The sequence below is a fragment of the Nocardia sp. NPDC019323 genome (genome assembly GCF_044389845.1).
GTDB lineage: Bacteria > Actinomycetota > Actinomycetes > Mycobacteriales > Mycobacteriaceae > Nocardia > Nocardia implantans.
The window spans coordinates 227988-285658 of the sequence record NZ_JBIRYN010000002.1; the positions used below are offsets into that span (position 1 = coordinate 227988).

The 57671-nt window shown below is 68.3% G+C and carries 49 protein-coding genes and 1 pseudogene (1 of these 50 only partly in view); 26 read left to right on the forward strand and 24 right to left on the reverse strand.

Annotated elements, in window-relative coordinates; all coding sequences use genetic code 11:
* Positions 1-456 precede the first annotated feature (456 nt).
* The 8 genes from ACH49X_RS08545 to ACH49X_RS08580 form a co-directional block, all read right to left on the reverse strand.
* On the reverse strand, positions 457-1518 hold the full coding sequence (locus ACH49X_RS08545) for an alpha/beta hydrolase family protein (protein WP_195079692.1): 1062 nt from the start codon (positions 1516-1518) through the stop codon (positions 457-459).
* A gap of 306 nt (positions 1519-1824) precedes the next feature.
* Positions 1825-2892, reverse strand: a complete 1068-nt coding sequence (locus ACH49X_RS08550; RefSeq protein WP_244891850.1) for an alpha/beta hydrolase family protein — start codon at positions 2890-2892, stop codon at positions 1825-1827.
* Positions 2893-3121: 229 nt separating this feature from the next.
* Positions 3122-5002 (reverse strand): flagellar motor control protein ZomB, encoded by a 1881-nt coding sequence (gene zomB / locus ACH49X_RS08555; protein ID WP_323124362.1) that lies wholly within the window; start codon positions 5000-5002, stop codon positions 3122-3124.
* A gap of 4 nt (positions 5003-5006) precedes the next feature.
* The gene (locus ACH49X_RS08560; RefSeq protein WP_195079691.1) at positions 5007-5933 is read right to left on the reverse strand and encodes a decaprenyl-phosphate phosphoribosyltransferase; all 927 of its coding nucleotides are present in this window, start codon (positions 5931-5933) and stop codon (positions 5007-5009) included.
* A 1-nt stretch (position 5934) separates the two neighbouring features.
* Positions 5935-6495 (reverse strand): phosphatase PAP2 family protein, encoded by a 561-nt coding sequence (locus ACH49X_RS08565; protein ID WP_195079886.1) that lies wholly within the window; start codon positions 6493-6495, stop codon positions 5935-5937.
* Between the two features lie 74 nt (positions 6496-6569).
* Positions 6570-8504 (reverse strand): glycosyltransferase, encoded by a 1935-nt coding sequence (locus ACH49X_RS08570; RefSeq protein ID WP_357107082.1) that lies wholly within the window; start codon positions 8502-8504, stop codon positions 6570-6572.
* A gap of 7 nt (positions 8505-8511) precedes the next feature.
* Positions 8512-9738, reverse strand: a complete 1227-nt coding sequence (gene glf / locus ACH49X_RS08575; RefSeq protein WP_195079689.1) for a UDP-galactopyranose mutase — start codon at positions 9736-9738, stop codon at positions 8512-8514.
* Positions 9739-9967: 229 nt separating this feature from the next.
* Positions 9968-10690 carry an SDR family oxidoreductase gene (locus ACH49X_RS08580; protein WP_357207087.1) on the reverse strand — a complete coding sequence of 241 codons (723 nt, stop codon included), beginning with the start codon at positions 10688-10690 and terminating at the stop codon, positions 9968-9970.
* 108 nt (positions 10691-10798) lie between these two features.
* Between ACH49X_RS08580 and ACH49X_RS08585 the strand changes: the two genes are divergently transcribed.
* Positions 10799-11431, forward strand: a complete 633-nt coding sequence (locus tag ACH49X_RS08585) for a helix-turn-helix domain-containing protein (protein WP_357207089.1) — start codon at positions 10799-10801, stop codon at positions 11429-11431.
* A 145-nt stretch (positions 11432-11576) separates the two neighbouring features.
* Here ACH49X_RS08585 and ACH49X_RS08590 read toward each other — a convergent pair whose 3' ends face one another.
* The gene (locus tag ACH49X_RS08590; RefSeq protein WP_195079686.1) at positions 11577-12335 is read right to left on the reverse strand and encodes a MerR family transcriptional regulator; all 759 of its coding nucleotides are present in this window, start codon (positions 12333-12335) and stop codon (positions 11577-11579) included.
* Positions 12336-12419: 84 nt separating this feature from the next.
* Positions 12420-13904 (reverse strand): SpoIID/LytB domain-containing protein, encoded by a 1485-nt coding sequence (locus ACH49X_RS08595; RefSeq protein WP_357207091.1) that lies wholly within the window; start codon positions 13902-13904, stop codon positions 12420-12422.
* A gap of 250 nt (positions 13905-14154) precedes the next feature.
* Between ACH49X_RS08595 and ACH49X_RS08600 the strand changes: the two genes are divergently transcribed.
* The gene (locus ACH49X_RS08600) at positions 14155-16266 is read left to right on the forward strand and encodes an N-acetylmuramoyl-L-alanine amidase (RefSeq protein WP_357207093.1); all 2112 of its coding nucleotides are present in this window, start codon (positions 14155-14157) and stop codon (positions 16264-16266) included.
* Between the two features lie 60 nt (positions 16267-16326).
* Here ACH49X_RS08600 and ACH49X_RS08605 read toward each other — a convergent pair whose 3' ends face one another.
* Positions 16327-17127, reverse strand: a complete 801-nt coding sequence (locus ACH49X_RS08605) for an HAD family hydrolase (protein ID WP_397069720.1) — start codon at positions 17125-17127, stop codon at positions 16327-16329.
* A gap of 193 nt (positions 17128-17320) precedes the next feature.
* Between ACH49X_RS08605 and ACH49X_RS08610 the strand changes: the two genes are divergently transcribed.
* The 8 genes from ACH49X_RS08610 (at position 17321) to ACH49X_RS08645 (ending at position 28030) form a co-directional block, all read left to right on the forward strand.
* Complete coding sequence (locus ACH49X_RS08610) at positions 17321-18298, forward strand: ABC transporter permease (protein ID WP_195079682.1); 978 nt, start codon at positions 17321-17323, stop codon at positions 18296-18298.
* Positions 18295-19215, forward strand: coding sequence for an ABC transporter permease (locus ACH49X_RS08615; protein WP_195079681.1), 921 nt, complete (start codon positions 18295-18297; stop codon positions 19213-19215). Before ACH49X_RS08610 ends, ACH49X_RS08615 begins: the two co-directional genes overlap by 4 nt.
* A complete protein-coding gene (locus ACH49X_RS08620) occupies positions 19212-21089 on the forward strand; it encodes a dipeptide ABC transporter ATP-binding protein (RefSeq protein ID WP_195079680.1) in 1878 nt (625 codons plus the stop codon). Before ACH49X_RS08615 ends, ACH49X_RS08620 begins: the two co-directional genes overlap by 4 nt.
* A gap of 13 nt (positions 21090-21102) precedes the next feature.
* A complete protein-coding gene (locus ACH49X_RS08625; RefSeq protein WP_357207101.1) occupies positions 21103-22788 on the forward strand; it encodes an ABC transporter family substrate-binding protein in 1686 nt (561 codons plus the stop codon).
* Positions 22785-24485, forward strand: a complete 1701-nt coding sequence (locus ACH49X_RS08630; RefSeq protein WP_357107066.1) for an ABC transporter family substrate-binding protein — start codon at positions 22785-22787, stop codon at positions 24483-24485. The genes ACH49X_RS08625 and ACH49X_RS08630 overlap by 4 nt, the downstream gene beginning before the upstream one ends.
* Positions 24486-24523: 38 nt before the next feature.
* A complete protein-coding gene (locus tag ACH49X_RS08635) occupies positions 24524-26194 on the forward strand; it encodes an ABC transporter family substrate-binding protein (protein WP_357207103.1) in 1671 nt (556 codons plus the stop codon).
* Positions 26191-26853 (forward strand): hypothetical protein, encoded by a 663-nt coding sequence (locus ACH49X_RS08640; RefSeq protein ID WP_357207105.1) that lies wholly within the window; start codon positions 26191-26193, stop codon positions 26851-26853. The genes ACH49X_RS08635 and ACH49X_RS08640 overlap by 4 nt, the downstream gene beginning before the upstream one ends.
* A 136-nt stretch (positions 26854-26989) precedes the next feature.
* Positions 26990-28030 carry a phosphotransferase gene (locus ACH49X_RS08645; RefSeq protein WP_357207106.1) on the forward strand — a complete coding sequence of 347 codons (1041 nt, stop codon included), beginning with the start codon at positions 26990-26992 and terminating at the stop codon, positions 28028-28030.
* A 150-nt stretch (positions 28031-28180) separates the two neighbouring features.
* On the opposite strand, the gene ACH49X_RS08650 is transcribed toward ACH49X_RS08645, so the two are convergent.
* Entirely contained in the window at positions 28181-28696 is a 516-nt protein-coding gene (locus tag ACH49X_RS08650) for an N-acetyltransferase (protein WP_323124360.1), read from the reverse strand.
* 401 nt (positions 28697-29097) lie between these two features.
* Between ACH49X_RS08650 and ACH49X_RS08655 the strand changes: the two genes are divergently transcribed.
* Together ACH49X_RS08655 and ACH49X_RS08660 are read left to right on the forward strand one after the other, a co-directional pair.
* Positions 29098-29835, forward strand: a complete 738-nt coding sequence (locus ACH49X_RS08655; RefSeq protein WP_195079673.1) for a FadR/GntR family transcriptional regulator — start codon at positions 29098-29100, stop codon at positions 29833-29835.
* Positions 29836-29843: 8 nt separating this feature from the next.
* On the forward strand, positions 29844-30560 hold the full coding sequence (locus tag ACH49X_RS08660) for a sterol desaturase family protein (RefSeq protein ID WP_357207108.1): 717 nt from the start codon (positions 29844-29846) through the stop codon (positions 30558-30560).
* Between the two features lie 168 nt (positions 30561-30728).
* On the opposite strand, the gene ACH49X_RS08665 is transcribed toward ACH49X_RS08660, so the two are convergent.
* Entirely contained in the window at positions 30729-31283 is a 555-nt protein-coding gene (locus ACH49X_RS08665) for a TetR family transcriptional regulator (protein ID WP_357107051.1), read from the reverse strand.
* 119 nt (positions 31284-31402) lie between these two features.
* On the opposite strand from ACH49X_RS08665, the gene ACH49X_RS08670 reads away from it, so the two are divergent.
* The 6 genes and pseudogenes from ACH49X_RS08670 (at position 31403) to ACH49X_RS08695 (ending at position 37448) form a co-directional block, all read left to right on the forward strand.
* A complete protein-coding gene (locus ACH49X_RS08670) occupies positions 31403-32149 on the forward strand; it encodes a carboxymuconolactone decarboxylase family protein (protein WP_357207110.1) in 747 nt (248 codons plus the stop codon).
* Positions 32150-32280: 131 nt separating this feature from the next.
* Complete coding sequence (locus tag ACH49X_RS08675) at positions 32281-32487, forward strand: heavy-metal-associated domain-containing protein (protein WP_195079669.1); 207 nt, start codon at positions 32281-32283, stop codon at positions 32485-32487.
* A 16-nt stretch (positions 32488-32503) separates the two neighbouring features.
* Positions 32504-33439 (forward strand): hypothetical protein, encoded by a 936-nt coding sequence (locus ACH49X_RS08680; protein WP_357207112.1) that lies wholly within the window; start codon positions 32504-32506, stop codon positions 33437-33439.
* A gap of 37 nt (positions 33440-33476) precedes the next feature.
* On the forward strand, positions 33477-35723 hold the full coding sequence (locus ACH49X_RS08685; RefSeq protein ID WP_357207114.1) for a heavy metal translocating P-type ATPase: 2247 nt from the start codon (positions 33477-33479) through the stop codon (positions 35721-35723).
* 217 nt (positions 35724-35940) lie between these two features.
* Positions 35941-36336 (forward strand): annotated as a pseudogene (locus ACH49X_RS08690) (ectoine synthase).
* Entirely contained in the window at positions 36333-37448 is a 1116-nt protein-coding gene (locus ACH49X_RS08695) for a low specificity L-threonine aldolase (protein ID WP_357207116.1), read from the forward strand. The pseudogene ACH49X_RS08690 and the gene ACH49X_RS08695 overlap by 4 nt, the downstream one beginning before the upstream one ends.
* A gap of 213 nt (positions 37449-37661) precedes the next feature.
* On the opposite strand, the gene ACH49X_RS08700 is transcribed toward ACH49X_RS08695, so the two are convergent.
* Both ACH49X_RS08700 and ACH49X_RS08705 read right to left on the reverse strand, forming a co-directional pair.
* Entirely contained in the window at positions 37662-38006 is a 345-nt protein-coding gene (locus ACH49X_RS08700; RefSeq protein ID WP_195079666.1) for a hypothetical protein, read from the reverse strand.
* Positions 38007-38111: 105 nt separating this feature from the next.
* Positions 38112-38975 carry an NAD(P)H-binding protein gene (locus ACH49X_RS08705; RefSeq protein ID WP_195079665.1) on the reverse strand — a complete coding sequence of 288 codons (864 nt, stop codon included), beginning with the start codon at positions 38973-38975 and terminating at the stop codon, positions 38112-38114.
* Between the two features lie 85 nt (positions 38976-39060).
* Here ACH49X_RS08705 and ACH49X_RS08710 point away from each other — a divergent pair, with 85 nt between their 5' ends.
* A complete protein-coding gene (locus ACH49X_RS08710; RefSeq protein ID WP_323124357.1) occupies positions 39061-39888 on the forward strand; it encodes a helix-turn-helix domain-containing protein in 828 nt (275 codons plus the stop codon).
* A 307-nt stretch (positions 39889-40195) separates the two neighbouring features.
* On the opposite strand, the gene ACH49X_RS08715 is transcribed toward ACH49X_RS08710, so the two are convergent.
* Positions 40196-40579 (reverse strand): hypothetical protein, encoded by a 384-nt coding sequence (locus tag ACH49X_RS08715; RefSeq protein WP_357207118.1) that lies wholly within the window; start codon positions 40577-40579, stop codon positions 40196-40198.
* A 155-nt stretch (positions 40580-40734) separates the two neighbouring features.
* On the opposite strand from ACH49X_RS08715, the gene ACH49X_RS08720 reads away from it, so the two are divergent.
* From ACH49X_RS08720 to ACH49X_RS08730, 3 genes are all read left to right on the forward strand, one after another.
* Complete coding sequence (locus ACH49X_RS08720) at positions 40735-41976, forward strand: helix-turn-helix transcriptional regulator (protein WP_357207120.1); 1242 nt, start codon at positions 40735-40737, stop codon at positions 41974-41976.
* A 262-nt stretch (positions 41977-42238) separates the two neighbouring features.
* Positions 42239-43066 carry an alpha/beta hydrolase gene (locus ACH49X_RS08725; RefSeq protein WP_357207122.1) on the forward strand — a complete coding sequence of 276 codons (828 nt, stop codon included), beginning with the start codon at positions 42239-42241 and terminating at the stop codon, positions 43064-43066.
* A gap of 103 nt (positions 43067-43169) precedes the next feature.
* The gene (locus ACH49X_RS08730) at positions 43170-43577 is read left to right on the forward strand and encodes a hypothetical protein (RefSeq protein WP_357207124.1); all 408 of its coding nucleotides are present in this window, start codon (positions 43170-43172) and stop codon (positions 43575-43577) included.
* 80 nt (positions 43578-43657) lie between these two features.
* Here ACH49X_RS08730 and ACH49X_RS08735 read toward each other — a convergent pair whose 3' ends face one another.
* The gene (locus ACH49X_RS08735) at positions 43658-44401 is read right to left on the reverse strand and encodes a lysophospholipid acyltransferase family protein (RefSeq protein ID WP_357107016.1); all 744 of its coding nucleotides are present in this window, start codon (positions 44399-44401) and stop codon (positions 43658-43660) included.
* Between the two features lie 11 nt (positions 44402-44412).
* Entirely contained in the window at positions 44413-45159 is a 747-nt protein-coding gene (locus ACH49X_RS08740) for a 1-acyl-sn-glycerol-3-phosphate acyltransferase (RefSeq protein ID WP_067800463.1), read from the reverse strand.
* A gap of 76 nt (positions 45160-45235) precedes the next feature.
* Here ACH49X_RS08740 and ACH49X_RS08745 point away from each other — a divergent pair, with 76 nt between their 5' ends.
* The gene (locus ACH49X_RS08745) at positions 45236-46198 is read left to right on the forward strand and encodes a hypothetical protein (RefSeq protein ID WP_357107010.1); all 963 of its coding nucleotides are present in this window, start codon (positions 45236-45238) and stop codon (positions 46196-46198) included.
* Positions 46199-46240: 42 nt separating this feature from the next.
* Positions 46241-47779: a Rieske 2Fe-2S domain-containing protein gene (locus tag ACH49X_RS08750; protein WP_357207126.1), complete on the forward strand. Its 1539-nt coding sequence runs from the start codon at positions 46241-46243 to the stop codon at positions 47777-47779.
* A 54-nt stretch (positions 47780-47833) separates the two neighbouring features.
* Here the strand turns inward: ACH49X_RS08750 and ACH49X_RS08755 are convergent, their stop codons facing one another.
* The 6 genes from ACH49X_RS08755 to serS all read right to left on the reverse strand — a co-directional run bounded on the left by ACH49X_RS08755 (position 47834) and on the right by serS (position 55237).
* Positions 47834-48175, reverse strand: a complete 342-nt coding sequence (locus ACH49X_RS08755) for a hypothetical protein (protein WP_039794242.1) — start codon at positions 48173-48175, stop codon at positions 47834-47836.
* A 164-nt stretch (positions 48176-48339) separates the two neighbouring features.
* A complete protein-coding gene (locus tag ACH49X_RS08760; protein ID WP_357207127.1) occupies positions 48340-49365 on the reverse strand; it encodes a MauE/DoxX family redox-associated membrane protein in 1026 nt (341 codons plus the stop codon).
* A 54-nt stretch (positions 49366-49419) separates the two neighbouring features.
* Entirely contained in the window at positions 49420-50361 is a 942-nt protein-coding gene (locus ACH49X_RS08765; protein WP_357207129.1) for a DMT family transporter, read from the reverse strand.
* A gap of 83 nt (positions 50362-50444) precedes the next feature.
* Positions 50445-51842 (reverse strand): MFS transporter, encoded by a 1398-nt coding sequence (locus ACH49X_RS08770; RefSeq protein WP_357207131.1) that lies wholly within the window; start codon positions 51840-51842, stop codon positions 50445-50447.
* Between the two features lie 169 nt (positions 51843-52011).
* Complete coding sequence (locus ACH49X_RS08775; RefSeq protein ID WP_323124356.1) at positions 52012-53799, reverse strand: bifunctional diguanylate cyclase/phosphodiesterase; 1788 nt, start codon at positions 53797-53799, stop codon at positions 52012-52014.
* A 175-nt stretch (positions 53800-53974) separates the two neighbouring features.
* Positions 53975-55237, reverse strand: coding sequence for a serine--tRNA ligase (gene serS / locus ACH49X_RS08780; protein ID WP_357207133.1), 1263 nt, complete (start codon positions 55235-55237; stop codon positions 53975-53977).
* Between the two features lie 93 nt (positions 55238-55330).
* Here serS and ACH49X_RS08785 point away from each other — a divergent pair, with 93 nt between their 5' ends.
* Both ACH49X_RS08785 and ACH49X_RS08790 read left to right on the forward strand, forming a co-directional pair.
* Positions 55331-57031, forward strand: a complete 1701-nt coding sequence (locus ACH49X_RS08785; protein ID WP_357207134.1) for an aldehyde dehydrogenase family protein — start codon at positions 55331-55333, stop codon at positions 57029-57031.
* Positions 57032-57208: 177 nt separating this feature from the next.
* Positions 57209-57671: the start of a septum formation family protein gene (locus ACH49X_RS08790; RefSeq protein ID WP_397069722.1), read on the forward strand. It continues 575 nt past the right edge of the window; 463 of the gene's 1038 nt are visible here — the first part of the coding sequence; the start codon lies at positions 57209-57211; its stop codon lies beyond the right edge, outside the window.

Genomic DNA, 57671 nt, shown 5'->3' on the forward strand with positions numbered 1-57671 from the left:
ATATCTGCCGTGATAGCCATCGAGACGCTAGCGGGCAAACAATTCCGAACAGCCATAACCAAGCAACAGCTATCACATAGCAAACATGACTGCGGCTGCCCAGAACCCCGAAGCTCACCCCACGGCTCCCTAACTGCCCACCCCTCACTCCCCCACGCTCGGCAGCTGAGCCCCCTACATTCCTCCAACCTCGACGGCAGGCAAAACCACTACCGCCCAGCAACACAACCTCACAAAAGGCAAACAAAATGCCCCCGCCAGCCCCGGGCGCAACCACAAAGCGCAAGATCCCCACCCCCTGAACCCCCTCGAGTGCGAGTCTTACGAGCACCGTTCGCGGCCCGGCTCGCGTCAGAGCGGACGAAGCGCATGCGCCGCAGGCGCGAGTCTCGTCCGCTCTGACGCGAGCCAAAAGGGGGCCGCGAACACGCGGCGCCGCAGGCGCCGCCAAACAACTCAGCCGATGTTGGCCGACATATCCGGGATCATTCGCATCGCCTCGTCGGCCCAGTTGTTCCAGGCGTGGATGCCGAACGGCGGGAACGAGTAGACGGCGTTGCCGCCGCCCAGGGTCGCCATCCGGACCTGGAACGCGCGGGTGTTGGCCAGCGCGAGGGCCTCCAGCCCCATGCCGGTGAGGGTGTTGAAGCTCGGCGGGTCGCTGGCCGCGGGCAGGCCGCTGGCCGCGGCGATCCACAGGCGGGTGCCGTTGCGGATCAGGTTGGGCGCGAAGACGAAGGGGTCCATCCGCAGCCACTGCGGGCTCCACGGCGGGGCCATCGCGTCGACGTTGTAGCCGCCCGCGTCCAGCATGGCGGCGCGGATCGCCTCGCGCATGCCCGGCGCGGAGTTGTTCAGGTAGCCGGAGAACGAGCCCGCGAAGCTGAACTGGTCCGGGTGGTAGGCCGCCAGGGTGAGCGCCGCGCTGCCGCCCATCGACAGGCCGAAGGCGCCGTTGCGGTTGGGGTTGAAGCCGAGCCGGTCGCGCAGCGCCCAGCGCAGGTTGTTGGTCAGGAAGGTCTCCCACTGGTACCGGTAGCTCTTGCCGGGCCCGCCCGCGAACCCGTCCAGCCCGCCGGAGCCGGTGCTGGAGCCGGAGCCCGCCGGGATGCCGAAGAACTCGCTCGGCGCGATCCAGTCGGCGTAGAAGCTGGACATGCCGCCGACCGGCATGACCACGTTGATGTTCTGACTCGCCAGCACCTGCGGGATGTTGGTCTCGATCTCCCAGCCGTTCAGCGTCTCCGGCGCGCGCATGCCGTCCAGCACGTAGACGACGCGGTTGGTGTTGCCGTCGGCGGCACGCAGGATCCGGGACTTGATCGGACCCATGCCGGAATCGACCCAGAAATCGAAGGCCGCGGGGTCGAACGCCGCGGATGCCGTGGCGCCGGTGCCCGCGATGGTCGCCCCGAGCGGCAGCAGCATCGCCGCGGCGATGCCGAGGGCGGACCGCCGCAACCACGAACCCGCTGTTCGGGACCTCAGGGACCCGCGCTTCCCGCGCGCACTACGCATCACATCGACCTTTCCCTCGGGCGGCCTGGCATTGGCAAACTTCTAGCGATCTCCACCGGGCCCACATCGAGCACCGAGGCGCGACGCCCACCGCAGAAACGGACGAATCGACCTTGGCGCATGCTGTTCGGGTATCAATTGGAGACGAATGCCTTCATGTTGCTGGATGGTGATCCAGACCACAACTACCGAAGCCGTTTTCTCTTCATATTCGTTGCCTAAGTACCCCGCGGACGACCGGTTGAACGGCGAAAGGCCGCTCCGCGCCGATGGCGCGAAGCGGCCTTTCTCGCTGTGGCGGGACTACTACCCGATGTTCGCGGACAGATCCGGGATCATGCGGTAGACCTCGTCGGCCCAGTAGTTCCAGTTGTGCACACCCACGGCGGGGAAGTCGTAGGTGACATTGTTCGCGCCCAGGGTGAGCATCCTGACCTGGAACGCGCGGGTGTTGGCCAGGGCCAGCGCCTCCAAGCCCATCGCGTTGAGCGTGTTGAAGCTGATGCCGTCCGCCCCGCTCGGCAGGCCGCTACCGGCGGAGACCCACAGGCGGGTGTTGTTCGCCTTCAGGCGCGGCGCGAACACGAACGGATCCATCCGCAGCCACTGCGGGCCCCACGGCGGCGCCATCGCGTCGATGTTGTAGCCGCCCGCGTCGAGCATCGCCACGCGCAACGCCTCACGCATGCCCGGCGCGGAGATGTTCAGGTACCCGGAGTACGAACCGGCGTAACGGAACTGGTCGGGGTGGTAGGCCGCCAAGGTGAGCGCGGCGCTGCCGCCCATGGAAAGGCCGAAGACGCCGTTGCCGTTCGGGTTGAACCCGAGGCGGTCGCGCAGCGCCCAGCGAAGGTTGTTGGTGAGGAAGGTTTCCCACTTGTAGGTGCTGGTCTTGCCCGGCCCGCCCGCGGAACCGGTCAGCAGGCCGGAGCCGGAGTTCGCCGAACCGGTGGAGGACGAGCCCGCGCTGCCGAGGCCGAAGAAGTCGCTCGGGCCGTTCCAGTCCGCGTAGAAGCTGGACTGCCCGCCGACCGGCATGACGACGTTGATGTTCCACTTGGTCAGCTCGCGCGCGACCTCGGTGTCGATCTCCCAGCCGCTCAGGTCGGTGCGCGCCCGCATGCCGTCCAGCGCGTACACCACCCGGCCGGTGTTGCCGTCGGCGGCGCGGAAGATGCGGGACTTGATCGGCCCCATTTCGGAATCGACCCAGAAGTCGAAACCATCCGGATTGAACGCGGCGGACGCCGGGGCGGCAGGGCCTGCCACCGACACCCCGAGCGGTAGCAGAACGGCCAGCGATACCAGCATGGACCGCTTGAGCCAAGAACCTGCTCTTCGAGAATTAAGACGACGCCCGATCACGCCTCGCATCAGTTTCAACCTTTCGTTTGCACAGCGACAGCGGCAAGCCGTCCACACGGTAACCCGCCCATGCCCACGACCGGTGGACGCCAGGCCGGGCATACGGTCGTAGCGTATATCGGTATCGACACGGTGGCGTTACCAAAAAGAGATAAAGCGGCGTACGCCACTTTATCTACCTCGGAAAATGAGACCACTGGGCCCACCGTGCCAGGTGGGCCCAGTGTGATTCACGGGATCAGCGCTGCGCGACCAGCTGCGGGAAAGGATCTTCCAGTCCGCACCGCTGGATCTCGTACTTCGGCACCCGGTCGATGCGGTACTTCGCGAATCGCAGCGCGTTGCGCAGGTTGTGCCGGAAACGCTCGAAGGTGAGCGGATCGCGGTAGGAGATCAGCAGCGCCTGGGTGTCGGGGCACGACATCGCCGTCCGCGCCTGGGTGACCCACTTCTCGTCCAGGTACCAGGGCATCCACGGCTTCTTGTCCACCATGCCGGTGTCGACGACGACCCAGTCCGGGTACAGGCTCTTGTCGTGCCCGATCCGACCGTCGGTGAGCCGGTCGGTGTGCGCTGCCAGCGGGTAGGCCAGTCCCATCGGATCGATCACGGGCACGTCCAGCGGAACGTTCATGCTGGTCATCCCGAGATTCAGGAAGTAGACCGTGTGCCCGGCGCCACCGGCCGGAATCGGCTGGGGCGGCGGCGCGACGTACCAGAACATGAACGACGGCGAATTGAGCAGCAGCCCGCCGTTCGGGGTGTTGGTGATGTCGTCGACCATCGCGCGGATGCGCGGGTAATCCAAGTAGTCCTCGGCCAGGATCGGGTGGTCGTGCCCGGTGTTGAGCACGTAGTACACGCGCTCGTCGACGATGCCGGTGGAGGTGATCTTGGTGCCGGTCTTGATCGCGGTGGTGTTGGCCGCGAACAACGCCCAGCCCGCGACGCCGGCGAATGCCACGGCGAGCGCCGCCAAGGACCAATCGGCGGCGGTGGCCGCGCGCACACCGCCCTCGGGAGCCCGGATCGGCAGGACCGCGACCGGGAGCAGGAACAGGAACAGCTGGGGCAGCAGCATCCGGCCGTGCATGAAGTCGCCGCCGACCCGAAGCGCGTAGACAGTCAGGATGAATCCGCTGAACAAGACCAAAGCGACCACCGCGCCGGGTGAGCGCAGCCACTCCTGAATCCGGCCGATCGACCAGCCGCGCGCCTCTCCGTCACGGGCCGTCGTGGCCACCCCCGTGCGCGCGGCGAGTACGCCGGCGATCAGCAGCACCAGCAGCGGCGCCCACAGGAAGTAGGGGCCGACGAGATCCCACAGGTAGGTGAAGCCCTGGCCCCACTTGGCGCCGCCCGCGTCCTTCGCGACGGCGGTGTTCGGGTAGGGCAGGCCGTAGTAGCCCATCCGCCAGATCTGGTAGCCCAGCGGCACCAGTCCGGCCACCGCGACGATCACCGCGCGCAGCACGAGCGGCCGCAGCCTGCTCTCGGGCATGGGTGCGCAGAAGATCATCAGCAGCGCGAGCGCGCCGACCAGGGTCATCTCGGGACGGATCAGCGGGGCCAGCCCGGCGAGGAAGACCAGTCCGAGCAGGCCGGGCAGGCGCACCGATGCGGCCTGACTCCAGCGCATCAGCTGCCACCACAGCAGGCCGATCCAGCAGATCACCAGGCCGCTCTCCAGGCCGGAGGTGGCGTAGTCGCGGGCCGGGGGCAGCGCGATGTAGACCAGCACGCCCGCGGGCAGCAACAACCCGGTGCTGGTCCCGCCCCACAACCGGGCCGAGCCGAGCATGGCGAACACGACCGCGGCCAGCGACACCGTGAGCGCGACGCCGAGCACCACGTACTCGAGCCGCGCTTGGGTCAGCCAGCTGAAGAACCAGACCAGATAGGTCCACGCGGTGCTGGTGTTGGTTTCGACGCGCTCGCCTCGGTTGAAGACGGGGCCGTTGCCCGCGAGCAGGTTGCGCACCGTGCGCAACACGATGAGACCGTCGTCGGCGATCCACCGCCGCTGCCAGCCCCCGACCGCGAAAAGAACAACGGTGAGCGTGATCCCACCGACGAACGTGGCTTTGGACAGACGCGGGGACCGCTCCGCTACCAGCATCTCGTCAGGTGAGATAGACAGCGACACCTACCGCTCCGATCCAGGCGATTGCGAGCAGCTGCAGGACGCGGTCCCCCAGCGCGATCTCTTCCGGCTCCCCGGCCTCGCCCCCATCGACGTCCACCGCGTAACGCAGGATGGCGATGGTAAACGGGATCATCGAGATCGCGAACCAGTTGGTGTCCTTGATGCCGTCCTGCTGGAACGCCCACAGCCCGTAGAACACCACCACCGCCGTCGCGGCCAGCGTCCAGATGAAGCGCAGGTAGGTGGGCGTGTAGTACTCCAGCGACTTGCGGATCTTGGCGCCGGTGCCGAGCGCGATCTGCAGCTCCGCGTAGCGCTTGCCCGCCGCCATGAACAGCGAGCCGAAGGCCATGATGAGCAGGAACCACTGCGACAGCTCGATGTCGGCCGCCGCGCCGCCGGCCACGGCGCGCAGCAGGAAGCCGGAGGACACGATGCAGATGTCGAGCACGGCCTGGTGTTTGAGCCCGAAGCAGTAGGCCAGCTGGATGCCGATGTAGACCGCCATCACCACGGCGAGCTGCCACGACGCGAGGAACGATCCCGCGATCGACCCGGCCAGCAGCGTCGCCGACAGCAGGTAGGCCAGGTTCACCGGGACGACGCCTGCTGCGATCGGCCGGAAACGCTTGGTCGGGTGCGCCCGGTCGGCCTCCACGTCGAGCGCGTCGTTCACCAGGTAGATGCCCGAGGCGGCCATGCAGAACATCACGAAGGCGATGCCGACGTGCGAGAGCACATCGACGTCGGTGGCCGTGCCCGCGGCCAGCGGCGCGGCTAGCACCAAGACGTTCTTGACCCACTGCCGCGGACGGACTGCCTTGAACAGACCGCCGGCCAGCGTCTTGGGCGGGCCCTTGACTACCGCCTCGGCCAGGTCGGCGCCGGTCGGCTCTTCACTCATGTCAACGAAGGCTCTTTCTTGTGCGGTCACTGTCGAGTCTCTTTTCGGCGGCGAGCAGGGCGGCGGCGGACGCGGCGCCGAGCGCGGAACCGGCGAGCACGTCGGTGGGGTAGTGCACCCCGAGGACCACCCGCGAAAGCAGCATCGGGGGGACGAGCACCGCAGGCAAGGGTAGCCCGGTCAATCTGCCGAGCAACACGGCCGCTGCCGTCGTCGAGGTCGCGTGCGAGGACGGGAAACTGAGTTTGCTGGGCGTCCCCACGTTGACCTGCACCGACGGGTCGTTCGGCCGCGGGCGGCGGACGACGCGCTTGATGACGATCGAGGCCGCGTGCGCGCCGACGGCGCCGACGGCGACCCCGGCCCACTGCCTGCGCCGCGGCTTGTCCACCAGCCAGCCCGCGGCGGCGATGCCGACCCAGCCGAGCGCGTGCTCGCCGAAGTGCGACAGGCCCCGCGCCGCGGACACCACCGCGGGTTTGCTGCCCAGGGTGGCCTGCACGGCGTTGATGATCGCGACCTCCGGCGGCGTCTGCCCGGCCGCGGGCGGGTGCGCGGACACCGGACCGCCGTGGCCGTTGGCGCTGGGTGGCGGCGGCTGCACCGCCGCGTCGTCGGCGGCACTCGCTCCGAGACTCACTGCTGCCCATCCTTCGTGTCGATGCCGAAGACCTTCTCCCAGGCCGCGGTGCTGGTCAGCTGCGGGTGGGCGGCGCGGTAGCGCTGCTGCATCTCCGGGAAGCGGGCGGCCAGCTCCTTGCGCAGGCGCATGGCCTCCTTGAACAGGCCGAGCGCCTGGCGCGGGTCGCGCTTGCGGTAGACGACGCCGCGGCCGTCGGCCGTGGTGACGGTGACGCCGTCGACCTGCGAGAGCAGGAACCAGCGCGCGTCCAGCGTCGGCACGTTCAGCTGCGGGGTCTCGTGGTGCTCGGTGCGCGCGGGGCGGAAGTTGTGCACCACGCCCTTGGCCAGCCGGACCACCTTGGCGATCGGATTGGCCGGCTCGCCGACCGCACCGACGTCGATGTGGCTGGCCAGCGGCAGTTCGGTGGACGAGGGCAGGATCACCGCGTCCGGGTACTGCTTGCGCAGCTCGTGCACCGCGCCCAGCGCGCTGGGCAGCAGCTGGAACAGCCGCTCCGGGCCTGCGAGGAAGTCGCGGATGGCGAGGTTCTGGATCGCGACCGTCGAGTACTCCAGGCACAGCAGATGCTTCAGCGTCGCCTTGATCGTGTTGACGACCATGCCGCGCCCGTTGCCCGGCAGGTGCAGCGAGGCGACGACCAGGCGATTGCGCAGGTGGAAGTACGCCTGCCAGTCGATGGCGTCGTCCTTGTCGCTCCAGGCCATGTGCCACACCGCCGCGCCGGGCAGGGTGACGGTCGGGTACCCGGCCGCGCGGGCGCGCAAGCCGTACTCCGCGTCGTCCCACTTCAGGAACAGCGGAAGGGGCTGGCCGAGCTCCTCGGCGACACGCCGCGGGATGACGCAGGTCCACCAACCGTTGAAGTCGACGTCGATGCGCCGGTGCAGCAGCTTGGAGTTGTCCCGGTCCTTGAGCGGGTACTTCGAGAAGTCGTGGTCGTACTCGACGTTCGGCGCCGCGGTCCACATGAAGATGCCGCGATCGACCACCTCGCCCATGACGTGCAGGTGCGAGCGCTCCTGCAGATTGAGCATCTGGCCGCCGACCAGCACCGGCGACTTCGCGAAGCGGGCGAAGGCCAGCGCGCGCAGGATCGAGTCGGGCTCGATCTCGATGTCGTCGTCCATGTAGACGATGTATTCGGCGTCGGTGGTCTTCAGCGCCTCGTACATCACCCGGCTGTAGCCGCCGGACCCGCCGAGGTTGGGCTGGTCGTGGATGGACAGGCGATCCCCGAGCGCGGCCGCCGATTCGGCGAAGCCGGGTTCGTCGACGACCTTCTTCGTGCCCTGGTCGGGGATGATGACGGCCTGGATCTTCTCCAGCACCAGCGGGTCAGAGCCGAGGGCGGCGAGGGTCTTCACCGCGTCGGTGGGCCGGTTGAAGGTGGGCATGCCGACCGCGATGCTGCCATCGCCGGGCGCGTCGACCGGCGCGTACCAGCCGCCGGACAGCAGCGTGACCGCCGTGTCGGTGGTGATGTCGAACCAGATCCAGCCGCCGTCCTCGAACGGGCCGAGATCGGTCTCGAATTCGACGACCACCGAGTCGGCGCCGGACGCGACCGCGAATTCCTTGCCCTGCACGTGGATTCGCGAGCCGTCGGCCTTGGAGCGGTACACGTCCACCCGGCCGTGCCCGGCCAGTTCCAGCCGCAACACCACCGACGACAGGATGCTCCAGCGCCGCCAGTAGCTCGCGGGCAGCGCGTTGAAGTAGGTGCAGAAGGAGACCTCGGACTCCGCGCCGATCGACAGCGAGGTACGGGTGGTGGCGTGCGCGCGCCTGGCGTTGGTCGCCGATTCCTCGACGTAGAGCGTGCGCACGTCCAGCGGCTCACCCGGCCGGGGCAGGATGATGCGCTGCAGCAGCGACTTCGCGCGGGTCTCGGTGGTCATGTCTTCCAGAATGGATTGGGAGGTCATCGCGCTCCTACGCCTCCTGGTCGACCAGCGGCGCGCCGTCCGCCAGATGCGGGCGCAGCACGTTGTCGAACATGCTCAGCGCACTGCCGATCGCCATGTGCATATCCAGGTACTGATAGGTGCCGAGACGTCCGCCGAAGACGACCTTCGCCGCGGCGGTCTCCTGCTTGGCCAGCTCACGGTAGGCCAGCAGTTTCGCCCGGTCTTCCGGTGTGTTGATCGGGTAGTACGGCTCGTCGCCGGTCTGGGCGAACCGGGAGTACTCCCGCATGATGACCGTCTTGTCGGTGGGGTAGTCGCGCTCGGGGTGGAAGTGGCGCGGCTCGATGATGCGGGTGTAGGGCACGTCCGCGTCGTTGTAGTTCATCACCGAGGTGCCCTGGAAGTCGCCGACCGGCAGCACCTCGGTCTCGAAATCGATGGTGCGCCAGCCCAGTTCGCCTTCGCGATAGTCGAAGTAACGGTCCAGCGGGCCGGTATAGACGACCGGGGCGTCCGGGTTCTCGGCGCGCACCTGCTCGCGCACCTCGAACCAGTCGGTGTTCAGGCGCACCTCGATCAGGTCGGAGGCGGCCATGTTCTCCAGCCACTTCGTGTAGCCCTCGCGGGGCAGGCCCTCGTAGGTGTCGTTGAAGTAGCGGTTGTCGAAGGTGTAGCGCACCGGCAGGCGGGTGATGTTGCCCGCAGGCAGCTCCTTCGGGTCGGTCTGCCACTGCTTGGCCGTGTAGTCGCGCACGAACGCCTCGTAGAGCGGGCGGCCGATCAGCGAGATGGCCTTCTCCTCGAGATTCTGCGCGTCCTTGGTCTCGATCTCCGAGGCCTGCTCCGCGATCAGCGCCCGCGCCTCTTCCGGCGAGAAGTAGCGGCCGAAGAACTGGGAGACCAGGCCCAGCCCCATCGGGAACTGGTAAGCCTGCCCCTTGTGCATCGCGAAGACACGGTGCTGGTAACCGGTGAACTCGGTGAACTGGGTGACGTAGTCCCACACCCGCTTGTTCGACGTGTGGAAAAGGTGCGCGCCGTACTTGTGGATCTCGATCCCGGTTTCCGGATCCGGCTCGGAGTAGGCGTTGCCACCGATGTGGTGGCGCCGTTCGATCACCAGAACCCGTTTACCCAGCACGGTGGCGGCGCGTTCGGCAACCGTCAGCCCGAAGAATCCGGAGCCGACGACGATCAGATCGAACTGTGAGGCGGAATGGACGGAGGTACCCGGGGACGATGCGACGGTCACGGGAGCCCAGAGTATCGGAAGTCCCCGCCGTGTCCCGGCGGAGTCGCGACTGTGCTGCGCCGCACCGCTGGACGCACCCGGTTTCACCTTCCTGACCTGGCAATTTCGCCGGATGTTTGCCGGAATGCGGTTCCCTGGCTACCGACCGGTTGTTTACTGCCGCCGCCGAATGATCGCGCACGGCTGCGGGTGGCCCCGGCCGGTGCGCGATCAAGGGGTCTTCCGAGCTTCAGGCCGGGAAACCGACGTCGAGTTCCACCTTGTCCCGCTCGGTGTACAGCCGCCAGTAGTGATCGCCGAGTTCGCCGCCGCTCATCCGGACGATCTCCAGCCCGGCCGGGATCACCTCCGGATTCTCATCGATGATCTGCGCGGCCTTGCTGCCGTCGATCAGCGCGCCGATGTTGAGCAACCCGACGTAGACGCCGGTCCCCCGGAATTCGACCGCGAGCTGGCGCAGGTATCCGCGCTGGGCGGCGAGCGCTATGCCGAAGTTGGCCAGGTAGGGCGCCACGAAGTGCTCGGAGGAGCCCGAGGAGAACAGCAGCGCGCCGTCGCCGCGCTGCACCATCTTCGGCGCCAGCGCCCGCGTCACCAGGATCGGCGAGTGCAACTTCAGCGCGATCGGCGCGTCGAGGGAGGGGAGGTCCACCGCCAGAGTGGAAGGCAGCCGGTCGCTCATGTTGCCCGCCGCGCCGTGCATGGCCACATCGATCGTCCCGAAGGTCGCCTCGATCTTCTCGATCACCCCGGTGACCTGCGCGGCGTCGGTGACGTCCGCGGGGAAGGCCGCGGCCTCGATCCCCTCGGCGGTCAGCTCGTCGGCGTGCCGCCGCGCTTTCTCCGGGTCACGCCCGATGACGGCCACCCGGAATCCTTCGCGCCCGAATCGGCGTCCCGTGCCCACGCCGAGACCCGGGCCGTAGCCGAAGATCGCGATGGTCTTGGACATTGCCACTCCTTAAGTTGAGACATGGTTCAAGTTATTCGGCCCGACAGTAGCATTAAGTTGAACCCATGCTCAACATATGCACGCATGCCTCATTTGTAGGATCGGCCCGTGGACAAGCCGTTACGCAGCGATGCCCAGCGCAACCGGGACGCGCTCGTGACCGCCGCCCGCGCCGTCTTCGAAGAACGCGGCCTCGACGCGCCGCTGAAGGAGATCGCCGCGCGCGCCGGGGTCGCCATCGGCACGCTCTACAACCGCTTCCCCACCCGCGACGACCTCATCGCGGCCGCGGTCGAGGACCGGATCGAAGCGGGCAGCCGCATCGCCGAGGACGCGCTGGCCATCGATGACCCCTGGGAATCGTTCGTCTACCTGGTGGAGCAGGTCTGCGCGCTGCAAGCCGCAGACCGCCTGCTCAGCGAACTGGCCGTGCGCGCCGCACCGAGCCGCGCCATCGCGCGGGCCCAGGAGCACGGCCACGGCCTGATGCGCCGGATCATCACCCGCGCGCAGGAAGCCGGAGTCCTGCGCGCCGACTGGGTACTCGAGGACATCGCCTTCATCACCTGGTCACACACCAGAATCGTCGAGGCGACCAGTCACATCGCCCCCGAAGCATGGCGTCGCCATCTCGGCCTGATCCTCGACGGCCTGCGCGCGGAGGCCGCCCATCCGCTTCCGGTGCCTCCGATCACGGAGGACCAATTGATGCACGCGCTCGGACACGACGACGCTGGTTGACCGTGCCGCACGCGTAGGCGAATGTCGCCTTCACCGAACACTCAGAGATGCGGTCCGGCTGCGCCGCTGAGCTCGAGGCTGCTGCCCAGCGGACGAACCGACGGCCGGTACGTGTCTTTCGTACCGGCCGTCGGAGGGTTGTGTGCTACAGCCGTCGCTCGGCGTAGACCTTCATCGCGTCGCGCACGAACTCGGCGGTGCCCGCGCCGTGCACGTCGTAGTTCTGCGCGAAACGTGGGTCGGCCACGTACATCTCGCCGAGGTTGACGAAAGCCTCTTTCACCACCGGACGACCCTGCCAGCCGACGCCGATCCACTCGTAGTGGCGCTGGACGATGGCCTGCACCTCGTCGGCGTCGGGCGCGAGCCCGTCGGCGTGCGCCCGGCCGTAGTCGGCGGCGATGTCGAGATGGGTTTGCTGGAAGTTCTTCTTGTCCTTCTCCGACATCGAGCCCCACCAGCGGTCGCCGCGCTCGTAGGCCTCCTTGCCCCAGCGTTCGATCACCTCGTCCTTGTACTTGGTGTGGTCGAAGCCGTCGAAAACTTCTGCTGCCACGAGTTGTTCACCTCTTTCCGTCTTCTGCAGCGTGGTTCGCACCGACTCGATCTGCCGCCGGATCCGATCCTGTTCCTGCCGTAGCAGTTCCAGGTGCGTACGCAGCGCGGCGGCGGTTTCCCGCTCGCCGGCGAGGACTTCGGCGATGACCGGAAGGCCGAGGCCGAGTTCCCGCAGCAGCAGGATGCGTTGCAACCGCACGAGGGAGTCCTGGTCGTAGTACCGGTAGCCGTTGGCTCCGATCCGGCTGGGCGGCAACAGCCCGAGCTGCCCGTAGTGGCGCAGCGTGCGACTGGTGGTACCGGCCGCCTTCGCCAGATCCTGGATGGACCATTCCTTCCCGCCCACGACCCTGTTTTCCTTTGTGCTCTCGTCGGTGTAACCAGCTTGCAAGTTGACGCTACGTCAAGGTCAACCCCTTTATGCGATCGATTACGGACCAGCGGGCCGGATCGCACCGCCAGCCGTGGCGTCACCCCCGTTTGCCACGTTTTCCGGTGGGGCGATACCGCCGGGTGCAGCAGTGCCGTCAGGCGTAGCCGCAGCTCCAAGGGCATCGGCACCGCCAGCAGCCACGGCGGCACCGTCGGGCGTAACGGGACCACCGGACACAGCCGCATCTCCATGCGCACCGGGCTGAGCCCCACCGCCGGGCGGCACGGCATCGGGCCGAGCCGCCGCGCCGGACGGAACCTGCTGCGCTGCAGCCACTTCCGGCACCACCTGCAACACGCGCGAGTAGTCCACCACCTGCGCGCCCAGCGTGGGCGTCGCGATGATCACGCCGTTGGTGTACATCCGGTAGGTGCCCGCGTGCTGCGGCAGGATCATCTGCGGTCCGATCGGCGTGCCGAGCGAACTGTTCGCGCCACCGATGCGGCGGTACTCGGCATCGATCGCCGACTCGGTGGCCGCCGACCGCGCGGGCGGCTCCGCGCCCGGCGCGATGGCGAGCAGTTGCCCGGGGGCGGGCCCGACGTCCATGGTCCGGATATCCGCCGGTGCCCCTCCGTCGGGTGCGGCGGAGTACTCCGTGCGCAGGATCCGGCCGTCGCGCAACAACACCGTGCCCGCCGTGGCGGCTACGGCCGCCGCCGTCCGCGGGTCCTCCCGCTCGGTGCCGGGATAGCTTTGGCAAGCCGTGGTGTCGCACGTCTGCGCGTACGGGTAACGCTGCTCGGCGAGGACATACGAGCGCGCCGCGATCGCCTGGGCACGCAGCGCCTCGGCCGCGCCCTTGTCCGCCCAGTTGGCCTGCACCTCGGCCGGGACCACCCCGAGCAGGTAATCCTCGACATCCACCTGGTTGATCGTGCGGGCCGCGCCGTCGTCGAGGGCGACGCCGAGCACGCCGCGGTAGGAGGGACCGCCGCACAGCGTGAGGTGTTCGGCCACCGGGCGGTTCGGCCGTGGGTCGATCGGATGGACCCAGGGGTCGTCGGTCGACGCCTGCCACAGCACGTCGCCGTCGCAACCGACGGTCACCGTCACGTTCGCGCCGCCACCGGGCAGCGGCGTCAGGTGCGCGGCCTGGCCGGGCGGGAGCTGTCGGCCCGCCACCCGCAGGCCGGTGGCGGCGAAGACGTCGAGCGAAGAGTCGTCCCGCGCCGCGAGGCGGACCCGGACGGCGGCGGGCGCGACGGCGCCGAGCGTCGCGCCCGGGTAGTAGTGCGCGAGGATGCGTTCGGCTGCCCATCCCGCTCGCGCGTTCTCGAACGCGCCGACCTGACTCAAGCCACGGCCGTGTCCCGGCCCCGCGAGCTGGCGATAGGGCACGTGGTTCGGCCAGGCCGAGAGCACGACGAGGACTCCAGCGACCAGCCCGACTCCGCCGAGCAACAGGGCGGAGCCGCCCAGCGCGTTCCCGCATGGCCTCCCGGCGGGGCCCCGCCCGGGGAATATCGCCCTTACCAGCATTTTTCCGCTCCCCCGCATGGGCCTATTACGATGCATCGGTTCACTCCCGCGGTTTACGAGACCGTAGCTCTTCTACTTTTTCCGCACGTTTTGCAGACGCGCCAGCAATCGAACAGCTACATTCAGGCAATCACATAATCCTCAACCAGAGGTTTAGCCATGTGACAAATGTGGTTATTGTGACCATTGATACATCAGGAAGTGACCCTTTAATCACACGATCACTGGTACGACCTGATTGGAGACGCACGTGCGGTACCGCAAACCGAAACGCTCCTACGTGCTACCGGTTGTCACCACCCTCGCGGTAGCTGCCCCGCTCGGCACGCTCGCGCTCAGCGATTCGAACGACTACCGCACCGCCACCGACAGCGAACCGGCCACCGTCTCGGCCGGGCTCGCCGAGGTCTCCCTGACCCACGCCCCCGATATCGTGTTGCCGCTGCGCGAACTCACCGGGCTGAACCTGCCTGATCTGCATCTTTCCGACCTGCGCATGCTGCCGATCGCGGCGGGCATTCCGATTCCGGAAGGGCCGCTGCCACCGGGCGCGCAACCTCCGGAAGGAATGCGACTACCCAGTTCCAATTCCAGCCAAACCTCCGAATCCGAATTAATGCCGAGCCGATCGGACCGAAGCACGAATTCCGCTGGTCAGCCGATTTCCGGACCGCCGGCGAACAGTGTGCGCTTCATCGCCGATCCCGCCCGGCTCCAGCCCGGCACCACGCCCGACACCCCCGCGCTGTCTCCCGGTGCGGTGAACCCCGAACTGATGAGCCAGGTGGGGGCACAGGTCAAGGAACTTTCCAGCGACACGCCGTTCAGCATGGTCGCACTCACCGCGCGAGAGCTGGCCGACACCAAAGCCACCATCCGCGCTCGGCAGCCCGACGGCACCTGGGGCCCCTGGTACGACACCGAACCGGTGGACACCCACCGCACCGATCACTCCGGCCCCGGCCCCACCGACGGCACCGAGCCGATCTACGTCGGCAACACGAACGCGGTGCAGGTGCTGGTCACCCGCAAGCAGGCAGCGCGGACCATCCAGCCGGTGGCGCAGCCCGGACCCAGCGCCGACGACCGGTCACAACCAGCCGACCCGGCTCAGCAGGCCGCGGACCTGACCGCCGTGCTGATCGATCCGGGCCGGGCCGCCGCCGACGGCGATCTGCACAGCGTGGCCGCCGCGCTGCCCGGCGGCGGACCGAGCGTGATCACCCGCGCCCAGTGGGGCGCCGACGAATCGATCCGGTGCGCCGAGCCGACCTACGACGACCGTCTCGGCGGCGTCACGGTGCACCACACCGCGGGGCGCAACGACTACAGCAAGTCCGAGTCGGCGGGCATCGTCCGCGCGATCTACACCTATCACGCGAAGACGTTGGGCTGGTGCGACATCGGTTACAACGCGCTGGTCGACAAGTACGGGCAGGTCTTCGAAGGACGCTTCGGCGGCCTCGACCGCCCGGTGCAGGGCGCGCACGCGGGCGGGTTCAACGAGAACACCTCGGGCGTCGCGCTGATGGGCAACTACGAGTCGGAGCAACCGAGCCAGGAGGCGCTCCAGGCGATCGGCGCTTTCGTCGGCTGGCGCACCAAGATCGCCGGACTCGATCCCAAGGGCTCCACCACCATGTACTCCGAGGGCACTTCCTTCACCTCGTACGCCGAGGGCGAGGCGGTGCAGTTGCCGGTGGTCTTCGCACACCGCGATGTCGGCAACACCACCTGTCCCGGCGACGCGGCGTACGCGCTGATGGATCGGATCCGCGACATCGCCGCCGGTGCGCCGGACGCTTCTGGCGCGCCCGACAGCCAGGTGCCCCCACCAGCGGAATCCGACGTGGCGGCCCTCGCCGCGCTGACCACCAAGCTGCTGAACATGGTGCAGGAGAACATCATCGCCAGGCACTGGTCGCAGTCCGGCGGACCGAACGGCCCGCTCGGCGCCGTACGTTCGGACGTGCTGCCCGCCGCGGGTGACCAGCAGTACGCGAAGTTCGCCAACGGCTATGTCTACACCGCCGCAGACGGGCAGGTCGTCGAGGTGCTCGGCAGCATCCTGGACCGCTTCCTGCAACTCGGCGCCGACACGGGTGTGCTCGGACTCCCCCTGCGCAACGCCTATCCGGTCCCCGACGGCCTGCGCGCCGACTTCGAGCACGGTTCATTGATCCTCGACCAGCTCACCGGCCTCGTCACGACGGTGTGGAAGACCTACAACGACACCTATCGAGCGGAAATGAGCCGGAACCCGGTCGCAGCGCAGGTGAGTGCCCCGATCCCGCACCGTCCCCCGGCGCCCGCCGCCACGGCTACGGGCGGCGCGCCGATCCCCGGCGGGCCCGATCGTTGATCTCCGCTCGGAGCCCGTGCCCGACGCGCGGGCTTCGAATCGCTCCGTCACCCATTTCTCTCACACCCACCAGCGTTCCAGGATGCGCGCGACTCCGTCGTCGGAGTTCGATTCGGCGACCTCGTCGGCGGCGGCGATGGCCTCGGGGTGGGCGTTGCGCATCGCGACACCGTGGCCGGCCATGGTGAGCATGGGGACGTCGTTGGGCATGTCGCCGAACGCGACGATGGTGGACGCGTCCACGCCGAGCCGCTGCGCGACCACGGCCAGCCCCGCGGCCTTGGTGATGCCGGGGGCGGACAGTTCGATGAGTCCGTGCTCGGTCGAGTAGGTGATGTCGGCGCGTTCGCCGATCAGCGGCGCGAGCACCGCGCGCATGTCCGAACTGCGCGCGCCGGGCAGCCGGATCAGCATCTTGATGGCGGGCGCGTCGATGACCTCCTCCCTGGCGACGGAGGTGTCGTCCGGGTTGAGCCAGGCGTGCTCGTACTGCGGCGAGCTGACGAACTGCGGCGTCACGGCGTCGTGCGCGCTCTCGCCGACGCGTTCGGCGGCCAGACCGCAGCCGGGCAGCGCCCGCTCGGCGATGTCGGCGAGCCAGGCCAGCGTCGGCACGTCCAATGCCATGCTGGTCAGCACCCGGTCGGCGGCGCTGTCGTAGATCACCGCGCCGTTGCCGCATACGCACAGCGGCGCGTACCCGAGCCCCTGCACCACCGGATCGATCCAGCGCGGCGGGCGTCCCGTGGCCAGCACGAACGGCACGCCGTCGGCGATCAGCGCGCCCACCGCCGCCTTCGTCCGCGCGGTCACCCGCTCGTCACGGTCGATGAGGGTGCCGTCCACGTCGGTGGCGACCATCTTCGGTTTGGGGAGGTGCAGGGGCGTCACCCGTCCATCCTGCCGGACAACCTCCGGCTCGCGCCCGGCCACCGTGGCCGGACGGGCTCCGGACATGCCCGGATGTCGTGTGGCACGCGCGCCGCGAACCGCGTCCTTATGATCGGGGGCTAATACCGACGCTGGCCCGCCCAGCCGAAAGACCAGAGGACTGATGACCGGCTTCCTGCTACGACGCGCGCTCAACTATGTCGTGCTGTTGCTGCTGGCTTCGTTCCTGACGTTCAGTTTGGCGTCCCTGACGTTCCGGCCGCTGGACAGTCTCGAACAACGCAATCCGCGCCCGCCACAGGCAGTGATCGACGCCAAGGCCGAGGAGCTGCACCTCAACGACCCGATCCCGGAGCGGTACGTCACCTGGCTCAAAGGCATTCCGCACGGCGATTTCGGCACCACGCTGGCCGGTCAGCCGGTCAGCGAGGAACTGCCGCGACGGGTCGCGGTGAGCCTGCGGCTGCTGATCGTCGGTTCGCTGGTCGGCACGGTGCTCGGGGTTCTGATCGGCGCGGCGGGCGCGATCCGGCAATACAAGTTCAGCGACTATTTCACCACGGTGGTGTCACTGCTGATCTTGAGCACGCCGGTCTTCCTGCTCGCGACGCTGCTGAAATACGGTGCGCTGGAGATCAACTCGCTGACCGGATCGCAGATCTTCCTCTACACCGGCGAGACGTCGGCCAACACCATCGAAGGGTTCGGGCCGCAACTGCTCGACCGCGTCCAGCACCTGATCCTGCCCACCACCGCGCTGGCGCTCGGCGCGATGGCGAGCTACAGCCGCTATCAGCGCAACGCGATGCTCGACGTGCTGCAGAGCGATTTCATCCGCACCGCCCGCGCGAAGGGTCTTACCCGCAGCAAGGCGCTGTACAAGCACGGCCTGCGCACGGCGCTGATCCCGATGGCCACACTGTTCGCCTACAGTCTCGGCGCCCTGATCACCGGCGCGACGTTCACCGAGAAGATCTTCGGCTGGCACGGTGTCGGTGAGTGGCTGGTCGACTCGATCAACGCCCAGGACCTGTACGTCGTGGTGACGGTCACCGCGTTCGCAGGCCTGGTTGTGCTGGTGTCGGGTCTGCTGTCCGACATCGTGTACGCGATTCTCGATCCAAGGGTGCGTGTGGGATGACGGAAACCGAGATCATCGTCCAGGGCGCGCCCGAGGTCGCCGCGACCGGGCGGCGCAGGCTGGTGCTGCGGCGCTTCCTGCGCAACAAGCCCGCCGTCGCTGGTGGCCTGATCCTCATCGCGCTGTTCGTCGTGAGCTTCGCGCTGCCGCCCTTCCTGCCCTACGACTACCAGCAGCTGGACTACACCGCCCTGCTGAAACCGCCGAGCCCGGACCATCCCTTCGGCACCACCCAGATCGGGCAGGACGTCTTGGCGCAGACCCTGCGCGGATTGCAGAAGTCGCTGGTCATCGGCCTGTGCGTCGCGCTGCTGTCCACCACGATCGCCGCCACCGCCGGCTCACTGGCCGGACTGCTCGGCGGCTGGACCGACCGGGCGATCATGTGGCTGGTCGATCTGCTGCTGGTGGTTCCGAGCTTCATCGTCATCGCGCTGTTCGCGCCGCGCACCAAGGGCAGCGGCTCCATTCTGCTGCTGATCGTCCTGCTGTCCTGCTTCGGCTGGATGATCTCGGCGCGGATCGTGCGCGGGCTGACACTGAGCCTGCGTGATCGCGAATTCGTCCGAGCCGCCAGGTACATGGGCGCGCCGACCCGCACGGTGATCCTCAGCCACGTCATCCCGAACATCGCCTCGATCCTGATCATCGACACCACGCTCACCGTCGGCTCGGCGATCATGGCCGAAACGGGTCTGAGCTTCCTCGGTTTCGGTGTGCAGCCGCCGGACGTGTCACTCGGCTCGCTGATCGCGGCGGGGACGAAATCAGCGTTGACTTATCCCTGGCTGTTCCTGTTCGCAGGTGGTCTGCTGATCATCACCGTGCTGTGCGCCAACCTCGTGGGCGACGGACTGCGCGACGCGTTCGATCCCGGCGCGAAGCGGGCTCGGTCGAAGAAGAAGGCGAAGGCATGACGAGCGCGGGAACAACCGAGAAGACGATCGAGACCACCTCGACCGCGCCCCTGCTGGAGATCACCGATCTGCGGGTGTCCTTCCCCAGCGAGGAGGGCCGGATCGACGCGGTGCGCGGCGTCACCTACACGGTGTCCGATGGTGAAGTGCTCGCCATCGTCGGTGAATCCGGGTCGGGCAAGTCGGTGTCCTCGCTGGCCGTGATGGGGTTGCTGCCGGAGCAGGCGCGGATCACCGGTTCCATCCGTTTCCGCGGACGCGAACTGCTCGGGCTGGGCGATCGCGACCTGTCCAAGCTGCGCGGCAGTTCGATCAGCATGGTGTTCCAGGACCCGCTCTCGGCGCTGACGCCGGTCTACCGGGTGGGCGATCAGATCGCCGAAGCCCTGCTGGCGCACGGCAAGGTGAGCAGAGGCTCAGCCGCGAAACGCGCGGTGGAGCTGCTCGACCTGGTCGGCATCCCCGATCCGGAAGTGCGGGCCAAAGCGTTTCCGCACGAGTTCTCCGGCGGCCAGCGCCAGCGCGTGGTCATCGCGATGGCGATCGCGAACGACCCGGCGCTGATCATCTGCGACGAACCGACCACCGCGCTGGACGTGACGGTGCAGAAGCAGATCCTCAACCTGCTGCGCAAGGCGCGCGACATCACCGGCGCGGGCGTCATCATGATCACCCACGACATGGGCATCGCCGCCACGCTGGCCGACCGCGTCGCCGTCATGTACGCGGGCCGGATCGTCGAAACCGCCCCCGCCGCCGAGCTGTTCGACGCGCCGCGGATGCCGTACACCGTCGGTCTGCTCGGCTCGATCCCGCGCATGGACGGTCCGCCGCGACGACCGTTGATCCCGATCGTCGGCGCGCCGCCCGCCATGCACGCGCTGCCGCCCGGCTGCTCGTTCGCACCGCGCTGCCCGGTGTCGATCGACGAATGCCGGGCGGCGGAACCGCCTTTGGAGACGGTCGGGCCGGGGCATACCGCCGCATGCATCCGCACCGCCGAGGTCGGCACCGACGAGCTGTTCGAGGCGTATCGGCGCGAGATCGCCGAGCCGGAGGCCGAGGCGCAGGTGGACTCGGATGTCGTGCTGCGGGTTTCGGACCTGGTGAAGGTCTTCCCGATCACCTCGGGTGTGGTGCTGCGCCGCCGCAAAGGAGAGATCAGGGCGGTCGACGGCATCAGTTTCGAGGTCCGGCGCGGGCGCACCTTGGCGCTCGTCGGTGAGTCCGGCTCCGGCAAATCGACCACTCTCACCCAGATCCTCGATCTGGTGCCGCCGCAGTCGGGCGCGATCGAGATCATGGGCAGCGACGTCGCGACCCTGAGCAAGGCCCGCAAGCGGGAGATCCGCCGGAAGATGCAGATCGTCTTCCAGGACCCCACCGCCTCCCTCGACCCCCGTCTGCCGATCTTCGACGCCCTCGCCGAGCCGTTGCGCATCGACGGGCGGCCGCGGGCGGAGATCGCGCGCCGGGTACCGGAACTGCTCGAACAGGTCGGTCTGCGCCCGGAGCACGCCGACCGCTACCCCGCCGACTTCTCCGGCGGCCAGAAACAGCGCATCAGCATCGCCCGCGCGCTCGCGCTCGACCCGGAACTGCTGGTGCTGGACGAGCCGGTCTCCTCGCTGGACGTCTCGATCCAGGCCGGCGTGCTGAACCTGTTGCGCGACCTGCAAACCGAGCGCGGGCTGTCGTATCTGTTCGTCTCGCACGACCTGTCCGTGGTGCGGAACCTGGCCCACGACATCGCGGTCATGTATCGCGGCAAGATCGTGGAATACGGCTCGGCGGAGCAGATATTCGCCGATCCGCGACACGAGTACACCAGGGCGCTGATCGACGCGGTCCCGGTGCCGGCAGTCAGCCGATAGGCAGGAGGGCGCGATGCGGATCCGTTTCGACCGAACGCGGTGGGCCGCGGGGGTGGTGGCGCTGGCGCTGATCACCGCGGGTTGCGCGAGCAGCGCCGACGATTCGGCCGCCGGACTGTCCGACGCGCTCGGCACCACCAGCGACATCAATCCCAAGCATCGTGACGAGGTGCGCGAGGGCGGCAACCTGCGCCTGGCGGTCACCAGCTTCCCGGCGAACTGGAACACCCTGTCCACCGACGGGAACGACGGCGAGATCGGCGACATCGAGCGCCCGCTCATGCCCCGCGCGTTCGACGTCGACGCGGCGGGCAACCTCACCGTCAATCGGGACTTCTTCACCGACGTGGCGCTGACCGGCACCAACCCGCAACAGGTCACCTACACCATCAATCCCGAGGCGGTCTGGTCCGACGGCAGCCCCATCACCTGGGAGGACATCGCCTCACAGGCACACGCGCTCAGCGGTCGCGACAAGCGCTTCCTCATCGCGATCACCAACGGGTTCGAGTTCGTCGAGAAGGTGGAACGCGGTGTGGACGACCGGCAGGCCGTGCTCACCTTCAACCATCCCTTCGGCGAATGGCGCGGCCAGCTCGCCGGTGATTCCGCGCTTTTCCCGAAATCCGTCACCGCCGACCCGGAGTCGTTCAACAAAGGACTCGTGGACCGGCTCGGCCCCAGCGCCGGCCCCTTCGTGATCCAGTCCACCGACCGCACCCAGGGCCGGATCGTGCTCAGCCGCAACCTGAAATGGTGGGGCGAGACGCCGAAACTGGACACCATCACCTTCAGCGTGCTGGATCAGGCGGCATGGGCGAGCGCCCTGCAGAACAATGAACTCGACCTCGTCCGTCTGTCTTCGATCGACGAGGTCAAGACGGTTCGCGAGACCGGCGGCCTGGTGATTCGCCGTGCGCCGGGCAACCGCTGGCGGCACATCACCTTCAACGGCGCGCCGGGGTCGATTCTCGCGGACGCGCGCCTGCGGGTGGCGATCGCGAAGGCCATCGACCGGCAGGGCATCGCCACCGCGACGCAGAACGGTCTGGTGGAGAACCCGAAGCCGTTGAACAACCACATCTTCCTCCAGGGCCAGGACGGCTACCAGGACAATTCGGCGCCGGTGGCCTACGACCCCGACCAGGCGGCACGGGAACTCGACGCGCTCGGCTGGAAATTGAACGGCGATGTCCGCGAGAAGGACGGACGCAAGCTGGAGATCCGCGACGTGATGTACAACGATCCGCTGTGGATCCAGGTCGCGCAGATCATCCAGCAGAACCTGGCCCGGATCGGCGTGCGGCTGATCATCGACACCAAACCCGGCGCGGGGTATTTCACCAACGTCATCATTCCCGGTGATTTCGACGCCGCGCAGTTCGTCTTCACCGGAGACGCGTTCTATCTGAGCGATATCCGGCAGATCTACTACTACGACCCGAACGATCTGCAGGGCAACTACGGCCGCGTCGGTTCGCCCGAGCTCAACGCCTTGATCGAGCGCACACTGACCGAACTCGATCCGAAGAAGATGATCGAACTGGCCAACGAGGTCGACCGGAAGGTGTTCGAGGAAGGACATTCACTGCCGCTGACCCAGTCCGACGGCAGTTTCGGCGCCCGCGCCGACCTCGCCAACATCGGCTCGCCCGGCCTGGCGTCCTACGACTACACCAAGATCGGATTCGTGAAATGAGACCAGCACAGCCAACCCGGAACCGCCGCGGGCAGGCACGCACGGTGATCGTCCGGGCTCTCACCGTCGGCACGGCGCTCGCGCTGCTGGTCGGCTGCGGCTCCGGCGGCAGCGAAGTGAAATCCGGCTCCAACGCGATCGGCTCGACCAACGACATCAACCCCCGCGACCCGAGCGAATTGCGCGACGGCGGGAACCTGCGCCTGGCGATCACCAATTTCCCCCCGACGTTCAATTCCCACCACGTCGACTCCAACGGCGACCTCGCCGAAGTGGTCGACTGGACCTTGCCGGGACCGATCACGGCCGACGCCGCCGGTGAGGTGTCGATCGACCACAACTTCTTCACCGACATCGCCTTGACCGAGACCACCCCGCAGCGGGTGGTCTACACCATCAACCCCAAGGCCGTCTGGTCCGACGGCAGCCCGATCACCTGGGAGGATCTGCGGTCCCAGGCGGAAGCGCTGAGTGGCCGCAATACCGAATACCGGGTTTCGGCGACCCAGGGCTACAGCCGGGTGGCCAAGGTCGAACGCGGCGTCGACGACCGCCAAGCGATCGTCACCTTCGCGCAGCACTACGGGGAGTGGCGCGGCCTGTTCAGTCAGCTGTACCCCAGGGAGTCGACCGAGACGCCACAGGCGTTCAACGAGCGCGATCGCAACGGGCTCGCCAAGTCGGCGGGGCCGTTCGTGATCACCTCGATCGACCGGGCGCAACAACGAATCGTGCTCAGTCGCAACCCGAAATGGTGGGGCGAGACGCCGAAGCTCGACACCGTCACCTACAGCGTGCTCGACTGGTCGGCCCGGCTGAACGCTTTGCAGAACAACGAACTCGACGCCATCGATGTCTCGGGCATCGAGGAGGTCAAGTCCGCCGCCAACTCACCGGGCATCATCGTCCGTCGCGCCTCGCGCCCGTTCAACTCGCAGATCACCTTCAACGGCGCACCGGGGTCGATTCTCGCGGATCCCAAGGTGCGCGTCGCGATCGCGAAGGGCATCGACCGGCAGGGCATCGTCACCGCGCTGCAGAACGGGATCGTGGACAATCCCACTCCACTGAACAACCACATCTACCTCAACGGGCAGAAGGGCTACCAGGACAACTCCGCGGTGATCGCCTACGACCCGGACGAGGCGGCCCGCATGCTGGACGAACTCGGCTGGAAGCTCAACGGCGATGTCCGGGAGAAGGACGGACGCCAGCTGGTCATCCGCGATGTGATGTTCCAACAGGACACCTGGGTGCAGATGGCTCAGATCATGCAGCAGAACCTCGCGCGGATCGGGGTGAAACTGCTGATCCAGACCTATCCGGGCAACGGCCTGTTCACCGATGTCATCGACCCGGGTAACTTCGACATCGCGCAGTTCAGCTGGGAAAGGAGCATCTTCCCGCTCGGCGCGCTGCCGCAGATCTACGCCTACGACCCGGCGAACACGCTCAGCAACAAGGGCCGGATCGGATCGCCCGAGCTGAACGACCTGATCGAGCAGACCATCTCCGAACTCGATCCCGAGCGGGCGATCGAGCTGGCGAACAAGGCCGACCGAATGATCTTCGAGCTCGGCCACTCGGTGCCGGTCGCGCAGTCGGCCGGCAACGTGGCCGTCCGTGCGGGGCTGGCCAACTACGGCGCCTTCGGGCTGGCTTTCCCGGACTACCTCCGGGTCGGCTTCGAGAAGTGAGGCCGGACCGAAGGACGCGACGAGCGGAAAGGATCACCATGCGGATCACCTCTGCGTGTGCCCGGCTGGCGTTGTCGCTGGCCGTCGTCGGGCTGACGCTCACGGGCTGCGGCGGCGGCGACAACGTCACCGGAGGCACCAGCACGGTCGGCACCACCAACGACATCAATCCGAGGGACCCGAGCGAACTGCGCGACGGCGGCAACTTGCGGCTGGCCCTCACCAACTTCCCGGAGAACTTCAACTATCTGCACGTGGACGGCGGAACGGAGACCGTCTTCTACCTCCTCGAACCGACGATGCCGACCACCTTCGTCAACGACGCGGCGGGGCAGTTGAGCGTCGCCCACGACTTCTTCACCGATATCGAGCTGATCGGAACCAGTCCGCAGCAGGTGAGATACACCATCAACCCGAAGGCCGTGTGGTCCGACGGTTCGCCGATCACCTGGGAAGATCTCCGCTCCCAAGCCCATGCTCTGAGCGGCAAGGACAACGCGTTCCTCGTCTCGTCCACCAGCGGATACGACCGGGTAGGCAAGGTCGAGCGCGGCAGCGACGACCGGCAGGCCGTCGTGACATTCGATCAGCCGTTCGGCGAATGGCAAGGACTGTTCAACCCGCTGTATCCGAAGTCGGTCACGGCGACTCCGGACAGCTTCACCAATGCGGCCAAGAACGAGCTGCCGCTCAGCGCGGGCCCCTTCGTGATCACCTCCATCGATCGCAGCCAGAACCGCATCGTGCTTGGGCGCAATCCCCGGTGGTGGGGCGATACGCCGAAGCTGGATTCGATCACCTTCAGCGTGCTGGACCACTCGGCCTGGCTGCCCGCGATCCAGAACAACGAACTCGACATCGCCTACATGTCCGGCATCGAGAACGTCAGCGCGGCGCGCAATGCCGCGAACGTGGTCATCCGGCGCACGCCGGAAGCGACCTGGTCGCACATCACCTTCAACGGCGCCCCCGGTTCCCTGCTCGCCGATCCGCAGCTGCGAATCGCCATCTCCAAGGCGATCGACCGGCAGGGCGTGGTCACCGCCTCGCAGCACGGCGTCGTCGACGATCCCAAGCCACTGAACAATCACGTCTTCGTGGCGGGGCAGAAGGGCTACCAGGACAACGCGGCCCCCATCGCCTACGACCCGGACGAGGCGGCCCGGATGCTGGACGCGCTCGGCTGGAAGCTCAACGGCGACGTCCGCGAGAAGGACGGCCGCAAGCTCGAACTCCGCGACGTGATGTACCAGCAGGATCAGTGGGTGCAGACCGCGCAGATCGTGCAGCAGAATCTCGCGCGGATCGGGGTGAAGCTGATCATCCAGACGGTGCCGGGCACCGGCCTGTTCACCAACGTCATCGACCCCGGCAATTTCGACCTGGCCCAGTTCAGCTGGGGCGGCAGCGTTCTGCCGCTGAGCGGGTTGCGGCAGATCTACTACTACGATCCGAGCAACTGGCAGAGCAACAAGGCACGCATCGGCACTCCGGAACTCAACGCGCTGATCGACCAGACGCTCGCCGAACTGGATCCGGAGAAGGCCATTCAGCTGGCCAACCAATGCGATCGGATGATCTTCGAAGAGGGCTACTCCATCCCGCTGAACCAGGCGGCGGGCACCTATGCCGCCCGGACCGACCTGGCGAACTACGGCGCGTTCGGCCTCGCTTCGCGGGACTACACCAAGGTGGGTTTCCTGAAGTGAGTTCCGGATCGGGCCACCCGCTGGCCTATCCGATCACGGTGACGTTCGGCGCCCTCGCGGTCTGTGCCGCCTGGGCGCCGTTCGGCACTCTGGATCAGGTGGCGGCGATCGCGGCCGTCGCGCTCGCCGTGTGCGGGTACACCGGATACCGGCTCGCCGTCGCCTTCGGGATGCTCCGGTTCCATCGTCTTGGCGCTGCGCGGACCGTACGGGTCACCCGTGTCCGCCAACACCATCGCCTGGTCGGCCGGTCGTGGTTGCAAGTCGGTGGCACGGGCCGGCCGCGGTGGCTTCCGGTGTACTTCGACCCGGCGCTGGTCACCCTCACCGAAAGCGAAGCGGAACCCACCGACCGCGCGATGCACGTCGCGGGACGACGCCTCTACCCGTCCGGCCGCATGCGCGACGTCGAACCGCCCGGCCGTCTCGTCGACAACCCGAGCCGCCCCGACCCCGACGCTTCCGCCCACATCGCGCAGGCCACTCGCCTGCGCCGCCGCCTCCTGCTCGACGCCCAATCCACCGTCGCCGCCCCCATCGCCGCTCTCCTGTGGGTCTACCTCGACGGCGGCGGCTTCCCCGTCTTCCTGGCCGCCACCACCATCGCCGCCGCGTGCGCGATCTGGCTCTCCGCCGTGCAGGGCTCCGACCCGAGTTGAGACCACGGGGTGGGACACCCATGAAGCCTCCCTCGCGCAGGTCGAACGTTTGACAGCGGCGACTCGGCGCGTGCAGCCTGAGACCGGAAGTGGCCTCATCCCGTCTCTTGTCTCCCACTCGACCCCAGGAGATCACTTGACCGGCGAAGTCGCACATATCCCCGCCGTCATGGACCCCCGCGGACTCGAGTCGACACTGCGCGCCACGCACCGCTTGTCCTCCACAGAACATGTCGATGACGTGGCGGTCCACCGACTCGCGCAGTCCGGCCTGGTGGGCGAAGTGCTACGCCTATCGATCCGTTACGACCGGCCCAGCGGCTCCGGCCCCGAATCGCTCATCTTCAAGGAAGCGTCGGACCGGTTCACCGAAAGCCGTCACCTGGCCGAAGTCGAACTCGGCTTCTACCGGTATCACGAGGCGCATCCCACGCCGATCGATGTCCCCGCGGTACTGGCCCAGGGGCCGGCTCCTGCTCCGTGGCTACTCATGGAAGACCTGGGCGACGACGGCTTCGTCCGGCAGATCGACGGGTGCCCGCCCGATCTGGCCTTCCGCGCGATAACCGCGCTCGCGACCATGCACGCGTGGGGCTGGAATCGCGCCCTGCCCGCGGATTGGGACTGGCTGCTGCCGCCCGCGAACTCACCAGTCGGTGCGATCTGCCGACGCCGGCTGCGCGGCTACGGCGGCGACTGGCCGACGGCGCTCGGGCCGTTGCCTGCTCTCGTCATCGATGGATTCGAAGATGTGGCCGCCATGCTCGCGCCACCACAACGCACGATCGCGCACGGCGATTTCCACAGCCAGAATATTCACTTCGGGCCGCATCGCTGCAGGTTCATCGATTTCCAATTCTTGCAGCACGCGTCGGGGATGCTGGACGTGGCCCGATTCCTCGCCACCAGTTTGACCACCGAAATCCGCCGTGCGATCGAGGGCGATCTGCTCCGCGCCTACCAGGACCGTCTCGCAGAACTCGGCGCAGCACGGGAAGACACCGAGCAGTGGACCACCGAATTGCGGGCCGGGCTGCTGTGGAACTTCTGCACACCGCTCACTCTGCGCGTCATAGGACTGGAGCAGAGTCGAGGAAGCTGGCCCGCTCGACTGCCCATCTTGGAACGTTGCGCGGCGGCCGCCGACGACTGGGCTGCCCTGGATCTGCTCCGCTGACCCGGTGAAACTACCGTGCTGCGCTGCAACGGTATTCACACCACGGCGGTCGATCCGCCATGAGCCATTCCCGGCGCGATGCTGGTGCCGGTACGCACCGGTGCCCGACGGCGGGGCAAGCTCGAGCCACCCCACCGTCGGTACTGCTCGCTAGTCGATGCCGAATGGCGCGGCGTAGCGGACCGTGCCACCCGGTAGCGGGTGGGCTGGGTCGAGTGTCAACGCCATCAACGCCTCATCCGGCACGTCGATGCTCAGGCCGATGCCGTGCTCGGAAGCCCGGCCGAAGCCGAAGCGCGGGTAGTACGTCGGATGACCGAGCACGATGACGAAACGCTCGCCCATCCGCGCCGCGGCCGCCAAGCCGGCCCGGATCGCGGCGGAACCCGCGCCCGTCTTCTGGTACTCGGGCAGCACCGCGCACGGGCCGAGACACAATGCCGGCGTGGTGTCGACGTGGCAGCGAGTCAGCAGCGCGAAGCCGACCGGCGTGTCGTCCGGCAGCGTGCTGACGATCGACAGGCCATCGATCCATGCGGGGTCGTCGCGCAACGCGTCGACCAGTTCGGCCTCCTCGGCACGCTCGAAGGCCGCGACGTTGATCGCGTGGATCGCGGCGATATCGGCATCGGTTTCGGCGCGCACACGCCAATTGGTGGAACTCAACTCGGATTCTCCGTGTTCTCGATGGTCGGGCCCGGTCGCGGACACAGCACCACCGTCACGGGAGCCCATGGGCTCGGCACGAACGCCGGACGGAAGGGATCAGACCGGTACCCGAGACGATTGGACGGTCCGGATGTCGTGCGTGACGGTGGTTTTCGGCGCGGTCATCCCGCTCCACCTCCTCGGTATGGGTCTCCACCTCGAATACGAACGAGCGATGCTAACCCGCCCGGCGGCAGGTGACTACCGAATTACCCGAGCGCCCTGGGGTCCCGGCCGGGATCAGCTCGACTCGGGCACAGGAACGAACCAGCGACCGGTCAATGAGCGCCAATGGGTTACAGCACGGCAAATTGGTCTGACCACTTGACCTCCTGACCAAATCGGCGCACAGTGGACGCATGGCGTTGCAACCTGTGGTCAAGCGATCGGTGTCGGCGGACGTGTTCGAGCAGATCGCCGCGGACGTGCTCAGCGGCGAGCTGGCGCCAGGGGCGACCTTGCCCAGTGAGCGGCAGTTGGCGGAGGCGCTCGGGGTGTCCCGGCCCGCGGTACGGGAGGCCTTGCAGCGGCTGGCCGCCGCGGGGCTGGTGTCGGTGCGCCAAGGCGATGCGACGACTGTGCTGGACTATCGGCGCGGGGCGGGGCTCGAGGTCCTGCCCAGGCTATTGGTGCAGGCCGGAGAACTGGACCCCGCCGTAGCGCGCAGCATCCTCGAGGCCCGCCTGCACAACGGGCCCAAAGTGGCGGAGCTGGCCGCCCGGCGGGTAGGCGCGATCGGCGCGGCCGAGGTCCGCCCGCTGCTGGAGTCCTCCCTCGACGCGCTGGCCGCCGAGCAGGACCCGATCGCGCAGCAGCGGCATGCGATGGAGTTCTGGGATCACGTCGTGGACGCGGCCGACTCGATCGTGTTCCGGCTGATGTTCAACATGTTGCGCGCCGCCTATGAACCGGCGCTCGCGGCGCTGGCCCCGATCATGTCCGCCGAGGTGGGCAACATCGAGGCATACCGCGAACTGGCCACCGCCATCGCCGCGGGCCGGCCACAGAAGGCCGCCACCACCGCTCGGGCGCTGCTCGAGCCGGCGACCACCGCCCTGATCGAGGTCCTCGGCGGACCGCCGGTCACGCACAGCTAGGAACGATCATGACGAAACCCGAAGCCTCCGAAAACGCTTCGACCGACGCGAACGCTCGGGAGCGGGTGCGCAGGGACGAGCGGACGCTGCGGCGCGGACTCACCCTGGGCCGGGCATTCGAAGAATTCGTCCGGCACCCCTCGCCGTGGATGATCGGCGCCACGCTGGCGGGCGCGCTGATCGCCCGTGTGGTCGTCGGCGACTGGCAACTCACCGACCTGCTGGTCCCCTCCGTGATGCTGGCGGTGTTCCCGGTCTTCGAGTGGATCGTGCACGTCACCGTGCTGCATTGGCGGCCACGGCGGCTCGGCCCGATCGCGCTCGACAGCGAACTCGCCCGCAAGCACCGCGAGCACCACGTCGATCCGCGGGACATCCCGCTGATCTTCATCCCGGCGAAGACACTCGCGGTGCTGGTGGTGGTGCTGATCGCGCTGGCGCTGTTCGCCTTCCCCCGCCTCGGCGTCGGCCTGACCTTCCTGATCGCCATCACCCTGCTCGGCCTCGGCTACGAGTGGACGCACTACCTGATCCACACCGACTACAAGCCGAAAGGCTCGCTCTACCGGGCGATTTGGCGCAACCACCGCCATCATCACTACAAGAACGAGCACTACTGGTTCACGGTCACCAGTTCCGGCACCGCCGACCGTCTCTTCGGCACCTACCCCGACCCGGCCACGACCGAGACCTCACCCACCGCCCGCAACCTGCATTCGGCCTGATCCGAGCAGGCGCCGCCCCGCGAGGTCAGCGGGGCGGCACCGGTGCGCGCATCCCCTCCGCACCGCCCTACCGGGCGATTCCGATCGCTCCGCCCAAGGCTGTCCCCCGACGACTCCACCAGGCGGTCAACGCGGCCAAAGCTCGGAGTCGGCATGCCACGCCGGCTCTCACCCCGCCGCGAGCAGGCGCTCCGCGATGGCCTTGGCACGAGACGCCGCGTCCGGAGTCCCCTCACGGACGGCGGTGACGATCGCCCCGTCCACCAGCAGCGCGAGTTCGGCGGCCAACTCGCCCGCGTCGGATCGCCCCGCCTCGGTGAGCAATTCGTTCAGGTAGTCGATCACGCGGCGCTTGTGCCGATCGGCGACCTGATGGGCGGCGCTCTCGCGATCGGCCACCTCGACCATGGTGTTGATGAACGCGCAGCCGCGAAAATCCTTGCGCGCGAACCGCCGTGCCAGCGCGTCGAAGACCGCGAGCGGACGCGCGGCCGGGTCGCCGGTCTGCTCGACCGATTCGCGCAGCCAGTCCAGCCACCGGTGGTCTCGATCCTCCAGCACCGCCACGACGAGGTCGTCCTTGCTCGCGAAGTGACGATAGAAGGAAGCCCGGCCCACGCCGGACTCTTGCAGCAGGCGATCGAGACCGACGGCGCGAATCCCCTCGGCGTAGAACAACTCTTCCGCCGTGGTGAGCAAGCGCTGCTTGGCCTGGGTTGGCATGCCGCCACGGTAGCAGAACGGAACCGGTCAGTACCATCCAGCTTGACCAAGACGGAACCGATCAGTACCATCTTGACTCGGAACCGATCGGTACCATCTTGTTCGAGCTGGAGGCTTCGATGTCCCGCCTGCCCCTTGTGTCCACCGACTCCGCCGACGCCGAGCAGTCCGACCTGCTCGCCGAGGTACAGCGCCAGCTGGGCCGGGTCCCGAATCTCTACGCAGCCATGGCGAACAGCCCCGCCACCTTGCGCGGATACCTGAGCCTGCGCGACGCGCTGACCGAGGGAAAGCTCTCGGCCCGGGCGCGCGAGCAACTCGCCTTGCTGGTCGCCAGCGAGAACGGCTGCGACTACTGCACCGCCGCGCACACCATGCGCGCCGACCGGATGGGCTTCAGCGAACAGGCGATCGCCGACACCCGCGCGGCACGCGCCGACGATCCGCACGCCGACGCGATCCTGCGCGTCGCCCGTGACGTGCTCCACTCCCGCGGCCGGATCGACGACGCCGCGCTCGCCTCGGCGCGCGCCAGGGGCGTCAGCGACGCCGAACTCAGCGAGATCGTCGGCCACGTCGCATTGAACGTCTTGTCCAACTACTTCAACCACGTCGCCGAGCCGGAACTCGACTTCCCGCCCGCGGCACCGGCGAAAGGCACGGCGATGGAAGCGAAATGGCGGCTCGCGAGCAAGGTCGTGTTGGCCGATGGCTATTCCCTGACAGACAGGGAGGGACGCCCCACCCGCACCGTCGATGACGTCCACATCGCGATCGAAGGCGGCTTCCTGCACGTCAAGGTGTCCGGCACCGCCGACGTGCAGGTGGTGTCGGCGCCCGCCGTCGCGCTGGTGACCTACCGCTGATCCCACCCGCGCAGCCCGGTCCGCGACTCGTCGCGGGCCGGGCTTTCGTCTGCGCCGAGCTTGACACGTCTATACCCTAGGGGGGTAGGGTAAATTGCAGAAACAGACGCACTCGCAGGAGGACACCGACCATGAGCACCACCACCGTGACCGTCACCGGCATGACCTGCGGCGGTTGCGCCGCCAAGGTCCGCACCGAGATCGGTCGCATCGACGGCGTCGGTTCCGTCGCCGTCGATCTCGCCGACGGGCTGGTGAGCGTCGAGAGCGCGAGCCCGATCGAGCGCGCGGAACTCGCCGCCGCCGTGGCCCGCGCCGGCTACGCGGTCGCAGGCTGACGGGCGGAACACACCGATGAACGCATCCACCAAATTCGGCGGCTTCGCCCTCGGCCTCGCCGCGATTTTCGGGATCGCCCTCGCGGCCGGTGCGGTGATCGGGCCGGAGCCCGCCGAACCCGCCGCTCACGACGCGAAAGCGCACGACACCGCCCAAGGCGCCGACGCACTACCTGGAGGAATGATGGCCACCGACCGCGGCTACACCCTGCGGCTGGACACCACCCGGACCACCGCCGCCGCGAACGTGCCGCTGCGCTTCCGCATCCTGGACCGGGACGGGAAACCCGTCACCCGCTATGTGCGCAATCACGACAAGGATCTGCACTTGATCGTCGTGCGCCGCGATATGGCCGCCTTCCAGCACGTCCACCCGGTGCTCGATGCCGACGGCACTTGGAGCGTCCCGCTCGACCTCGGCCGCGCCGGTGACTACCGGGTCTTCGCCGACTTCACCCCCGAGGGCGGCGAGAACCTGACACTCGGCGCGGATCTGCTGGTGGCGGGTCTCTACGACCCCCAGCCGCTGCCCGCGGCGGCCGCCACCACCACCGTCGGCGACTACACCGTCACCCTGGACGGAACCGTAGTCCCCGGCCGGGCGTCGAAGGTGACGCTCTCGGTGAGCCGCGCGGGCAAACCGGTGACCGACTTGCAGCCCTACCTGGGCGCTTACGGCCATCTCGTGGCCCTGCGCGCCGCCGACCTGGGCTACCTGCACGTCCATCCGGAAGGCCACCCCGGCGACGGCGTGACCGCGGCCGGACCGGGCATCACCTTCGCCGTCACGGCCCCGAGCGCGGGCGACTACCGCTTGTTCCTCGATTTCCAGCACGAGGGCGTGGTGCGCACCGCCGAATTCACCGTGACCGTCGCGCCGGGCACCCCCGCTGTAGACGCCCCGCACCACAACGAACACACTGGTCAGCAGCCGGACGGCCACGCGCACTGACCCGACAACCGTCCGCGCACAGAACGGAGCACCCACGATGACCACCGCGACACAACCGCCGCCCTCCGGGCAGGTCGAACTCGTGATCGGTGGAATGACCTGCGCGTCTTGCGCCGCCCGGATCGAGAAGAAGCTCAACAAACTCGACGGCGTCACCGCGACGGTGAACTACGCCACCGAGAAGGCCCGCGTCGAGGTCACCGGGGACATCTCGCCGGACGACCTGATCGCCACCGTCGAACAAGCGGGTTACACCGCGGCCCTGCCCGCTGCCCCGAAGCCGCAGGAGAGCGCCGCGGAAGAAGATCCCGCCGCCGCCCTGCGCACTCGCCTGCTGGTTTCGCTGGTGCTGTCGGCGCCGGTGATCGCCATGGCGATGATCCCGGCCTTGCAGTTCACCAACTGGCAGTGGCTGTCGCTGACCTTGGCCGCGCCGGTCGTGGTGTGGGGCGCGCTGCCGTTCCACCGCGCGGCGTGGACCAACCTGCGCCACGGCGCGTCGACCATGGACACCTTGATCTCCATGGGGACGCTGGCCGCATTCGGCTGGTCGCTGTACGCCCTGTTCTGGGGCACCGCGGGCACGCCGGGCATGACGCATCCATTCGAATTCACCATCGCGCGGATGGACGGCACCGGCAGCATCTACCTGGAGGCCGCCGCCGGCGTCACCACGTTCATCCTGGCCGGACGCTTCTTCGAGGCCCGCGCCAAACGACGGGCGGGCGCGGCGCTGCGTGCCCTGCTCGAACTCGGGGCCAAGGAGGTCTCCGTCCTGCGCGGCGGAACCGAGCAGCGCATTCCGGTGGAGCAGCTACGGGTCGGCGACCGGTTCGTGGTGCGGCCCGGCGAGAAGATCGCCACCGACGGCATCGTGACGGAAGGTTCCTCCGCCGTGGACGCCTCGATGCTCACCGGCGAGTCGGTGCCGGTCGAGGTGGGCCGGGACGACGCCGTGGTCGGCGCGACCGTCAACGTGGGCGGCCGGATCGTGGTGCGTGCCACGCGAATCGGTTCGGACACCCAGCTGGCGCAGATGGCCGAGCTCGTCGAGGACGCGCAGACCGGCAAGGCGCAGGCGCAGCGGCTGGCCGACCGGATCGCCGGGATCTTCGTGCCGATCGTCATCGCGCTGTCGGTCGCGACGCTCGGCTTCTGGCTCGGCACCGGCGGTTCGGTGGCCGCGGCGTTCACCGCCGCGGTGGCCGTGCTCATCATCGCCTGCCCGTGCGCGCTCGGGCTGGCCACGCCGACCGCGCTGATGGTCGGCACCGGACGCGGCGCGCAGCTCGGCATCCTGATCAAGGGCCCCGAGGTGCTGGAGTCGACCCGGCGGGTGGACACGATCGTGCTGGACAAGACCGGCACCGTCACCGCGGGCAAGATGACGCTGCTCGATGTCGTCGCGGCCGAGGGCGAGCAGGCCGAGCGGATCCTGGAACTGGCCGGGGCGCTGGAGGATTCCTCCGAACACCCCATCGCCCATGCCATCGCCAAGGGCGCCCGCGAGCGGGTGGGCGAGCTGAAGCCGGTCGAGGATTTCGCGAATGTCGAGGGCCTCGGCGTGCAAGGCGTGGTGGACGGCCACGCGGTGGTCGTCGGCCGCGCCCGGCTGCTCGCCGACTGGTCGCAGCACCTCGACGACGATCTCACTCGCGCGATGCGCGCCGCAGAAGCCGAAGGGAAGACCGCCGTCGCGGTGGGCTGGGACGGCAAGGCGCGCGGCGTGCTCGTCGTGGCCGACGCGGTGAAACCCACCTCTGCCGAGGCGGTTTCCCAGCTGCGCGCCCTCGGGCTCACCCCGATCATGCTGACCGGCGACAACCGCGCCGCCGCCGACGCGATCGCCGCACAGGTCGGCATCGATGCGGTGATCGCGGAGGTGCTGCCGCAGGACAAGGTCGCCACCGTCAAGCGGTTGCAGGCCGAAGGCAAAGTGGTCGCGATGGTGGGCGACGGCGTGAACGACGCCGCGGCGCTGGCGCAGGCCGACCTGGGCCTGGCCATGGGCACCGGCACCGATGTCGCCATCGAGGCGGGCGATCTGACCCTGGTCCGCGGTGATCTGCGGGCGGCGGCGGACGCGATCCGGCTGTCGCGCCGCACCCTCGCGACCATCAAGGGCAACCTGTTCTGGGCGTTCGCCTACAACGTGGCCGCGATTCCGCTGGCCATGGCGGGCTTGCTCAACCCGATGCTCGCGGGCGCCGCGATGGCGTTCTCCTCGGTCTTCGTGGTGAGCAACAGCTTGCGGTTGCGCGGTTTCCGCTCGACGGCGAACTAGACCCACCGGACGGGACGGCACAACCGGTGTCGTCCCGTCCGCGCGTCAGCATGGCTTGATTTTTGCGATACGGGGCAATTCCGCCACTGTCGGGCATGCCGCGCGAGCGGCCATGATCTTTGGTGTTCGCAGGAAGCACTCAGGTCGCCGGAGTCAGCGAGGACCGCGATCCGGCCACCGTCCGACCCACCCGGTGGAGCACGAACAAAGGAAACCCATGATCGTCCGTTCACTGAAAGAGATCGTCGGCACCGAGCGGGAAGTGCGGGGTCCCGCATGGAACAGCCGTCGCTTGGTGCTCGCCGAGGAGAAGGTCGGCTTCTCCGTGAACGACACGGTGGTCGAGGCGGGCGCCGAGCTCGAGATGTGGTACGCCAACCACGTCGAAGCCGTCTACGTGATCGAGGGGCATGGCGAAGTGATCGACGGCGAGACCGGGCAGACGCATCCGCTCTAACCCGGTGTGCTGTACCTGGTGGACGCACACCAGCGGCACATCCTGCGCGCCCACACCCGGTTCCGCGCGGTCTGCGTGTTCGACCCGCCTCTCACCGGCCGCGAGGTCCATGACGAGAACGGCGCTTTCCCACTGCTGAGCGAGGAGGACCGGTGAGCGACAGCTCCCCCGAGCCCGACCACGAGAATCCGCGCGGATTCGCCAGCGACAACAACGCCCCCGTGCACCCGGACATCATGGCCGCGCTGGCCGCCGCCAACGTGGGCCACCAGCCGGCCTACGGCGCGGACGTCCACACCGCGCGGCTTCGCGAGCTGATCAAAAGCCATTTCGGCGAGCGCGCCGAGATCTATCCGGTCTTCAACGGCAGCGGCGCGAACGTGGTCGGATTGCAGGCCATGTGCGACCGGTGGAGCGCCGTGATCTGCCCCGAGTCCGCGCACATCAACCGCGACGAGTGCGGCGCGCCCGAGAAGGTGGCCGGTCTGAAGCTGATCCCGGTGCCAACCCCCGACGGCACACTCACGCCGGAGTCGCTCGACCGCTACACGTGGGGCTTCGGCGACGAGCACCACGCCCAGCCCAAGGCCGTATCCATCACGCAGAGTACCGAACTCGGCACCCTCTACACGCCAGGAGAGATCGCGACGATCGCCGCGCTGGCGCACGAGCGCGGCATGCTGCTGCACGTGGACGGCGCCCGGCTGGCCAACGCGGCCGCCGCACTCGACCTGCCGCCGCGCGCGTTCACCACCGACGCCGGGGTGGACGTGCTGTCGTTCGGGGGCACCAAGAACGGTCTGATGTTCGGCGAGGCGATCGTGGTGCTCGAGCCCGACGCGGTGCGCGGCGTGCCGTACCTGCGCAAAGCCGCGCTCCAGCTGGCCTCCAAGATGCGGTACGTGTCGGCGCAATTCGTCGCGCTGCTGGAGGGCGACCTGTGGCTGCGCAACGCCCGGCACGCCAACGCGATGGCGGCCCGGCTGGCCACGGCCGTCGCCCGGGTGCCCGGCGTCGAGATCGTACGACCGGTCCAAGCCAATGCCGTCTTCGCCGTGTTGCCCCGGGAGGTCACCGAGCGGCTCCAGCAGCGGTTCCGCTTCCACACCTGGGACGAGCGCACCGGTGAGGTCCGGTGGATGTGCTCGTTCGACACCACTGAGGCCGACGTGGACGCCTTCGCGGCGGCAATCGGTGCGGAAATGGCCGCTCGATCCCGGAACTCGCACGCCCGCAGCACAAAACACCGGACGGGACGGCACACGTAGTGTCGTCCCGTCCGGGCATCCGCCAGGAGGTCTCCATGTGGGCGATCACCGAAGGCGCGGATCGCGCGGCATCCGGTCGCCAGGCGTAGCGCGCGTGCTTGCTCGCCGCCGCCCGCGCGCTACGCGCGAGCACAGCGGATTCCGGCAATGCATGCGCATAACGCCATGGGCGAGCATACCCCTGGCACACCGGATTCCGAAATGGAATTCGGCTCAGCCGCGCAGCGTGGTGACCGTGACCAGCGACGGCTGAATCAATGCCCCGTACACCTCGATCGACACCCCGCCGGTGGGGGTTTCGCTGGCCCACCGGGCGTGTTCGGTGATCCCCTCGCCGAGAAGCGCTTTCGCTCCTGGCGACCACGCCACGGCCACCTGGCTCAGCGCCGGTCCGAGATTCAGGTTCGCGATCGCCGCGGATTCACCGTTGTCGAAGTAGACCTCCGTGCCGCCGGGGAACGGATTGACCGCGACCGCGGAGGCACTCGCCCCACCGAACGCGGCGGCGGATCCGCCCGCCACGAGCGCTACCAAGACCGTCATGACCCGTTGACGCATCCGAATTTCCTTTTCGTGTAAGCACACCGGCCGGCCAGCCGGTCATGTCACCTTTGCCGAGCGGACATCGTTCGGCAATTCGATGTGCTGCTGATCACACGCAGCCTACGGTGTGTTCGCGTCGGCCGCGAAGGCACTCGCGTGATCGGCCGCCCATTCGGCGAAAGTACGTGCACGGCCGAGAATTTCCACCACATCCGGGGTGACGATCGCATTGCGTCCGGCACGGACATATTTCTGCCCAGCCAGCGCACCGTCGGCGAATTCGACGGACATTCCGGACGCCAGCATATGTGCGCGCGCTTCGGTTTCGGGAATATCGATCACGTCCACCGGGCGGCCGGTGACCGTTGCCAGAGTCGCGGCCAGATCGTGCGTGGTGAGCAATTCCGGCCCGGTGAGCGTGTAGATCCGGCCGGCGTGATCGGCGGAAACCAACGCCTCGACGGCCACTGCGGCGACGTCACGGGGATCGACGACCCCCTGGGCGGCGTCGCCGGTCGTGTTCGGCACCGGCTGTCCGGCCCGGATCGCGGCGGCCCAGCTCAGGGTGTTGGAGGCGAATGAACTGGGACGCAGGATGGTCCAGTCGACGCCGCTCTCGCGTGCGGCCTGCTCACCGGGCATATGCCAGGTCCCGACGCGGCCGAGACCGGTGTCCCCGGTGCCGATGGCGGAGAGCTTGACGATTCGGCCGACTCCCGCGTCCCGCGCCGTGGCGATCAGAGCACGATCGAGTTCCGCGTACTCCGGGCCGAGCACCCCGACGATGAACGCGGCCTCCGCACCGGCCATCGCCTTCGCCATGGACGCGACGTCGGTGTAGTCGCCGCGCGCCACTTCGACGCCCGCGGGGACGTCGGCCCGGTCCGGGTCGCGGGTGACGGCACGGATCGCGGTCCCGCGCTCGCTCAGCTGCCGGATGATTTCACTGCCGATGGTGCCGGTCGCACCGGTGATCACGATCATGAGCACCACCGTGCCGGGCGTTCGCGCAGGTCTCTAGGAAATTCCGGCACACATGCCGAGCGCGCGGCTGCCTACAGTTGATGCGGTGACCACTCTGCTGCGCCCGCCTGTCGTGACCGCCGAGTTGGTCGAGAGATCCGAACCCGCGCCGGAGTCGCTGCGGCCGTGGCTGGCCGAACTCGGCCACATCCCGACCGTGCTCGACCTGTCCGAGCCGTTCGCGCACGTGCCGCAGACGGCCACCACGATCGTGCTGCGCACCGAGCGCGAAGAGGCCGGTGACCACCGGGTGGCGCTAGTCGTCGGGCCGCAGACCAAGGCGAGCTACTCGCGCGCGAGCAAACCCGCGGGCTGCGTCCGCCTGCGGCTGGCCCCGGGTGCGGTCCCCACGCTGCTCGGTGTTCCGGCGGCCGACCTCACCGATCGCGTGCTGCGCCTGGACCACCTGCCCGGCCCGGTCGCGCCCTTGGCCGCCGAGCTGAGCGAACTCGATCACGGCGAGGTCGTGTCATACCTGGAGAACGAACTGCCCCGCCGTATACCCGACGATCCGGCCCAGAGCGCCCGCCGCGAACTGCTCACCACGGCCGTAGCCGCCATCGCCGCCGACCACCCGCTTTCTGTCTCCGAGTTGGCCACGCGCCTGTCCGTCAGCGAACGCCAGCTCCGCAATCTGTTCGCCAGTGGCATCGGCGTCTCCCCGAAACACTTCGCACGCATCAACCGCGTTCGGCGGGTCCTGTCCCGCACCGACGACATACCGCTAGCCGATATCGCGACGGACACGGGCTATTACGACCAGTCGCACATGACAGCCGATTTCCGCAGTCTGATGGGTGTACCGCCCACTTCATACCTCCGAGGCCGGGTCCCCGCCCCTTCCCCTTGCCGCCCACTCACCCGTCTCCGCTGACTTTCTCAACTCGAATGCCCCGGGTCAGACCTGGTCCTCGGCCGCGACACATGCTCGCAGTACAGACGTTCGCAAGGGAGGCGGGGTAGACCCTCCGCGCCATCCGGGAGGACTTCTATCGCGTCGGGGTAATGAGCATGCCGCCATTCGCGCGCGAACGTCATCGCCGCCGTGACGCATGCGGCGAAATCCATGCGCAGTCCGTCCAGGAACACACTCACGTGGACGTCGTCCGAGGGATTGGTGCAGGAATCGCCGCACATCACGCACCTGATCCCAATGTGGGCATCTCGAGATCGCCTGTGATTTAAATGCGACGGAAGTAGCGGTAGTCCTCGCGGCTGACTATCACCGCCGCGACGAGCGTCGCGCACGCTGAGTAGTCGCAGTCGCAGTGCATTTCGAGCGCCTTGCCGGCATTCGCTGGACTGGATACCGGCCTCGCGCCGGACCGCGCGACCGCCACGTCCAGCCGGAACAACTCCGCGAACAATCGCACGTCATCAGGCAGATCGGGCTGAATGAGAAAGGTCCAGCGCCCCGAACGCGGATGCCCCACGATCGGGCCGGGAGGGACGCCCCGGCTCTGCATATGCGCCTTGACCGCCTGCCCGAGGCGAGTAGGCATCGTCATCGCCCACACCGACCCGGCCCGCAGCACGATCCGCCCGAGCTCCGGCGGGTCGACCACAGCGGGGAGCCCACACTCCCGCCGGTAGAACAGGCACCGCGATCGTGGAGTGTCGCCATACGTATTCATCCGTAACCCCCACTCTCAGTCGAAACGTTCTTTGCGCATCCGGTTCGGCCGGTCGCGCGAAATCGCCCAGCATTCCGAGGCCGGAAATGGACCCCAGGGCCCGGCGCTTCGCACCGCCCGCTACCAGGCGCTGCGTAGTAGTCTCGGATCAATGGGGCAAGCGGGGAATTGTTTTGCCGTCCACAAGAATCCACAGAATCGGGGGTGCGGGCTCGATGGAGAATCCTGGACTTCTGCTCAGGGACGCCCGGCTGAGCAGAGGGGTCAGCCTGGCCGCGCTCGCGGCGAAGACGAACTACAGCAAGTCGTTGCTCGGAATGATCGAAAACGGGCAGCGGGCCGTGAAGCAAGAGCACATCATGAGCTACTCCCGTGCTCTGAACATCCCGATAAGCGCGCTCATGGCACCGTCGCCGGACCCGATCCGTGTCGCGCACGAATGGCTGGTTGCGGATTCCGCCCCCAAGACGCACGCCTCCGCCGGCCGCCGAGTCGGCGAGTCGCTGGCCGCCGAGATGGAACAGCGTGTGGTCGAGCTGCGACACCTGGACGACAGCATCGGCGGGGGTGAATTGTTGCCGCTGACACTGCACGAATTCGGCAGCGTGCGGAAAGTCATCACGGAGTGCAGCTACACCGAACGCGTGGGCAAGCGACTGCTGGGCGTGGCCGGTGAGCTGGCCCAGCTCGCCGGGTGGGTGGCGAGCGACGCGGGCAGGTATGAAGACGCGCAGCGCCTGTATCTGAGCGGCGTGGCGGCGGCCGACGATGCCGGAGACCGTGTCTTGACAGCGCAACTCCTGTCGAGCCTGAGCTATCAGATGGCCAATGTCGGCAACCCTTACGAGGCAGCGCTGCTGGCACGCACGGCGCTCAAGGGAGCGACCAGCGCGCCTCCGGTGGTGCGTTCCCTGCTCACCGACCGCTTGGCTTGGGCATGTGCGCGCTCACGCGACCGCGACGAAGCGAAGCGCGCGCTCGATGCGGTGGATGAGGCCTACGAGCGCCGTTCCCCCGACCTTCCCGAGCCAGAATGGGTGTATTGGCTGGACCGTACGGAAATCGACGTGATGGCGGGCCGGTGCTTCGTCGAACTGGACGAGCCGCGAAGGGCAAGCGCGCTGCTGTCCGGTGCGATCGCGCAACTCGCCGCCGACCGAGTCCGTGAGGTAGCCCTCTATCGCACCTGGCTCGCGGAGTCCTACCTCGAGGTCCGCGACCTGGACGCCGCACGCGCCACCATCCGAGAGGCGAAGACCGCAGCCGAAACCGCACACTCGGCCCGCCTCGACCGACGCATTGCCCAAATCGAAGCCATGCTGGCCTGAACTGCACACATGAGCAAGCGACGCGACTACTACCGAGATCCGCATGCCCCGACGGCCGTCTCCGCTTGCGGCACCACAGTCAAGGACGCACACAGCCGTATCTGGGTTGAGCACAACGCCTTCATAGACCAAAACCCCAAAGCCGCGCCGCTCTGTCCGCAGACCGTGCTGTTTCCAGACGTGACCAGGCGAAATTCCGTGTCAGCGCCGGTGTCAGCTTGCTGTCAGGGCGGCGTCAGGCCGGGCGCCGAGAGTGGTTGCCATGACGAAGAACAGCAACTCCTCCACCGAGGCGAAGTGGACGGGAATGGTGCCGGTCGACGATACGGCGCTGGCCGTCACCGACAGCGGTGGTTCCGGTATCCCGGTGGTCTACTGCAATGGCCAGTTCGCCACTCAGAGGTACTGGCGGCGGGTCATCGCCGATCTCGGCCCCGAATACCGGCACATCACCTTCGATGAGCGGGCTCGCGGCAAATCGGGGCGTTCCGGGGACTATTCCTTCGAGGCCGCGGTCCGGGACATCGATGCCGTCCTGGCCGCCAGGGAAGTGGACCGTGCGCTGCTGGTGGGCTGGTCCTACGGGGCAGTCGTCGCGGCGCACTGGGCCGGCCGGAATCCGGAGCGCGCCATGGGCGCGGTGCTGGTCGACGGCGCGTTCCCGTACGACTGGCTCGACGAGGCCATGGAGCAGCGGATCCGCAAGCTCTTCAAGCGGCTGAACTTGTTCATGCCGCTGCTGCGCCCCACCGGCCTGACCCCGCGGATGAACGCCGCACAGATGGCCGAAAGCAATATCGAACTCGGCAGGCTCTCCCGCGAGCGCGAGCTGGGTCCCGTGCTGGACGACATCAGCGTGCCGGTGCGGTATGTGGTCGCTTCGGGGACGTCGTTCGGAAGCCGGGGCGATGAGCAAGAGCGAATCCGCACCAGCCTCGACGCGGTGTGCACCCGTAATCCGAATATTCGCGTCGGCGCGAAAGTCGCCAGTAACCACGGTGCGATCCTGCGCAAGGACTTCCGCGCCATCACCCAGGCCGTCCGCGAGATCGCGGCGGCCGACGAGGAGCAGGGTTCGCCGAGCCGCTGACCGACGCGCCGCGTCAGTCCACAACCACGATCTGCCCTCAGCACTCCGCCCACGCAGCCGACCATTCGACCGCGTTCCCAACACAATCGAAGGAGACACCACCATGTCCATCACCCTCACCGACCAGGACAAGGCCACCGTCCGGAGCGCCGCCTACGGCGCTGTCTCGCTGATGGCCGCCGCCGACGCCACCGGCTCGCCCCACAAGTCCGCCACCAACGGCGCCATCGCTCTGTCGTCGGCGACCGGCCTGGTCGGGCACGTACTCGCCGCCAAGTCCAAGGACATCACCCTGAACGGCAAGAACGTCGCCGAACTCGCCGACCACGTGCTGCCCGCCCTCACCGCGGCCATGCGCCTGCTCCAGCAGCGGGATCCGGCCGAGGCCGACAACTTCCGCAGCACCGTCCTCGTCGCCGTCGACGCGGCCGCCGGAACCCGCAAGGGCGCGCCGAGCCCCGTCCTGGCCGAAATGGCCCGCAAGATCACCGCGGCCATCGACGCCGCCTGACCGGATGCCGACCGCACCGCCGCTGTCACGGGGTCCTCAACCGGACCTCGTGACACGGCTGCGCGGCGGATACGCCGGCATCACCGCGCTTTCGCGCGCCGCCGCCGCTCCATCTCCTCACGTTCCAGCACAGCCGCCTGCGCGAGGGTCGGCGCGGTTCCACCGAGCCGCGCGGGGACCCAGCGGGCGCCTTTCACCATCGGGTAGTCGCGTTGGGCGCGTTCCAGGAGTTCGCTCATTCGGGTGCGCAGGGTGGCGGTGAGTTTCTCAGGCGGATCGTCGGGTGGGATCGGCGCGCCGATGCGGATATTGATCGGGAAGTTGTGCCGACCCAACTGCCTGGGGATGTCCTTGGTCCAGACCCGGTGCGCGCCCCAGATGATCATGGGAACGATCGGGACGTCGGCTTCGACCGCCATGCGCGCCGCGCCGGACTTGAATTCCTTGAGCTCGAAACTGCGGCTGATCGTCGCCTCGGGATAGACCACGACCACCTCGCCCGCACGCAAGGCGGTCACCGCGCGGGCGTAGGACTCCGCACCGGCCGTGCGATCGACGCCGATCGCCTTGCAGTGCTTCATGAGAAAGCCGACGATGCCGTGCTCGAGTTCGGCCTTCATCATGTACCGGACATTGCGGCCGGACTTGCGCCCGACCAGCCCAACTTCCATGAAATCCAGATAGGCCGTGTGATTCACGGCCAGCACCGCCCCGCCTGAGCGCGGAATGTGCTCTTGGCCTTCGATATCGACGCGCAGGCCCTGCACGAAGAAGATGGCGCGGACCAAGCCGGCGAGAATGTCGTAAACCGGTTCTCGCGCCATCACACCTCCAGCTACTGCGCCGCGTTCTTGCGCGCGGCCTTGGCCTCGGCTTCGGCGGCATCCATCGCGTCCGCCTCTTCCAGGGTAGGAGCGCTGCCGCCCAGACGGGCGGGCACCCAGTACGCGCCGGGCTCGTGCACGTAGTCCTTTTGCAGGTCGAGCAGCATTTCCTGCATGGTCGAGCGCAGCTTCGCGGTCAGTTCGGCGGCGGGCTCGAAGGGCTGGATCGGCTCGCCGACCGCGATCGAGATGGGCGTGTTGGTGCGGCCGAGCCGCTTCGGGAAGCCCTTGGTCCAGACCCGCTGCGCGCCCCAGATGACGATCGGGATGATCGGCACCTCCGCCTCGATGGCCATGCGCGCCGCGCCGGACTTGAATTCCTTGATCTCGAAACTGCGGCTGATCGTCGCCTCGGGGTACACGCCGACCAATTCGCCCCGGCGCAGGTACTCCACGGCGGCCTTGTAGGAATCCGCGCCCGCCGAACGGTCCACCGGGATGTGCTTGAGCGCGCGCATGATCGGGCCGGAGATCTTGTTGTCGAAGACGTCCTTCTTGGCCATGAACCGGATGTAGCGCTTCGGCGTGCGCACCGGCAGGCCCGCGTAGGTGAAGTCCATGTAGCCGGTGTGGTTCACCGCCAGCACGGCGCCACCTCGGGCGGGAATGTGTTCATCGCCCTTGACGGTGAACTTCAGACCTTCGATGAAGAAGACGGTACGGGCCAGGCCGATGATCGTCCGGTAGACGGGTTCCACAAGTCCGCTAGCGTAGTCGCTGCTCGTCCCCATCGGCAGTTCGCCGCCGCCGCGCGCCGCGCCGGAGCGAGGACGCATGAGCAGCCCCGACCGCACGCCCGGAGAGAAGAGGATCGTCGAAGTGGAACGCGCCCGATCGGCACCGCGCGAGTACGACCGCAGTGCAGCACGCGAGCGGAACCGGGCCGGGCGAGCGACCCGCGCCGCGCTGATCGGCGGCTCGGCCCTGATCGCGGCGATCGCGCTGACCGGTTGCGACTCCGTGGTCGGCATCCCGGAGGAGAGCGCGCCACAGGCGGCCGTTCGCACGACGCCACCGGCCGCCGTCCCGGCCACGCCCCCGCCGAGCACCTCCGCGCTCGCGCCGGTTCCCGCCGACGCTCCGCCGGTGGGCGCGGTCGCTGGTCTGCCCGCCGCCGCACCGGCGATGCGGCGCTGGGCGGCGGACCTGCGCTCGCACACCATCGCCGAGATGCAGGACAAGTGCTGGACCATCGCGCCGAGGAACGTGGCCGAGATGTACGAAGACCAGCAGGCCGTCCTCGCCGCGCTCGCCCAGCCCGGCACGGTGACCGAGGACGCGGTCGTCTGGAAGAGTCCCACCACCACCGTCGCCGTCCAGCGCGCCGAGATCGCGACCGGATACGCCTGCCCGCGCGTCGCGACGGCCGGTGCGGAGATCGCCTACAACGACGCGGACGCCAGGCACACCGTGCGCCGGTACCTGTCGCGCTTCGTCGGCACTCCGCTCGACCCCGCCGACAAAGAAGGCGACTACCCTCTGATCTGTAAGGCGTCCCCGGCGACCTGGGACCCCAAAGGCACCGGGCGTCCGAGCCCCGCGCCGCTGGCGAACAACCAGGGCGCGCTCACCGGGGCCACCGAGTTCGCCGACCAGCAGATCCGGTCGGAGCAGGTGAACACCGAGTACATCGCGGTGCTCGTGCCGGTGACCAACTCCTCCGGTGTGACGCAGACGCGCACCTTCACCCTGCGCTCCGGGACGGACGGCTACTGCATCGGCGATGTCACGCCGTAACCACTACCCTGGTTGGCTGGTAAACAGCAGGAGGAGCAGCTAGTGCAGATCACCAGCGTCGGACACGCCGGATTCCACATCCGCACCGCGGCCGGGTCGATCCTTTGCGATCCCTGGGTGAACCCCGCGTACTTCGGTTCCTGGTTCCCGTTCCCCGACAACACCCAGCTGGACTGGGACGCGCTGGGCACATGCGACTTCCTCTACGTCTCGCACCTGCACCGCGACCACTTCGACGCGAAGACGCTGGCCGAGCACGTCAACAAGGACGCGACCGTCCTGCTGCCGGACTATCCCGTTCCCGACCTGCGCCGGGAACTCGAACAGCTGGGCTTTTACAAATTCTTCGAGACCGAGGACTCGGTCAAGCACACGGTGACCGGCCCCGGCGGGGATCTGGACATCATGATCATCGCGCTGCGCGCGCCCGCCGACGGCCCGATCGGCGACTCCGGGCTCGTGGTCTCCGACGGCGAGACCACCTGCTTCAACATGAACGACGCCCGCCCGGTCGACATGGACGTGCTGCACGACGCCTTCGGCCACGTCGACATCCACCTGCTGCAGTACTCGGGCGCGATCTGGTATCCGATGGTCTACGACATCCCGGCCCGCACCAAGTCGAACTTCGGCAAGCAGAAGCGTCAGCGCGGCATGGACCGGGCGCGCAGCTACATCGAGCAGGTCGGCGCGACGTGGGTGGTGCCGTCCGCGGGTCCGCCGGTGTTCCTGGACGAAGAGTTGCGCTACCTCAACGACGATCGCGGTGACGAGGGCAACATCTTCCCCGACCAGAAGGTGTTCCTCGAGCAGATGGAGATCCACGGCAACGCGGGCGGGGTCCTGATGATCCCCGGCTCGGTCGCCGACGTGCGCGGCGCCGAACTGACCCTCACCCATCCGAGCGACCCCGCCGAGATCTACGACAACAAAGCCGAGTACATCGAACGGATGGCCCAGCGCCTCGCTCCGGTGCTGGAGGCGGAGAAGGCGACCTGGGAGCGCGGCGACGGCTCGCTGCTCGAGCCGCTGCGCAAACTGTTCGAGCCGATCATGGCCCAGAGCGACGTGATCTGCGACGGCATCGGCTACCCGGTCGGTTTGGTGATCGGGGAGGAAACCATCGTGCTGGACTTCCCCAAGCGCACGGTGCGCGAGCCGGTCGAGGGCGAGGGCCGCTACCGTTACGGCTTCCGCATCGCGCCGGAGCTGGTGCGCACGGTGCTGCGCGATCGCGAGCCCGACTGGGTGAACACCATCTTCCTGTCCACCCGCTTCCAGGCCTGGCGCATCGGCGGCTACAACGAGTTCCTCTACACGTTCTTCAAGTGCCTCACCGACGAGCGGATCGCCTACGCCGACGGCTGGTTCTCCGAGGCGCACGACGACTCCGCCTCCACCGAACTCAGCGGCTGGGAGGTGCAGCGGCGCTGTCCGCACCTGAAGGCGGACCTGTCGAAGTTCGGCGTGGTGGAAGGCAACACGCTCACCTGCAACCTGCACGGCTGGCAGTGGGACCTGGAGTCGGGACGGTGCAAGACGTCCAAGGGCCACGAACTGCGCTCGCGCAAGCTGGACTGAGCCGCGACTTCCGGCCGACGCTTCCCGCGCCGGCCGGAAGCATTTGCCAACCGATTACCGGTCGGCCACCTCGCGGGTCAGCTTCGACGACCACGGACACCAGAAGCAGCCCGGCAGAAACGCGCCGCACGCCTCGTCCAAGTGGTCGTTGACATACATGATGCTGGCGTCGCAGACCTCGATCGCCATGGTGAAGAAGGTGATCGTGTCGGGGTCCAGATGGAAGTCCCAGCCCGGGTTGTAGGGCGCGGGCATCTTCCGGATCCGGCCCATGACGTGGACGGACATCTGCTCGTCACCCGACAGGATCCGACGTGCTTCGGCGATCCGCTGCTCATTGGTCAGCTGGATGATGAACTCTTTGCCGGAGTAGTCGGTGAATGCGAAGAGCGCCATGTCTTCCCCTCTTGTCGGTGGGTCATGTTGTTGGATGGCGAATTCCGCACCGGTGCGACTCGATCCTATCGGTGCAGCACCGTCTGTTTGCTAGAAATTTGCCAACCAGTGCATAACCGAACCGCAGTCGGTCAAGGCGGGCAGAAAAGAGGTACGCCCCGAAATCAGCTGGAGGCTCCCGCCGGGACTCTGTCCTGCTCCCGCCTGCGCGGGCCGGTCCGCACCGTGCGGATCAACTCGCGGATCGCGATGCCGCCTCTGGCCACCGGCGCGGCCACACGTCCATCGGGATCGATCAGGACGGCGGACGGTGTGCCGCGCACCCGATAGCGCAACGCGGCTTCGTTGCCCTGCTGCACGAGCGAGGGGATATCGCCCAACCCGTGCTCGACGCCCCACGCGGCTTGCTCGGCGGCATCGCCGTTGCCGACCGCGACGATCGCGAGCGCGTCGCCCGTCCGCGCACGCCAGCGGGGCAGTTCACGGGCCAACGCCGCGCACAGCTCACACCCTGGGTGCACGAAGACCAGCAGGACCGATCTCGCGCCGGTCAGCAGATCCTCGAGCGTGGTCTTCGCCCCGTCGGGAGCGAACAGCTCGAATTCCGGCGCCACCGCACCAACCGGCAACCCCTCCGCGCCCAGCGTGGACAGCGCCTGCTCGTCCACTCGGCGGCGCAGAACACGCAACTGGCCCGCCAACCACACCAGCACCGAGACCACCGCCGCGACCACAGCGCAGCCGATCGCGTTGTCGGCGGGCAGATCCATCGGCACGCGCGGGTGCGTCTGCGCGCCGATACCGACCAGCACGGCGAGCGCCGCGAAAACACCGTTGCGCACCAAGATCGTCGGCCCGATCGGCGTGGCGCTCGCGGCGCCGAAGCAGGAACAGGAAGGGTGCTCGCCACGCCGCAGCAACCGCGCGATCACCGCCGTGAACACGGTGAGCAACAGCAGCACCGCCAGGGCGGCCACGCCGGAAACCCGGGGAATCAGCACGCTCACCGCGATGATCGCCTCGGTGCTGGACAACCCCCATGCCACCGCGGGCACCCAGCGCAGCGGCACCCCGAAATCCCCCACCGCCTGCCGCGTCGCGCTCCGATCCGCCAGCTTGCCCCACGCCGACAGCCCGAACACGACAGCCAGACCCAGCCGCGAAATCCACACCCCGTATTCGATCAGCATGAGCGCACCATTCCACACTTATGCGCTTCGCATATGAATGCGCGGCGAGTGTCCTCAGGACTGCGGTCGAGCGGCGACCGCGACCGCGACCAGAGTCAGCGCGCAGCCGACGATCGCGGTGACCGACAGTCCCGCGCTGGTCGGGGTGACCATGTCCAGGATCAGCGAGGCCAACAACTGTCCCGCCACCGAGGTGAGCCCGAGCAGCAGAACGCCGATCCAGCGGACCGCCAGGGCGGCGAGGGCGATGAAGGCGACGCCGATGAGTCCGCCGAGATACAGCCACGGCTCGGCCGGGAAAGCGGCCGGTCCGCCGGAGGACACGATGACCAAGGCCTCGATGACGAGCAAGGCGGCCAGCCCGACGCCGAAATTCACCAGCGCCGCCGACAGCGCTCCACCGACGGCGCCCACCTTGCCGTTCACCGCCTGCTGCCAGGCCAGGCCGATGCCAGCCAGCGCGGGCAGCGCGATCAGCAGCACGGTCGGCGTGCCGCGCAGCGCCTCGGGCACCGAGAGACCGCCGCCGGCGTGGGTGTGCCCGAATCCGGCGATCAGCACCGCCACCACGCCGAGCGCCGCGCCGGCCAGACGTACCGCGGTGACCGGCGTGCGGCCGCTCGGACCGAGACCGAGCCGGTCGACAGCCAGGCTGCTGAGCAGCTGTCCCGCGACGGTCGCAACGGTGAACGCGGTGACACCGATGGCCGCGACGGTGAGCCCCTGGCACGCCACGAAGAACGCCCCGCACAGACCACCGAGCAATTGCCAAGGCCGCAGCACGCCCTCCGATACCGCCCGCCGCACCCGCCGCGCGCCCTCCCGCAACCGCCCGCTGACCGCGAACGCCACCACCAGCACAACCAGCCCCACCCCGAAACTGATCGTCGCCGCCGCCACCCCATCGGCCAACCTCGCCCCCAACGCGCCGTTGATCCGCCCCTGCACCGCCACCCCGGCACCGATCCCGAACCCGCAAACCAGCCCGAACCGCACTCCCGCACGCTACCCAACCGCCACGAGTGGCACATGACCGCGGCATTTCCCGAGAGCGTCTCTCCACGGTGTGCCACTCGCGGTCAATCAGCGCCGGGGAGCCAGCGCGGGGTGAGGGCGGCGATGGCGAGGAGGGAGGCGCCTAGGAGGGCCAGGAGGGTGGAGATGGAGGTGTACTGGGTGGTGAGGCCGGCGAAAGCGAAGACCGCGAGGGCGATCACCTCGCCCAGGAGGCCGGACACCGAGGTGACGGTGGCTCGGGCGGGACCGTCGATGGCGTCCTGGAGGCGGGCGGCCGCGACTATCCCCGCGTTGTAGACGATGCCGTAGGAAACGCCGATCGAACCGAAACCGAGGCCGGCGAGCAGGTAGACCGCGTCCGGACGGCCGGTCGCGAGGCCGGCGATCAGCGCCCCGCCGAGGAACAGCATGCCCGCGGCGGCCACCGCGATCGACATCGTCCGGCCCGACATCCCTTCGGTGCGTCCCGCCAGCACCGAACCGGTCAGCGAACCGAACACGGTGAGACCGACCAGCAGGGGCACAACGGCGGTCGAGACGCCGGATTCCTCCGCCAGCAGGGCGAAGAACTCGTCGAACGCCGTCACCCCGAACAGCAGCGCCTCCAGCAGCACGCCGTAGCGCACCGCCCGCACGCGGACCGCTTCGCCGACCCCGGCTTTCAGCATGGTGCGGTATCGCGCGAACGGTCCCGGCCGCGGCGCGGAGCGCTTCGGATCGACGGCTGCGGGCTCCGACGCGAAGCCGTTGGGGACACTCGGCTGCTCGAAACGTTCGCCCCGTGGCCGAGACGCCGAACCCACCTCCGACAAGATCGTGCGATCCACCGAACAATCCCCGACAGTGCGGGCGTGGACATCATCGACCGGCGCTGAAGGTCGGCCGGAGAAGTCTTCCTCTTCGAGAGCATCAACGTCCGCCGCGCACACCGCTTTCGGCGCCGTGGGCAGCGACAGCGCGACCAATGTGTGTACGGCCGCGATGGCGACGCTGAACCAGCCGACCAAGACATAGCCGCCGTACAGGTACAGGGGCGTCGCTGCGAGGATCGCGATGACGACAGCCGTCTCCGCACCGGCACGGGTGTAACCGAGGATGCGCGAATAGGCCGACGACGCCGCGCGGGCGGCGAGGTCGTCGTACAGCAGCGCCTCGAACGTGCCGGAGGCCAGCGCGCCCGAGGTCCCCCACAGCACGAATCCGGCGGCGAAACCCGCGAACGAGGGCGCCACCGTCCACAGCGCGAAGCCCGCCGTCAGCAAGACGCCACTGAGCACGAGCAGCCCACGGCGCGACACCGTGTCGGCCCACGCGCCGGAGGGCACCTCGAGCAAGAACGACGTCGCCGACCAGATGGCCAACAGCGAGGAGATCTGCCCCGTGCTCATGCCGTGGTCGGCGAACAGCAGGGCGTACAGCGCGTAGAGCGGGATCAGTTCACCGATGCTCTTGAAGAGCACCGCCCGAACCGTCAGCGAGCGCAGGCTGAGCGCACCCGCGCTGTTCGCGCGCCGGGCGCGCGGCGATCCAGCGGATCAACAGGCGTAGATGAGCAAACGCATGTCGATCAGCATGTCCATCCACGCCGCACGGCGTCAAGGGATTTCCGCTCGGTCGCGAAGGAGTGAATCAGGGCAGCGGCACCCAGCCGTTCGCGGGAACGGAGTCCCCGTCGCCCAGCTCCCCGTCCGTGACGCCGGAGCCGATCCGGCCTTTGTTCTCGTTGAGGTCGCTGATCAGCTCCGACACCGGATGCGAATCGCTGTAGTGATAGCCCTGCGCGAGCGCGAAGCCCAGTTCGGTGAGCACCGCGGCTTGGTATTCGGTCTCCACTCCCTCGGCGATGACCTGCAGGTCGAGCGCGTTGGACAGGGCGGCGATCACGCCGAGCAGCGGCGGCGCGGGCGAGTCGGAGCGGATCGCGGCGACGAAGGACTGATCGACCTTGAGGATGTCGCTCGGCAGGGTGGCCAGTCGGCTGAGCGAGGAGTAGCCGGTGCCGAAGTCGTCGATGGCGATGCGCACGCCCCGCTCCCGCAGAGTGTGCAGGTTTTCGATCGCGGTCTGGGATTCGGCGGCCAGTTCGCTTTCGGTCACCTCGAGCACCAGCTGATCGGCGGGCCAACCCGTCGTGGCGAGGATCCCCGCCACCCGGTCGGCGTAACCGGCCTCGGCCAGCTCCAGCCCGCTGACGTTCACGTTCAGCGTCAAATCCAGCTGGGCGAAAGTTTCCTGCAACCGCGCCGCGTCCGCGCAGGCCCGGCGCAGCACCAGCTCGTCCAGATCGGCGATGAGGTCGTACTCCTCGGCGACGCGGATCAAGCCCTCGGTGGTGACATCCGGTTGCGCGCTCGACGACCAACGCAGCAGCGCCTCGACACCGACCGCCTTGCCGCCGCCTTCGGTGAGGCTGACGATCGGCTGGTAGTGCACGTCGAGCGCGCCGCGGTCGATCGCTTCGCGCAGTTCCACCGCCAGCGGCAGCTGCCGGGAGGACTCCAGCACCGTCCGGTTGCGTCCGGCCTGCTTGGCCCGGTACAGGCCGACGTCGGCGCGGCTGACCAGCAGCGACCCGGATTCGCCCGGCTGCCATGAGGTCACGCCGGCCGAGCAGCCGGTGGTCACCGCGGCGCGGAGCTGTTCGGTGAGCAGGATCGCGGCCTGCTCGGTGGTGTTCGGCAGCAGCAAGGCGAACGCGTCACCGCCGTAGCGCGCCAGGCGCTGCTCGGGGGCCAGCAGTTTCGACCAGGTGTCGGCCACCCGCTGCAGGACGGCGTCACCGGCGCGGTGCCCGAGATGATCGTTGATCTTCTGGAATCGATCCAGGTCGACCAGCACCAGCGCGAGCCCGTGCCCGGACCTGGTGGCCTGCTGGATCGCGGTGTTCAACGCCCGGTCGAAGCCGCGCCGGTTGAGCAGTCCGGTGAGCACATCGATGTCGGCTTCGGACGCCATCCTGGTCAGGATTCCGACGACGACGCCGACGCCGAAGGTCACACCGGCCGGAATCAGGCCCGACCACCACGGCAATCCGGGCGTCACCGGCCGCGCGGGCAACACCCACAGGCACAGCGCCAAGGCGAACGCGATATGGGCGGCGGCCTGCGACCAGGCGAAGAACAGCGCGGCGTCGCACGCGATGAACACGTAGAACGCCGCGAGGCTGATCGCTCCGACGGTGTTCGGGAAGGAGTGCACCGCGATCGTCACCAGCACCGTCGCGATCGCGACGTAGACGTGGTGGATCGAATGCGGCAGCCGCGGCCCCCATGCGAGCAGCGTGAGACCGAGCGCCAGCGCCACCGCTGCCGCCCCGCCCACCAGCGGACGATTACCCTCCTCACCAGGGGCGATGGCGGTGATCAGCAGACCGAGCACCCCGCCCATGACGTAGAACGCCCCGGTGGTCCGAGCCATGACCATAGCCGTCGCCAGCGCAGACGCGGCCCGCACCCGGGTTCGGGTATCGCCGCGAGACCCGATTCCTCGCACGACGAATAGCCTAGACATAAGGAATCCCGCTGGTTGCCACATCCCGGGAATCCGGCATGGCGAACCAGTAGCTATTCACCTGAACGTTATGCCCGCGTGGTCAGTTCGTCGGTCGCAGCACGTCGGTGCCGACGAACGGGACCAGGGCGGCCGGAATCCGGACCGACCCGTCGGCTTGCTGATGGTTCTCCAGAATGGCCACCAGCCAGCGGGTGGTCGCGAGCGTGCCGTTCAACGTCGCGGCGATCTGCGGCCGTCCGTTCTCGTCGCGATAACGGACGGCAAGCCGCCGCGCCTGGTAGGTGGTGCAGTTGGAGGTCGAGGTGAGTTCCCGGTAGGTCCGCTGGGTCGGCACCCACGCCTCGCAGTCGAATTTGCGCGCGGCGGAGCTGCCGAGATCACCGGCCGCGACGTCGATCACCCGGTAGGGCACCTCGATCGCCGCGAGCATCTCCTGTTCCCAGGCGAGCAGGCGCTGATGTTCGGCGTCGGCCTGATCGGGCGTGGTGAAGACGAACATCTCCACTTTGTCGAACTGGTGCACGCGGATGATGCCGCGAGTGTCCTTGCCGTAGCTGCCCGCCTCGCGGCGGAAGCACGACGACCAGCCCGCGTAACGCTTGGGGCCGTCGCTCAGGTCGAGGATCTCGTCCGAGTGGTAGCCCGCCAACGGCACCTCCGAGGTGCCGACCAGGTACAGATCGTCGTCGGCGAGGTGGTAGACCTCGGCCGAATGCTGCCCGAGGAACCCGGTGCCCGCCATGACCTCCGGGCGCACCAGCACCGGCGGAATCATCATGGTGAAGCCGTTGGCCACCGCCTTCTGCGCGGCCAGCTGCAGCATGCCCAGCTGCAGCAGCGCGCCGTAGCCGGTCAGGAAGTAGAACCGGGCGCCGGAGACCTTCGCGCCGCGCTCCATGTCGATCAGGCCGAGCGACTCGCCGAGTTCCAAGTGGTCCTTCGGCTCGAAATCGAACTCCCTCGGGGCGCCGACGGTCTGCAGCACGACGAAATCGTCCTCGCCACCCGCCGGTGCGCCTTCCTGCACCACGTTCGAGATGGCGCGGTGCGCGGCGTCGAGATCCATGTCGGCGGCGTGTTGCGCGGCCTCGGCCTCCTTGACCTTGACCGACATCTCCGACGCCCGCGCCAGCAGCGCGGACCGTTCCTCCTTGCTCGCCTTACCGATCAGCTTGCCCATCGCCTTGTGCTCGGCGCGCAGGTTGTCCGCGGTGGCCACCGCGGCACGCCGCGCCGCGTCCGCCTCGAGCAGCGCGTCGACGAGGGCGGGGTCTTCGCCGCGGGCGCGCTGCGAGGCGCGGACCGCGTCCGGGTTGTCCCGCAGGAATCGGAGGTCGATCATGGGCCACCAGCCTAGTGGTCGGTGTGTTGCGCTTTCACGCCGATATCCCAGGATGCGGACCATCCGGGCGCGATCGCGCGCATAGTGGGGCTTGTGGGCACTCCATTCGGTGAGACGGCCGTCGACAACGCGCTGGCCGATCTCGCCGCGGGCGAGAAGACGTGGGTCGCGACGCCGCCGCGCCGCCGCCGCGCCTTGCTCGACGAGATCCATGCCAGAATCGGCCGCTTCGCCGAGGACTGGGTGCGCGCCGCGTGCGTCGTCAAGGACCTCGACGAGCACTCTCCATTGGTCGGCGAGGAGTGGATGTCCGGCCCGCTCACCTTGTTGCAAGCCACGGCCGCGCTGTCGGCGACCCTCGCCGCGCTGGAGACCGGCCGCAGCCCGCTGGCGGGCATCACGCTGCGGGAGGCGCCGGGCGGGCGGTTGGCCGTGCCTGCGTTCCCGTTCGGCGTCTACGACCGGCTGTTGCTGAACGGCTTCCGCGGTGAGGTGTGGCTGCGCCCCGGCGTGGACGCCGACAGCGCACGCAGGCGAGCCGGGCTGGCCCAGCTCGACCCCACCGCCACCGGCGGGATCGGCGCGGTGCTCGGCGCGGGCAACATCACCTCGATTCCGCCGCTGGACGCGCTCTACGAGCTGTTCGCGCACAACCGGGTGGTCGCGCTGAAGCTCAACCCGATCACCGACCCGCTGTTCACCGTCTTCGAGATGGTGTTCGAACCGCTGCTGGAACTCGGCGCGCTGCGGATCCTCACCGGCGGTGCGCGGGAGGGCGGTTACCTGGTGCGTCATCCGGATGTCGCGCACGTGCACATGACCGGCAGCGCGCAGACCCACGACGCCATCGTGTGGGGCCCCGGCGCGGAGGGCGCGCAGCGCAAGAAGGACAACCGGCCCCTGCTGGACAAGCCGATCACCAGTGAGCTGGGCGGCGTCTCGCCGACCATCGTGGTGCCAGGCGATTGGTCCGACGCCGATCTGCGCTATCAGGCCGAGCACGTGGCCACCCAACGGCTGCACAACGGCGGCTACAACTGTGTGGCCGCGCAGGCGGTGGTGATCGACTCCGAGTGGGACCGTAAGGACGAGTTCCTCGCCGAACTCCGCCTGGCCATGGAGCGGGCGCCACAGCGAACCGCCTATTACCCGGGCAGCGACGCGCGGGTCGCCGACGCGCTGGCCTCGTATCCGCAGGCCGAGCGTCTCGGTGCGGGGCGGGTGCTGGTCGACGGACTGCCGCCGACCGGCTCGCCGCTGCTGCGCACGGAATACTTCTCGCCGGTGCTCGGCGTCGTGGAGCTGCCCTACGCGGGCGGCGAGTTCCTGCAGCGCGCGGTGGACTTCGCCAACGCCGAGCTGACCGGCACCCTGGGCGCGAACGTCATCGCCCATCCGGCGACCATGCGCAGGCTCGGTGTGGCGTTCGACCGCGCGATCGAGCGGCTGCGCTACGGCGCTATCGCGGTGAACACCTGGACCGGTCTGGCCTTTCTCGCGCCGCGGGCCGCCTGGGGCGCCTTCCCCGGACATACCCTCGACGACGTGCAGAGCGGTATCGGCGTGGTGCACAACGCCCTGTTGCTCGACGACGTCGAGCGCACCGTGGTGCGCGGTCCGTTCCGCCCCGCCCCGCGCTCGTTGCTCGGCGGGGAGTTCGCCCTCTCCCCCAAGCCGCCGTGGTTCGTCGGCAACGCCACCGCCGCGACCACCGGGCGCAGGCTCACCGAGTTCTACGCCGACGCCAACCCGGCCCGATTGCCCGGCGTCTTCCTCTCCGCGCTGCGCGGCTGATCCACCCGCCCCCGTGCCGCGCCGATCGGGCCAGGTCGTGGCACCGCGGCACCGACGCTGCCATGATGGACCGCGATGTCCTCCGAACGTGTGTCCCGGTCCCCGCAGGCGCCCAAGCGCGGCGCGTCGTCGCGCGCCGACTCCCTACGGCGCTCGTTCGACTCGGCCAAGGCCGCCATGGGCAAGGGCGAGCTGCGCGATCTGCATCTGTCGGCGCCCACCTTGCGCTGGGGCCTGCTCGCGGTAGCCGTCGGCGCCGTGGTCGCGGCCCTGGTGACGCTGTTCGTCACCGGCTTCGACAACGAGAAGGGCCTGGAGGCGCACAATCCAGGCGCACCGGCACAGCCCGTGCTGGACAAGGAGTTCGGCACCGCGTCCAAGGGCGACTGCCTGAGCTGGACCAAGCCGGACCGCTCGGACCTGGTCAAGGTGAACTGCTCGACCAAGCACATGTTCGAGGTCGCGGCCGACATCGACATGAGCAGATACCCGGGCAAGGAGTTCGGTCCCGGCTCGCGGTTCCCGGACTCGTTGCGCCTGACCGAGCTGAAGGAAGAGCACTGCGTGCCCGCGGTGCAGAAGTACATGTCGGGCCGGTTCGATCCGCGTGGCAAGTACATCGTCGGGCTGATGTACCCGA

Bases quoted from the DNA above. Each gene is read 5' to 3' on its own strand.
- ACH49X_RS08545 (WP_195079692.1), bottom strand. From the start codon at position 1,518: ATGCGTAGTGCGCGCGGGAAGCGCGGGTCCCTGAGGTCCCGAACAGCG.
- ACH49X_RS08550 (WP_244891850.1), bottom strand. From the start codon at position 2,892: ATGCGAGGCGTGATCGGGCGTCGTCTTAATTCTCGAAGAGCAGGTTCT.
- zomB (WP_323124362.1), bottom strand. From the start codon at position 5,002: ATGCTGGTAGCGGAGCGGTCCCCGCGTCTGTCCAAAGCCACGTTCGTC.
- ACH49X_RS08560 (WP_195079691.1), bottom strand. From the start codon at position 5,933: ATGAGTGAAGAGCCGACCGGCGCCGACCTGGCCGAGGCGGTAGTCAAG.
- ACH49X_RS08570 (WP_357107082.1), bottom strand. From the start codon at position 8,504: ATGACCTCCCAATCCATTCTGGAAGACATGACCACCGAGACCCGCGCG.
- ACH49X_RS08580 (WP_357207087.1), bottom strand. From the start codon at position 10,690: ATGTCCAAGACCATCGCGATCTTCGGCTACGGCCCGGGTCTCGGCGTG.
- ACH49X_RS08595 (WP_357207091.1), bottom strand. From the start codon at position 13,904: ATGCTGGTAAGGGCGATATTCCCCGGGCGGGGCCCCGCCGGGAGGCCA.
- ACH49X_RS08605 (WP_397069720.1), bottom strand. From the start codon at position 17,127: ATGGTCGCCACCGACGTGGACGGCACCCTCATCGACCGTGACGAGCGG.
- ACH49X_RS08610 (WP_195079682.1), top strand. From the start codon at position 17,321: ATGACCGGCTTCCTGCTACGACGCGCGCTCAACTATGTCGTGCTGTTG.
- ACH49X_RS08615 (WP_195079681.1), top strand. From the start codon at position 18,295: ATGACGGAAACCGAGATCATCGTCCAGGGCGCGCCCGAGGTCGCCGCG.
- ACH49X_RS08620 (WP_195079680.1), top strand. From the start codon at position 19,212: ATGACGAGCGCGGGAACAACCGAGAAGACGATCGAGACCACCTCGACC.
- ACH49X_RS08625 (WP_357207101.1), top strand. From the start codon at position 21,103: ATGCGGATCCGTTTCGACCGAACGCGGTGGGCCGCGGGGGTGGTGGCG.
- ACH49X_RS08630 (WP_357107066.1), top strand. From the start codon at position 22,785: ATGAGACCAGCACAGCCAACCCGGAACCGCCGCGGGCAGGCACGCACG.
- ACH49X_RS08635 (WP_357207103.1), top strand. From the start codon at position 24,524: ATGCGGATCACCTCTGCGTGTGCCCGGCTGGCGTTGTCGCTGGCCGTC.
- ACH49X_RS08655 (WP_195079673.1), top strand. From the start codon at position 29,098: ATGGCGTTGCAACCTGTGGTCAAGCGATCGGTGTCGGCGGACGTGTTC.
- ACH49X_RS08660 (WP_357207108.1), top strand. From the start codon at position 29,844: ATGACGAAACCCGAAGCCTCCGAAAACGCTTCGACCGACGCGAACGCT.
- ACH49X_RS08665 (WP_357107051.1), bottom strand. From the start codon at position 31,283: ATGCCAACCCAGGCCAAGCAGCGCTTGCTCACCACGGCGGAAGAGTTG.
- ACH49X_RS08670 (WP_357207110.1), top strand. From the start codon at position 31,403: ATGTCCCGCCTGCCCCTTGTGTCCACCGACTCCGCCGACGCCGAGCAG.
- ACH49X_RS08675 (WP_195079669.1), top strand. From the start codon at position 32,281: ATGAGCACCACCACCGTGACCGTCACCGGCATGACCTGCGGCGGTTGC.
- ACH49X_RS08680 (WP_357207112.1), top strand. From the start codon at position 32,504: ATGAACGCATCCACCAAATTCGGCGGCTTCGCCCTCGGCCTCGCCGCG.
- ACH49X_RS08685 (WP_357207114.1), top strand. From the start codon at position 33,477: ATGACCACCGCGACACAACCGCCGCCCTCCGGGCAGGTCGAACTCGTG.
- ACH49X_RS08700 (WP_195079666.1), bottom strand. From the start codon at position 38,006: ATGCGTCAACGGGTCATGACGGTCTTGGTAGCGCTCGTGGCGGGCGGA.
- ACH49X_RS08705 (WP_195079665.1), bottom strand. From the start codon at position 38,975: ATGATCGTGATCACCGGTGCGACCGGCACCATCGGCAGTGAAATCATC.
- ACH49X_RS08720 (WP_357207120.1), top strand. From the start codon at position 40,735: ATGGACCCCAGGGCCCGGCGCTTCGCACCGCCCGCTACCAGGCGCTGC.
- ACH49X_RS08725 (WP_357207122.1), top strand. From the start codon at position 42,239: ATGACGAAGAACAGCAACTCCTCCACCGAGGCGAAGTGGACGGGAATG.
- ACH49X_RS08730 (WP_357207124.1), top strand. From the start codon at position 43,170: ATGTCCATCACCCTCACCGACCAGGACAAGGCCACCGTCCGGAGCGCC.
- ACH49X_RS08735 (WP_357107016.1), bottom strand. From the start codon at position 44,401: ATGGCGCGAGAACCGGTTTACGACATTCTCGCCGGCTTGGTCCGCGCC.
- ACH49X_RS08745 (WP_357107010.1), top strand. From the start codon at position 45,236: ATGAGCAGCCCCGACCGCACGCCCGGAGAGAAGAGGATCGTCGAAGTG.
- ACH49X_RS08755 (WP_039794242.1), bottom strand. From the start codon at position 48,175: ATGGCGCTCTTCGCATTCACCGACTACTCCGGCAAAGAGTTCATCATC.
- ACH49X_RS08760 (WP_357207127.1), bottom strand. From the start codon at position 49,365: ATGCTGATCGAATACGGGGTGTGGATTTCGCGGCTGGGTCTGGCTGTC.
- ACH49X_RS08775 (WP_323124356.1), bottom strand. From the start codon at position 53,799: ATGGCTCGGACCACCGGGGCGTTCTACGTCATGGGCGGGGTGCTCGGT.
- serS (WP_357207133.1), bottom strand. From the start codon at position 55,237: ATGATCGACCTCCGATTCCTGCGGGACAACCCGGACGCGGTCCGCGCC.